The organism is Buchnera aphidicola (Pterocomma populeum) (genome assembly GCF_049314985.1).
In the GTDB taxonomy this organism is placed as follows: Bacteria; Pseudomonadota; Gammaproteobacteria; order Enterobacterales; family Enterobacteriaceae; genus Buchnera; species Buchnera aphidicola_BQ.
This window is the reverse complement of sequence record NZ_CP186013.1, coordinates 115,343-173,013: the sequence shown is the minus strand read 5'-3', so window position 1 is coordinate 173,013 and position 57,671 is coordinate 115,343. Positions and strand designations below refer to the sequence as shown.

General features: G+C 23.7%; 61 protein-coding genes, 4 tRNA genes and 2 pseudogenes (2 of these 67 running past the window's edge). 42 read left to right on the top strand and 25 right to left on the bottom strand.

The features are described from left to right. Both hemC and cyaY read right to left on the bottom strand, forming a co-directional pair. On the bottom strand, positions 1 to 141 hold the beginning of the coding sequence (gene hemC, locus ACOI1G_RS00945) for a hydroxymethylbilane synthase (protein ID WP_422667461.1). It extends 804 nt beyond the left edge of the window; only the first 141 of its 945 coding nucleotides appear in the window; it begins with the start codon at positions 139 to 141; its stop codon lies off the left edge, out of view. 71 nt (positions 142 to 212) lie between these two features. After that, positions 213 to 569, bottom strand: coding sequence for an iron donor protein CyaY (gene cyaY, locus ACOI1G_RS00940; protein WP_422667460.1), 357 nt, complete (start codon positions 567 to 569; stop codon positions 213 to 215). A 151-nt stretch (positions 570 to 720) separates the two neighbouring features. Here cyaY and dapF point away from each other — a divergent pair, with 151 nt between their 5' ends. The 3 genes from dapF to ACOI1G_RS00925 all read left to right on the top strand — a co-directional run bounded on the left by dapF (position 721) and on the right by ACOI1G_RS00925 (position 4,394). Further along, the gene (gene dapF / locus ACOI1G_RS00935; RefSeq protein WP_422667579.1) at positions 721 to 1,545 is read left to right on the top strand and encodes a diaminopimelate epimerase; all 825 of its coding nucleotides are present in this window, start codon (positions 721 to 723) and stop codon (positions 1,543 to 1,545) included. Between the two features lie 52 nt (positions 1,546 to 1,597). Next, positions 1,598 to 2,815, top strand: coding sequence for an MFS transporter (locus ACOI1G_RS00930; protein ID WP_422667577.1), 1,218 nt, complete (start codon positions 1,598 to 1,600; stop codon positions 2,813 to 2,815). Positions 2,816 to 2,921: 106 nt separating this feature from the next. Next, positions 2,922 to 4,394: an inorganic phosphate transporter gene (locus tag ACOI1G_RS00925; protein WP_422667459.1), complete on the top strand. Its 1,473-nt coding sequence runs from the start codon at positions 2,922 to 2,924 to the stop codon at positions 4,392 to 4,394. A gap of 71 nt (positions 4,395 to 4,465) precedes the next feature. On the opposite strand, the pseudogene ACOI1G_RS00920 reads toward ACOI1G_RS00925, so the two are convergent. Further along, positions 4,466 to 5,065 (bottom strand): annotated as a pseudogene (locus tag ACOI1G_RS00920) (class I SAM-dependent methyltransferase); the annotation flags it as partial. 322 nt (positions 5,066 to 5,387) lie between these two features. On the opposite strand from ACOI1G_RS00920, the gene ACOI1G_RS00915 reads away from it, so the two are divergent. Together ACOI1G_RS00915 and ACOI1G_RS00910 are read left to right on the top strand one after the other, a co-directional pair. Beyond that, positions 5,388 to 5,714 carry a hypothetical protein gene (locus ACOI1G_RS00915; RefSeq protein WP_422667458.1) on the top strand — a complete coding sequence of 109 codons (327 nt, stop codon included), beginning with the start codon at positions 5,388 to 5,390 and terminating at the stop codon, positions 5,712 to 5,714. Between the two features lie 193 nt (positions 5,715 to 5,907). After that, positions 5,908 to 6,030 (top strand): hypothetical protein, encoded by a 123-nt coding sequence (locus ACOI1G_RS00910; protein ID WP_422667457.1) that lies wholly within the window; start codon positions 5,908 to 5,910, stop codon positions 6,028 to 6,030. Between the two features lie 311 nt (positions 6,031 to 6,341). On the opposite strand, the gene ACOI1G_RS00905 is transcribed toward ACOI1G_RS00910, so the two are convergent. From ACOI1G_RS00905 to hslV, 3 genes are all read right to left on the bottom strand, one after another. Further along, entirely contained in the window at positions 6,342 to 7,091 is a 750-nt protein-coding gene (locus tag ACOI1G_RS00905; RefSeq protein ID WP_422667456.1) for an FAD-binding oxidoreductase, read from the bottom strand. A 97-nt stretch (positions 7,092 to 7,188) separates the two neighbouring features. Continuing rightward, positions 7,189 to 8,520 carry an HslU--HslV peptidase ATPase subunit gene (gene hslU / locus ACOI1G_RS00900; RefSeq protein ID WP_422667455.1) on the bottom strand — a complete coding sequence of 444 codons (1,332 nt, stop codon included), beginning with the start codon at positions 8,518 to 8,520 and terminating at the stop codon, positions 7,189 to 7,191. 11 nt (positions 8,521 to 8,531) lie between these two features. Next, positions 8,532 to 9,062 (bottom strand): ATP-dependent protease subunit HslV, encoded by a 531-nt coding sequence (gene hslV / locus ACOI1G_RS00895; RefSeq protein WP_422667454.1) that lies wholly within the window; start codon positions 9,060 to 9,062, stop codon positions 8,532 to 8,534. A 359-nt stretch (positions 9,063 to 9,421) separates the two neighbouring features. On the opposite strand from hslV, the gene rpmE reads away from it, so the two are divergent. After that, a complete protein-coding gene (gene rpmE, locus ACOI1G_RS00890; RefSeq protein ID WP_422667453.1) occupies positions 9,422 to 9,634 on the top strand; it encodes a 50S ribosomal protein L31 in 213 nt (70 codons plus the stop codon). 63 nt (positions 9,635 to 9,697) lie between these two features. Here rpmE and ACOI1G_RS00885 read toward each other — a convergent pair whose 3' ends face one another. The 3 genes from ACOI1G_RS00885 to orn form a co-directional block, all read right to left on the bottom strand. Then, positions 9,698 to 10,408, bottom strand: a complete 711-nt coding sequence (locus ACOI1G_RS00885) for an N-acetylmuramoyl-L-alanine amidase (protein ID WP_422667576.1) — start codon at positions 10,406 to 10,408, stop codon at positions 9,698 to 9,700. A gap of 303 nt (positions 10,409 to 10,711) precedes the next feature. Continuing rightward, positions 10,712 to 10,787: transfer RNA gene (locus tag ACOI1G_RS00880), tRNA-Gly, on the bottom strand. A 46-nt stretch (positions 10,788 to 10,833) separates the two neighbouring features. Further along, positions 10,834 to 11,391, bottom strand: coding sequence for an oligoribonuclease (gene orn / locus ACOI1G_RS00875; RefSeq protein ID WP_422667452.1), 558 nt, complete (start codon positions 11,389 to 11,391; stop codon positions 10,834 to 10,836). Positions 11,392 to 11,555: 164 nt separating this feature from the next. Here orn and pgi point away from each other — a divergent pair, with 164 nt between their 5' ends. From pgi to dut, 13 genes are all read left to right on the top strand, one after another. Then, positions 11,556 to 13,202: a glucose-6-phosphate isomerase gene (gene pgi / locus ACOI1G_RS00870; protein WP_422667451.1), complete on the top strand. Its 1,647-nt coding sequence runs from the start codon at positions 11,556 to 11,558 to the stop codon at positions 13,200 to 13,202. A gap of 83 nt (positions 13,203 to 13,285) precedes the next feature. Beyond that, a complete protein-coding gene (locus ACOI1G_RS00865) occupies positions 13,286 to 15,142 on the top strand; it encodes a PTS mannitol transporter subunit IICBA (RefSeq protein WP_422667450.1) in 1,857 nt (618 codons plus the stop codon). A gap of 33 nt (positions 15,143 to 15,175) precedes the next feature. Then, the gene (locus ACOI1G_RS00860) at positions 15,176 to 16,330 is read left to right on the top strand and encodes a mannitol-1-phosphate 5-dehydrogenase (protein ID WP_422667449.1); all 1,155 of its coding nucleotides are present in this window, start codon (positions 15,176 to 15,178) and stop codon (positions 16,328 to 16,330) included. Positions 16,331 to 16,565: 235 nt separating this feature from the next. Next, positions 16,566 to 17,471, top strand: coding sequence for a tRNA (adenosine(37)-N6)-dimethylallyltransferase MiaA (miaA, locus tag ACOI1G_RS00855; RefSeq protein WP_422667575.1), 906 nt, complete (start codon positions 16,566 to 16,568; stop codon positions 17,469 to 17,471). A gap of 139 nt (positions 17,472 to 17,610) precedes the next feature. Then, the gene (gene hflK / locus ACOI1G_RS00850; RefSeq protein WP_422667448.1) at positions 17,611 to 18,831 is read left to right on the top strand and encodes an FtsH protease activity modulator HflK; all 1,221 of its coding nucleotides are present in this window, start codon (positions 17,611 to 17,613) and stop codon (positions 18,829 to 18,831) included. Positions 18,832 to 18,833: 2 nt separating this feature from the next. Beyond that, positions 18,834 to 19,718 (top strand): protease modulator HflC, encoded by an 885-nt coding sequence (hflC, locus tag ACOI1G_RS00845; protein WP_422667447.1) that lies wholly within the window; start codon positions 18,834 to 18,836, stop codon positions 19,716 to 19,718. 52 nt (positions 19,719 to 19,770) lie between these two features. Then, a complete protein-coding gene (locus tag ACOI1G_RS00840) occupies positions 19,771 to 21,066 on the top strand; it encodes an adenylosuccinate synthase (RefSeq protein WP_422667446.1) in 1,296 nt (431 codons plus the stop codon). A gap of 172 nt (positions 21,067 to 21,238) precedes the next feature. Next, positions 21,239 to 23,425, top strand: coding sequence for a ribonuclease R (rnr, locus tag ACOI1G_RS00835; RefSeq protein WP_422667445.1), 2,187 nt, complete (start codon positions 21,239 to 21,241; stop codon positions 23,423 to 23,425). 174 nt (positions 23,426 to 23,599) lie between these two features. Further along, complete coding sequence (gene rpsF, locus ACOI1G_RS00830) at positions 23,600 to 23,956, top strand: 30S ribosomal protein S6 (protein ID WP_422667444.1); 357 nt, start codon at positions 23,600 to 23,602, stop codon at positions 23,954 to 23,956. Positions 23,957 to 24,005: 49 nt separating this feature from the next. Further along, positions 24,006 to 24,233, top strand: coding sequence for a 30S ribosomal protein S18 (rpsR, locus tag ACOI1G_RS00825; RefSeq protein ID WP_422667443.1), 228 nt, complete (start codon positions 24,006 to 24,008; stop codon positions 24,231 to 24,233). A 34-nt stretch (positions 24,234 to 24,267) separates the two neighbouring features. Beyond that, complete coding sequence (gene rplI, locus ACOI1G_RS00820) at positions 24,268 to 24,720, top strand: 50S ribosomal protein L9 (protein ID WP_422667442.1); 453 nt, start codon at positions 24,268 to 24,270, stop codon at positions 24,718 to 24,720. A 47-nt stretch (positions 24,721 to 24,767) separates the two neighbouring features. Further along, entirely contained in the window at positions 24,768 to 25,517 is a 750-nt protein-coding gene (gene cysQ, locus ACOI1G_RS00815) for a 3'(2'),5'-bisphosphate nucleotidase CysQ (protein WP_422667441.1), read from the top strand. A gap of 41 nt (positions 25,518 to 25,558) precedes the next feature. Next, positions 25,559 to 26,014, top strand: coding sequence for a dUTP diphosphatase (gene dut, locus ACOI1G_RS00810; protein WP_422667440.1), 456 nt, complete (start codon positions 25,559 to 25,561; stop codon positions 26,012 to 26,014). Here the strand turns inward: dut and pyrE are convergent. Together pyrE and ACOI1G_RS00800 are read right to left on the bottom strand one after the other, a co-directional pair. After that, positions 26,007 to 26,663, bottom strand: coding sequence for an orotate phosphoribosyltransferase (gene pyrE / locus ACOI1G_RS00805; protein WP_422667439.1), 657 nt, complete (start codon positions 26,661 to 26,663; stop codon positions 26,007 to 26,009). The two genes, dut and pyrE, sit on opposite strands and share 8 nt — an antisense overlap. 44 nt (positions 26,664 to 26,707) lie before the next feature. Then, a tRNA-Ile gene (locus ACOI1G_RS00800) sits at positions 26,708 to 26,780 on the bottom strand. Between the two features lie 129 nt (positions 26,781 to 26,909). Here ACOI1G_RS00800 and ACOI1G_RS00795 point away from each other — a divergent pair. Continuing rightward, positions 26,910 to 26,982: transfer RNA gene (locus ACOI1G_RS00795), tRNA-Asn, on the top strand. Between the two features lie 8 nt (positions 26,983 to 26,990). On the opposite strand, the pseudogene ACOI1G_RS00790 reads toward ACOI1G_RS00795, so the two are convergent. Beyond that, a pseudogene (locus ACOI1G_RS00790) lies at positions 26,991 to 27,294 on the bottom strand (DUF496 family protein). A 94-nt stretch (positions 27,295 to 27,388) separates the two neighbouring features. On the opposite strand from ACOI1G_RS00790, the gene sbcB reads away from it, so the two are divergent. Further along, positions 27,389 to 28,810 carry an exodeoxyribonuclease I gene (gene sbcB, locus ACOI1G_RS00785; RefSeq protein WP_422667438.1) on the top strand — a complete coding sequence of 474 codons (1,422 nt, stop codon included), beginning with the start codon at positions 27,389 to 27,391 and terminating at the stop codon, positions 28,808 to 28,810. Between the two features lie 6 nt (positions 28,811 to 28,816). Here sbcB and murI read toward each other — a convergent pair whose 3' ends face one another. From murI to mutY, 3 genes are read right to left on the bottom strand one after another with little or no spacing between them, the layout of a single operon-like run. Further along, entirely contained in the window at positions 28,817 to 29,632 is an 816-nt protein-coding gene (murI, locus tag ACOI1G_RS00780) for a glutamate racemase (RefSeq protein ID WP_422667437.1), read from the bottom strand. A gap of 21 nt (positions 29,633 to 29,653) precedes the next feature. Further along, positions 29,654 to 29,890 (bottom strand): oxidative damage protection protein, encoded by a 237-nt coding sequence (locus ACOI1G_RS00775; protein WP_422667436.1) that lies wholly within the window; start codon positions 29,888 to 29,890, stop codon positions 29,654 to 29,656. Further along, a complete protein-coding gene (gene mutY / locus ACOI1G_RS00770; RefSeq protein WP_422667435.1) occupies positions 29,887 to 30,951 on the bottom strand; it encodes an A/G-specific adenine glycosylase in 1,065 nt (354 codons plus the stop codon). Before mutY ends, ACOI1G_RS00775 begins: the two co-directional genes overlap by 4 nt. An 80-nt stretch (positions 30,952 to 31,031) precedes the next feature. Here mutY and trmB point away from each other — a divergent pair, with 80 nt between their 5' ends. Continuing rightward, complete coding sequence (trmB, locus tag ACOI1G_RS00765; RefSeq protein ID WP_422667434.1) at positions 31,032 to 31,754, top strand: tRNA (guanosine(46)-N7)-methyltransferase TrmB; 723 nt, start codon at positions 31,032 to 31,034, stop codon at positions 31,752 to 31,754. A gap of 9 nt (positions 31,755 to 31,763) precedes the next feature. Here trmB and hemW read toward each other — a convergent pair whose 3' ends face one another. From hemW to dusA, 6 genes are all read right to left on the bottom strand, one after another. Continuing rightward, positions 31,764 to 32,894, bottom strand: a complete 1,131-nt coding sequence (gene hemW, locus ACOI1G_RS00760; RefSeq protein WP_422667433.1) for a radical SAM family heme chaperone HemW — start codon at positions 32,892 to 32,894, stop codon at positions 31,764 to 31,766. 39 nt (positions 32,895 to 32,933) lie between these two features. After that, on the bottom strand, positions 32,934 to 33,533 hold the full coding sequence (locus ACOI1G_RS00755; RefSeq protein WP_422667574.1) for a YggS family pyridoxal phosphate-dependent enzyme: 600 nt from the start codon (positions 33,531 to 33,533) through the stop codon (positions 32,934 to 32,936). Positions 33,534 to 33,658: 125 nt separating this feature from the next. After that, positions 33,659 to 34,063, bottom strand: coding sequence for a Holliday junction resolvase RuvX (ruvX, locus tag ACOI1G_RS00750; protein WP_422667432.1), 405 nt, complete (start codon positions 34,061 to 34,063; stop codon positions 33,659 to 33,661). Then, a complete protein-coding gene (gene gshB, locus ACOI1G_RS00745; RefSeq protein WP_422667431.1) occupies positions 34,044 to 35,030 on the bottom strand; it encodes a glutathione synthase in 987 nt (328 codons plus the stop codon). The genes ruvX and gshB overlap by 20 nt, the downstream gene beginning before the upstream one ends. Positions 35,031 to 35,183: 153 nt before the next feature. After that, positions 35,184 to 36,563: a replicative DNA helicase gene (gene dnaB / locus ACOI1G_RS00740; RefSeq protein WP_422667430.1), complete on the bottom strand. Its 1,380-nt coding sequence runs from the start codon at positions 36,561 to 36,563 to the stop codon at positions 35,184 to 35,186. 131 nt (positions 36,564 to 36,694) lie between these two features. Then, a complete protein-coding gene (gene dusA / locus ACOI1G_RS00735) occupies positions 36,695 to 37,690 on the bottom strand; it encodes a tRNA dihydrouridine(20/20a) synthase DusA (protein ID WP_422667429.1) in 996 nt (331 codons plus the stop codon). A gap of 240 nt (positions 37,691 to 37,930) precedes the next feature. Here dusA and ssb point away from each other — a divergent pair, with 240 nt between their 5' ends. Continuing rightward, positions 37,931 to 38,443 carry a single-stranded DNA-binding protein gene (ssb, locus tag ACOI1G_RS00730; RefSeq protein WP_422667573.1) on the top strand — a complete coding sequence of 171 codons (513 nt, stop codon included), beginning with the start codon at positions 37,931 to 37,933 and terminating at the stop codon, positions 38,441 to 38,443. Between the two features lie 65 nt (positions 38,444 to 38,508). On the opposite strand, the gene ACOI1G_RS00725 is transcribed toward ssb, so the two are convergent. Further along, entirely contained in the window at positions 38,509 to 38,958 is a 450-nt protein-coding gene (locus ACOI1G_RS00725) for a hypothetical protein (RefSeq protein WP_422667428.1), read from the bottom strand. Next, complete coding sequence (locus ACOI1G_RS00720; RefSeq protein WP_422667427.1) at positions 38,889 to 39,284, bottom strand: alpha/beta fold hydrolase; 396 nt, start codon at positions 39,282 to 39,284, stop codon at positions 38,889 to 38,891. The genes ACOI1G_RS00725 and ACOI1G_RS00720 overlap by 70 nt, the downstream gene beginning before the upstream one ends. 129 nt (positions 39,285 to 39,413) lie before the next feature. Here ACOI1G_RS00720 and ACOI1G_RS00715 point away from each other — a divergent pair, with 129 nt between their 5' ends. The 4 genes from ACOI1G_RS00715 (at position 39,414) to deoD (ending at position 43,712) form a co-directional block, all read left to right on the top strand. After that, positions 39,414 to 39,989: an NfuA family Fe-S biogenesis protein gene (locus ACOI1G_RS00715; RefSeq protein WP_422667426.1), complete on the top strand. Its 576-nt coding sequence runs from the start codon at positions 39,414 to 39,416 to the stop codon at positions 39,987 to 39,989. Between the two features lie 78 nt (positions 39,990 to 40,067). Further along, positions 40,068 to 41,663 carry a peptide chain release factor 3 gene (locus ACOI1G_RS00710; RefSeq protein WP_422667425.1) on the top strand — a complete coding sequence of 532 codons (1,596 nt, stop codon included), beginning with the start codon at positions 40,068 to 40,070 and terminating at the stop codon, positions 41,661 to 41,663. Positions 41,664 to 41,719: 56 nt separating this feature from the next. Continuing rightward, complete coding sequence (locus ACOI1G_RS00705; RefSeq protein WP_422667424.1) at positions 41,720 to 42,943, top strand: phosphopentomutase; 1,224 nt, start codon at positions 41,720 to 41,722, stop codon at positions 42,941 to 42,943. A gap of 46 nt (positions 42,944 to 42,989) precedes the next feature. After that, positions 42,990 to 43,712 carry a purine-nucleoside phosphorylase gene (gene deoD / locus ACOI1G_RS00700; protein WP_422667423.1) on the top strand — a complete coding sequence of 241 codons (723 nt, stop codon included), beginning with the start codon at positions 42,990 to 42,992 and terminating at the stop codon, positions 43,710 to 43,712. Between the two features lie 5 nt (positions 43,713 to 43,717). Here the strand turns inward: deoD and ACOI1G_RS00695 are convergent. Beyond that, a tRNA-Ser gene (locus tag ACOI1G_RS00695) sits at positions 43,718 to 43,802 on the bottom strand. A 327-nt stretch (positions 43,803 to 44,129) separates the two neighbouring features. Between ACOI1G_RS00695 and aroK the strand changes: the two genes are divergently transcribed. The 4 genes from aroK (at position 44,130) to trpS (ending at position 47,824) form a co-directional block, all read left to right on the top strand. Beyond that, positions 44,130 to 44,651, top strand: a complete 522-nt coding sequence (gene aroK / locus ACOI1G_RS00690; RefSeq protein WP_422667422.1) for a shikimate kinase AroK — start codon at positions 44,130 to 44,132, stop codon at positions 44,649 to 44,651. A gap of 42 nt (positions 44,652 to 44,693) precedes the next feature. Continuing rightward, a complete protein-coding gene (gene aroB / locus ACOI1G_RS00685; RefSeq protein ID WP_422667421.1) occupies positions 44,694 to 45,776 on the top strand; it encodes a 3-dehydroquinate synthase in 1,083 nt (360 codons plus the stop codon). A 324-nt stretch (positions 45,777 to 46,100) separates the two neighbouring features. Beyond that, positions 46,101 to 46,787 carry a ribulose-phosphate 3-epimerase gene (gene rpe, locus ACOI1G_RS00680; RefSeq protein WP_422667420.1) on the top strand — a complete coding sequence of 229 codons (687 nt, stop codon included), beginning with the start codon at positions 46,101 to 46,103 and terminating at the stop codon, positions 46,785 to 46,787. A 23-nt stretch (positions 46,788 to 46,810) separates the two neighbouring features. Next, on the top strand, positions 46,811 to 47,824 hold the full coding sequence (trpS, locus tag ACOI1G_RS00675; protein WP_422667419.1) for a tryptophan--tRNA ligase: 1,014 nt from the start codon (positions 46,811 to 46,813) through the stop codon (positions 47,822 to 47,824). 70 nt (positions 47,825 to 47,894) lie between these two features. Here trpS and tsgA read toward each other — a convergent pair whose 3' ends face one another. After that, positions 47,895 to 49,070, bottom strand: a complete 1,176-nt coding sequence (gene tsgA / locus ACOI1G_RS00670) for an MFS transporter TsgA (protein WP_422667418.1) — start codon at positions 49,068 to 49,070, stop codon at positions 47,895 to 47,897. A gap of 595 nt (positions 49,071 to 49,665) precedes the next feature. On the opposite strand from tsgA, the gene fkpA reads away from it, so the two are divergent. From fkpA to rplD, 11 genes are all read left to right on the top strand, one after another. Continuing rightward, a complete protein-coding gene (gene fkpA, locus ACOI1G_RS00665) occupies positions 49,666 to 50,427 on the top strand; it encodes an FKBP-type peptidyl-prolyl cis-trans isomerase (protein ID WP_422667417.1) in 762 nt (253 codons plus the stop codon). 92 nt (positions 50,428 to 50,519) lie between these two features. Further along, positions 50,520 to 50,906 carry a sulfurtransferase complex subunit TusD gene (gene tusD / locus ACOI1G_RS00660; RefSeq protein ID WP_422667572.1) on the top strand — a complete coding sequence of 129 codons (387 nt, stop codon included), beginning with the start codon at positions 50,520 to 50,522 and terminating at the stop codon, positions 50,904 to 50,906. Between the two features lie 20 nt (positions 50,907 to 50,926). Next, positions 50,927 to 51,286: a sulfurtransferase complex subunit TusC gene (gene tusC / locus ACOI1G_RS00655; RefSeq protein ID WP_422667416.1), complete on the top strand. Its 360-nt coding sequence runs from the start codon at positions 50,927 to 50,929 to the stop codon at positions 51,284 to 51,286. 9 nt (positions 51,287 to 51,295) lie between these two features. After that, the gene (gene tusB, locus ACOI1G_RS00650; protein WP_422667415.1) at positions 51,296 to 51,583 is read left to right on the top strand and encodes a sulfurtransferase complex subunit TusB; all 288 of its coding nucleotides are present in this window, start codon (positions 51,296 to 51,298) and stop codon (positions 51,581 to 51,583) included. 120 nt (positions 51,584 to 51,703) lie between these two features. Continuing rightward, positions 51,704 to 52,078, top strand: coding sequence for a 30S ribosomal protein S12 (gene rpsL / locus ACOI1G_RS00645; protein ID WP_422667414.1), 375 nt, complete (start codon positions 51,704 to 51,706; stop codon positions 52,076 to 52,078). Positions 52,079 to 52,153: 75 nt separating this feature from the next. Next, a complete protein-coding gene (gene rpsG / locus ACOI1G_RS00640) occupies positions 52,154 to 52,624 on the top strand; it encodes a 30S ribosomal protein S7 (RefSeq protein ID WP_422667413.1) in 471 nt (156 codons plus the stop codon). A gap of 104 nt (positions 52,625 to 52,728) precedes the next feature. Then, entirely contained in the window at positions 52,729 to 54,837 is a 2,109-nt protein-coding gene (gene fusA / locus ACOI1G_RS00635) for an elongation factor G (RefSeq protein WP_422667412.1), read from the top strand. Positions 54,838 to 54,899: 62 nt separating this feature from the next. Further along, a complete protein-coding gene (gene tuf / locus ACOI1G_RS00630) occupies positions 54,900 to 56,084 on the top strand; it encodes an elongation factor Tu (RefSeq protein WP_422667411.1) in 1,185 nt (394 codons plus the stop codon). Positions 56,085 to 56,280: 196 nt separating this feature from the next. Next, positions 56,281 to 56,592 (top strand): 30S ribosomal protein S10, encoded by a 312-nt coding sequence (gene rpsJ, locus ACOI1G_RS00625; RefSeq protein ID WP_011054015.1) that lies wholly within the window; start codon positions 56,281 to 56,283, stop codon positions 56,590 to 56,592. A 33-nt stretch (positions 56,593 to 56,625) separates the two neighbouring features. Further along, positions 56,626 to 57,255: a 50S ribosomal protein L3 gene (gene rplC / locus ACOI1G_RS00620; protein ID WP_422667410.1), complete on the top strand. Its 630-nt coding sequence runs from the start codon at positions 56,626 to 56,628 to the stop codon at positions 57,253 to 57,255. 17 nt (positions 57,256 to 57,272) lie between these two features. Then, positions 57,273 to 57,671, top strand: the 5' portion of a protein-coding gene (gene rplD, locus ACOI1G_RS00615; RefSeq protein WP_422667409.1) for a 50S ribosomal protein L4. It continues 207 nt past the right edge of the window; 399 of the gene's 606 nt are visible here — the first part of the coding sequence; its start codon is at positions 57,273 to 57,275; its stop codon lies off the right edge, out of view.

Here is a 57,671-nt window from a genome sequence, read left to right as displayed (position 1 = left end):
ACTGTCTCCATGTGTAACAATTGGTACTAATTGAATATTTAAATTTGGATATAAAGATAATAATTTTTTTTGAACATATTTTGTTTGTTGTAAAGCTAATGGGCTTTTTCTAGTAGCAATTCTTAGTATTGTATTTATCATGTGATAATTTATATTAATATTAAAGTAATTTTTATTATATTCTTAATATATAAAAAATTTTTTTAATCTATTCAAGAATAATGTGAAATAAAATTTAAATTGGTATTGGATTGAATAGAACATGCATTACTAAATATTTTCCAAAAATCTTGATAACTACGAGTACAAATCCATATATTATCTTTGTGATTAAAGTGATATCCATTAATTGATGTTGCTAACCAAATTTGTTGAAAAAATTCTTGTTTATTGATAATAATAATACTTTTATTATTAAATTCTATTGTAAATACATAATTTTGTATTTCATAATCAATGTCAATTTTATTACTATATATATCTAAAGTATCTTCTATCTTTAAAAATAGATCATCTACTAATTGATAAAACTGACTATTATTGATTATATTATTATTTTGATCTTTCATTATGATACCTTAAAACAATTTTTATTTTTAATCTTATTCAATATACAATAATAATATATTTTCTAATATAAAATTGAAAATTTTTATTTTTTCAATAAAACAAACATATTTTGGTAAAAAAATGTATCTATATTCTAAACATAAAAAAAAAATAAATTTTTCTAAAATGCATGGATTAGGAAATGATTTTGTTATTATAAACTGTATTAATGAAAATATTTTTTTATCTTCGTCTGAGATTAAAAAATTATCTGATCGACACAGAGGTATTGGTTTTGATCAATTACTTTTTGTAGAAAAACCACAGAATCCTATTTTTGATTTCCATTATCGAATTTTTAATGCAAATGGAAATGAAGTAGAACAATGTGGAAATGGTGCACGATGTTTTGGATTATTTATAAAAATTAAAAAATTAACTAAAAAAAATAATATTTCTGTAAGTACTAAATTAAAACACTTAAAAATTACTTATTTTTCAAATAATTTTATTACAGTTAATATGGATGAACCAACATTTATTTTAAACAATATGCCATTATTAAAAAATATAATTATTCATAATTTTTTAATTTATTTTCTTAATGAAAATATAAAATGTAGTATAGTTTCCATGGGAAACCCACATTGTATTATTCAAGTTAATTGTATTGATAGTGCACCTGTTAAAAAAATAGGAAAAAAATTGGAAAAAAGTGCTTTTTTTCCTAAAGGAATAAATGTTGGTTTTATGCAAATTATTAATAAAATGCATATTAAATTACGAGTATATGAACGTGATGTAGGGGAAACTCAAGCTTGTGGAAGTGCTGCTTGTGCTTCTGTAGCTGCAGGAATTGCCCGTAATATATTGCATAATAAAGTTCAAGTTGATTTATTAGGCGGTAGTTTAACAATTCATTGGGCAGGTTTTGGACATCCTTTATATATGACTGGTCCTGCTGAGCATATTTATGACGGTACTATATATATATAAATATATTATTTAAAAAATAATAGCGTTTATTTTAAGAAAGAGGTTGATTTTGATATTTGTAGAAAAAAAAAGAATAGATTTGAAAAAAAAAGAATATATTCAAAAAGGCACAAAGAAATTTAATCAGGTAATTCTATCTCTTTTTTTAGGGGGTTTTTCAACATTTTCTATTTTATACTGTGTTCAGTCTATTTTACCTGTTTTTTCTAAACAATTTTTACTTACTCCTGCTGAAAGTAGTTTATCACTTTCAGCAGCGACTGCAATGATGGCCATAGGAATGTTATTTACTGGACCTTTATCGGATGTTATGGGTCGAAAATTTATCATGTCTTCTTCTCTTTTAATTTCTGCTATATTAACTATACTCTGTTCTTATATGAATAATTGGGCGGATATTGTCTTATTTAGAGCTTTAACAGGATTTTCTTTAAGTGGAGTTGTTTCAGTTGCAATGGTATATATTAGCGAAGAAATTGATCCCAGTTCTCTTTCTTTTTCGATGGGTTTGTATATTAGTGGTAATACAATTGGTGGATGTTCTGGAAGATTAATGAGTAGCATATTATCAGAATATTTTTCTTGGCATATTGCTTTAATGATTATTGGATTTTGTTCTTTTTTATCCTCTTGTTTTTTTTTATATTTATTACCTCCATCACGTAATTTTAATTCTATTTCTATAGATATACGCATATTTTTAAAAAACTTTTATTCTCATTTAATTAATCCTAAGCTATTTATTCTTTTTTTAATAGGATTTATTTTAATGGGTAGTTTTGTTACCATTTTTAATTATATTGGTTATCGTTTAATGTTAACACCTTTTTTTTTATGTCCTTCTAGTATTGGATTTTTATCAATTATTTATTTAACTGGAGTATATAGTTCTCCAAAAGCTGGTATATTAATACAAAAATATCATCGTAATCATATTCTTACTATAGCATTATTTTTAATGATTACTGGTGTAATTGTTACACAAAAAAATCATTTATTAATTATTATTTTTGGTCTAATATTATTTTCAGGCGGTTTTTTTGCCTCTCATTCTGTAGTGAGCAGTTGGATTAGTTCTTGTACACATATTGCAAAAGTACAAGCAACATCCTTATATTTATTTTTTTATTATCTAGGTTCGAGTATTTTTGGTACATTTGGTGGATTTTTTTGGTTTTTTTCTCAATGGCTTGGTATTTCTATTTTTATCATAACCATGTTAATATTCGGAATTTTTTTATCTTATCAGCTAAAAAATAACAATAAATAATAAAAATTTTGAATCTTAATGCATGATTTAGACTCGTGTTCAGAAAATTAATATTTTTCTGACAGATAATAAGCTTCATTCAATTCATTTAAATGGCTTAAATATTATGCTAGATTTATTTTTTTATTCTGATTTGAATTATAGTTTATTTGTTTTATTAACAGTATTACTGATTTTATTTTATGAAGTAATAAATGGTTTTCATGATACAGCAAATTCAGTATCAACTTTGATCTATACTCGCTCTATATCTGCTAATTTTTCTGTTTTTATATCTGGTATTTTTAATTTTTTAGGTGTTTTATTGGGAGGATTAACCGTTTCTTATGCAATTGTTCATTTATTACCTGATAATCTATTATTAATGAATAATGCATTAAATACTCTTTCTATGGTATTCTCTATATTATTATCAGCAATAATATGGAATTTATCTACTTGGTATTTTTGTTTGCCAGCATCAAGTTCTCATTCTTTAATTGGAGGAATTATTGGAGTAAGTTTGATTAATTCTTTTATTCAAGGTTCTTCTTGTATTGATGTATTTAATGCATCTAAAATGATTAGTATTTTTTTATCTCTTATTTTATCTCCTGTTATTGGGTTAGTAATTTCTGGTATTTTTATTTTTTGTTTAAGGTGTTTTTTTAGTACTAATACAAAATTTTATCGTATACATATGACACCATTAGAACGTAAAAAAATTGATGGAAAAAAAAATCCTCCATTTTTTATTCGTATTATCTTAATTCTTTCATCAATTGGTGTAAGTTACGCTCATGGAGCGAATGATGGTCAAAAAGGCATTGGGTTAATAATGCTTATATTAATTAGTGTCATGCCATCTTCTTTTTTAGTTAATTTAAATTCTAATAGTAATGATATAATATATACACGAAATGCAATAAATAATTTAGAAAAATATTATTTAAATCATATGATTGAATTTAAAAAAATAGAAGAAAAAAAAAATATTATTGAAAAATCATTTATTAATTGTCATCATAATAATATTATAAAAAATATAAAAAAAACACAACTATTACTTCACAACATATCTAATTATCATTTTTTAAATAAAGAAAAAAAAATTGCATTACGACATAATTTATTGTGTATTGCAAATACTATTAATGATATAACAAAATTATTTAATTTAAATAAAACAGATCAATCTTCTTTAAATAGTTGGAGAAAAGATATATTAATTACAATTGAATATGCACCTATTTGGGTTATATTTATTATTGCTTCATCTTTATCATTAGGTACAATGATAGGTTGGAGACGTATTGTAATAACAATAGGTGAAAAAATAGGAAAAAAAAGAATGACATATGCACAAGCCATGTCTGCTCAGATTACTACTGCTTGTTCTATTGGAATTGCTAGTTACACAGGAATTCCAGTGTCTACCACACATATTTTATCATCTTCAGTAGCGGGAACTATGTTAATTGATAGTGATGGGATTCAATTACATACAATAAGAAATATTGCTCTTGCATGGATTTTAACTTTACCAGTTTCAATTTTATTATCTGGTTTTTTATATTGGGTTATGCTTTGTTTAATATAGTAGATATAATTCTGCAAATATTTTTTATAGGAGTACGTATAATTATTATGTACTCCTATTTTTAAAAAATTTTATTTTTTTGAAGGAAGATATATATCAAATCGATGTTTCTTGCTTTTAATGATAAAATCTACTTTATCTGTAGAAATTTTTTTAGCATAGTATGGTCTTTTAACAACAATTCTTTTTTTTGCTAATTTCTTAGCAATATTAAGTAACTGATATGAATCTTTATCATTTCCTATTAATTTTTGAAAAAATTGTATTTCTTTTTTTGGTAAAGATTTTTTTTTACGAAGTGGATACATAGGATCTAAATAAATAACATCGGGTTGAGGAATGGATAATGATAACATATTCATACTATTTTCATGAATTAAATGTAATCTTTTTTTTAACCAAAATCCTATTTTTTCATCTTCATATGCTTTTTTTAAACCTTCTTGTAATAATTTTATTATCACTGGATGACGTTCTATCATAATTACATGACAACCTAAAAAAGATAATATAAAAGCATCTCTACCCAATCCTGCAGTAGTATCTAACACTAAAGGAAAATAATTTTTTTTTATTCCAACTGCTTTAGCAATAATTTCATTTTTTCTATTTGAATAAAAACATCGATAATTATTTTTTTTTGAAATAAAATTAATTTTAATCATATGTTGTAATAATATTCTAATAATTATATAATTTTAAAAAATAATTATATATTAATATGACATCAGAGTATTTTTATATTTTTCAATAAATATATTTTAATTATTCTTGTAGTGATATTTTCTTAATATTACTTTAAAATAAAATATTTTACATTTTAATTAAAAATATGATATATTTTTATTGTTTTTATATATTTTTAGTATAGAATGATAAAATTAAGTAAATTTTTAATATAATATTAAAATTAACATAAATTTTACATTTTATACTTTACTTCATATATATTATTAATAATATATATTAAAAAATTCAAGGAGATTTAAAATAATGTCAGAGATTTCTGTAGTAAGTCAAAATAGTGAAAAAAAAATTTTAAATAATCACCATATTGATAATAAAGTAAACAATAGTACAAAAAATGAATCAAAAGATATAAAAAATAAAAATGATCTTAGTTATACAGTTTCATTAAATGAAGATCATAAAAATACAAATAAAAATGATGAGACTAAAACAAAGTCACATGATGTATTAAAACCAGAAAAAAATCAAGTTGATGATAACATGAAAGATATGATTCAAAAAAAAATTGAAAAAATAGATAGTATGAAAAACGATAATATCGAAAAAATTTTTTTTTATAGAAATACCTAAAATATTTAAAGATATACTTAACTATCTAGAAAAAATAATTGATAAAACAAATTTTAAAGATACATTCACTTCTTTTATTTCTAGCATCAAAGATTCTGCATTACAAACCTTTCAAAAAATTCAAGAATTTATCTCTAATTTATCTAACAATACTACAATAAAAAATTTCTTTCATGATACTTGTGAATTTATAATGAATCTTGCAAAAAATTCTTTTGATGTTATGTCACAATATACTAAGGATTTTTTAAAAGTAATTGATAATGGTCAGGTTATTTTTAAAAATTTTATTAATCAATTTTTTAAAAAACAATAAAATGAAATTTAATAATATTTTATTTTAAATGTAATTTAAAAAGTATATTTATATATGATAAATATATAAAATGATTTATTAATATTAACTGTTCTATCTTTTTCAAAAAGATAGTGCAGTTAGTATATATAATAATATTAGAAAAATATAAATTTTTTAAAATTAATGATAAATTTTGTATTTTTATATTTTATAAAATACCCAATAGGATATATTATATATCCTATTGAAATAAATAATAAATCTTATTTAATTGTAAAAATAGAAAATTGATTTTTAATAAGATAAAATAATAATTAGTAATAATATTTTTACCAATAATTTTCTGTGGTAATATGACCAGGAATACGACGTAAATGTTTTTTCATATTTTTAGTATTTTTTAATAATGTATATGTGTCTTTAATCATATTGGGATTTCCACACAGCATTACATGTGAATCTTGATTATTTAATTTAAAACCAACACTATTTTCTAATTCTTGATTTTTTAATAAAAAAGGAATTCTTCCTTGTAAAGAATTATTATGTTTTTCTCTACTAACAATAGTTTGAATTTTTAATTTTCCATTAAATTTTTGACATAATTGTTTTATTAATGGTAAGTAATTTAATTCATTTTGATATCGTACAGCATATATTAAAATAATATATTTAAATCGATTAACATTTTTAGCTTCTTGTAATATGGAACAATAAGGACCAATTGCCGTCCCTGTTGCAAACATCCATAGTTTTTTACAATCCGGTATTTCATTTAGAGTAAAAAATCCAAATGAATTTTTTTTAATTAAAATATTATCTCCATCTTTTAAATTATACAAATAATTACTAAATTTTCCGTTTAATATACGATTGATATAAATTTCTATGTTTTTATTGCTTGGAGCATTAACATATGAATATGCTCTTTGTATTTTTTTATTATTTTTATCATATAGTGCTAATTTGTTGAATTGTCCTGCATAAAAAGGAGAAATAGATGCATGTAAAAAAAGACTAAATAAATTATTAGTCCATTTTTTATTCATTATAACATTTGCATTAATCCAAGGATTCATGATAAACATCTCTTTATACGGAAAAACAGAAAATATATGTTAATAAAATAAAATATCCATTTTAGAAAATTCTAAAATGGATAAATAAATTAATAGGTTATAAAATAAAACGACTAAGATCTTCATTTGATATTAATTGATCTAAATGTTCTGATACATAATTTGAATCAATTTTGATTGATTTTCCTATATTATTATTTGCATTAAAAGATATATCTTCCATTAATTTTTCTAATATAGTATGTAATCGACGTGCGCCAATATTTTCCATAGATTCGTTTACTTTCCACGCTGCTTCAGCAATATTACGAATTCCTTCTTTTGTAAAATTAATATCTACTTTTTCTGTAGCCATTAATGCTTTATATTGAGTAGTAATAGATGCAGTAGGTTCAGTTAAAATTCTTTCAAAATCATTAATAGTCAATGCTTGTAATTCTACTCGGATAGGTAAACGTCCTTGTAATTCAGGAATTAAATCAGATGGTGTACATGTTTGAAAAGCTCCTGATGCAATAAATAAAATATGATTTGTTTTAACCATTCCATATTTTGTAGATACAGTACATCCTTCAATTAAAGGAAGTAAATCTCTTTGTACTCCTTCTCGAGAAACATCTGGACCAGAAGCATTTTCTCTTTTACATATTTTATCAATTTCATCAATAAAAACTATACCATTTTGTTCTACTGCATGAATTGCTTCTTTTTTTATTTCTTCTTGATTTATTAATTTTGAAGCTTCTTCTTCTGTTAATAATATAATTGCATCTTTAATTTTTAAACGTCTAGTATTTTTTTTCTGATTTCCTAAATTTTGGAATAAAGATTGAAGTTGATTAGTTAATTCTTCCATTCCTGGAGGTGCCATAATTTCTACCCCCATAGAATTTGTTAAAAGGCTAATTTCTATTTCTTTTTCATCCAATACTCCTTCTCTTAATTTTTTTCGAAATATTTGAATTGTTTTAGAGAGACTTTCTTTTCTTTCATTTTCTGTCCAATTACTTTTTGGCGTTGGAATAAGAATATTTAATATTCTGTCTTCAACAATATCTGTTACTTGTAATTTATTTTTTTTTATATTTCTTATTCTTATCATTTTGATTGCAGCATCTGTTAAATCACGAATGATAGAATCAACTTCTTTTCCTACATAGCCTACTTCAGTAAATTTTGTTGCTTCAACTTTAATAAAAGGAGAGTTAGCTAATTTTGCTAAACGTCGAGCAATTTCTGTTTTTCCAACCCCAGTGGGACCAATCATCAAAATATTTTTAGGTGTAATTTCATGTCGTAATTCACTATTTAGTTGCATACGACGCCATCGGTTTCTTAATGCAATTGATACAGCTCGTTTTGCTTTATCTTGACCGATAATAAATTTATCAAGTTCTAAAACAATTTGAGGAGGAGTCATTTCAGACATAGAGATAATCCTTACTTTTCTGAAAATAATTCTTTTATAGTAAAAGTGTGATTAGTATAAATACAAATATTTGCAGCAATATTCAATGATTTTTTTACAATATTATATGCATCTAGATTAGTATTATCTAATAATGCTCGTGCAGCAGATTGAGCATAAGAACCTCCTGATCCAATAGCAATTAAATCATTTTCAGGTTGTATAACATCACCATTACCTGTAATGATTAAAGAATTATCTTTGTCAGCTACTGCTAATAAAGCTTCTAATTTTCGTAATATTTTATCAGATCTCCAATCTTTTGCTAGTTCAATAGCTGCACGTTGTAATTGACCTTGATACATTGCTAGCTTTTTTTCAAATAATTCAAATAAAGTGAAGGAATCTGCAGTACTACCAGCAAAACCAGCAATTACTTTTTCATAGTAAAGAGATCTAATTTTTTTAACATTACTTTTCATAATTGTATTACCTAATGTTGCTTGTCCATCACCTCCAATTACTACTTTATTATTTAATCTTACACTTAATATTGTTGTCACAAGAGAGCCTCTTAGAATATCTTTAATCTTATAGTTATATTTAATATTATTTTTTTATTATATAGAAAAATAATATTTTTTTGTTTTATTTATTAATGAAATATTTTTATATTATATTAATATAAAATAAAATTAGATAATAATATCTTCTATATTCATAATTATAAAATTTTTTATTTTTAATATGTTTTAAATCTTATCTTTTTTATTTTATTCTTAAAAATAAAAGTTAATTGATAAATATATCTATATTTTATACATATTATAAAATATTATTAATTTAATTAAAAAATTTAATTTATCTTACTATATTCATGATAATCTTATATAAAAAATATATCTAATATAGGATTATTATAATGAAAAAAAGTATTCATCCACATTACATAAAAATAAAAGCTACATGTTCTTGTGGAAATGTAATTGAAATTTTTTCTACCCTTAATCATAATTTAACTTTAGATATCTGTGCTAAATGTCATCCATTTTATACAGGTAAGAAAAGAATTGTTGATACTGGAGGTCGTGTTGAAAGATTTAAAAAACGCTTTAATTTTGCTAAAAATAATTAATTTTTAATGTAATAATTGTTTTAAGCATCTTTAAATTTTTTTTAGATGCTTAAAAATTTATTTTCATATATTTACTTTATATTTTAAATATGAATCATTAAAATAATTTTTTAAAGCTATAAAAATAGAATTAGCTATTTCATTTTGATATTTTTCCGTTTGTAATTTTTGTTCTTCTTCTAGATTAGTAATAAATCCTACTTCGATTAACAAAGCAGGCATATTAATAGCGCTTAATATTCCTAAACTTGAATAATAAGGATATGCTCTATGTAATTTTGTTATTTTCTTTAATTCTTTAAAAATTTTATTTGATATATTATGTTCAATTTTTTTAAAATTATTAAATTGTAAATCAAGAATAATTTTTTTTAAATAAATATTATTTTTTGTATTTTCTAAAAATTTTTTAATATTATCAGGAAAAAATAAAATATCTTTTTGATATTTTAAATAATTGTTAATTTCTCGATGTATTCGATTATTAGAAATCATCGATATTGATGCTCCTGATACAGATTTTTTTTTTGCTGAATCTATATGGATGGATATTAATAAATCTATTTCTTGATTACAAAATAACTTTTTTCTATTATTTAATGAAATAAAATAATCATTATTTCGTGTTAATAATATTTTAAAAAGATTATTTTTTTTAAATAATTTATTAATTTTTGATACGATTTTAATCGTAATTTTTTTTTCTTGTAATCCTAAAAATCCTATTGCTCCTGGATCAATTCCACCATGTCCTGCATCCAGTATGATTGTTATTTTTTTTTACATTGATATAACTATTTATTTTTTTTTCAGGGAGTTGGTTATTGATAGAAGTGTAAGATATTTTAGAAAATTTTTTATTTTTTTTATTGATGATGTATTGTGATTGGGTTATTTTAAAAAAAAATTATTTTTTTCTTGATATTTTATATTATTTTGTTTTTTATTACTATATACATACATTGAAAAAAATAAAGTAATTAATAGAATTCCTTTAAAACAATAATTAAAAATCATATTTTTTCTCAAATTTTTGTTGATATATTAAAAATTTTTTATTTTTGTATAAAAATTGGATGGAGCGGAAAACGAGATTTGAACTCGCGACCCCAACCTTGGCAAGGTTGTGCTCTACCATCTGAGCTATTTCCGCAATATTATAATAATTTTCTCGAATTTATATTTTATAGAGATAAAATTTATTTTTCAAGCTTTCTTTTAAAAAAATTTTTTTTATAAATATTTAGTTCCATTATAGAATCATATATATCTTCTAAAGCATTATGTGTATTTTTTTTATGTATTTTTTTTAAAATAGAAGGATTCCAACGATAAGCTAATTCTTTAATAGTACTTACATCTATATAGCGATAGTGAAAATATTTTTCTAAATCTGGCATGTATTTAAATAAAAATCGACGATCTTGTGCAATACTATTTCCACAAATGGGAGATGTTTGACTTGGAACCCATTTTTTTAAAAATGATATAGTTGCATATTCAGCTTTTTTTTCATTATAAAGACTTTTTTGAACCCGTGTGATTAAACCATTTTGAGTATGTGTTTTTTCATTCCATTTATTCATTAATAAAAGGTTTTTCTTTTTTTGATATATAGCGATCACTGGACCTTCTGATATAATATTTAAATTTATATCTGTAATTAATGTAGCTATTTCTAAAATATGATGAATTTTTGGATTTAGTCCAGTCATTTCTAAATCAATCCATATAAGATTATTTTTATTTTTTTTCATTTTTTTATATATTAAAGTATGATGAATATATAATTATACGATATATTTATGTAATTAATATATATATATATATATTTACTGTGAAAAATTTTTTTATCACAGTGTAATTAATAACAATTATAATTAGAACAAATATTATTTATTATAATGAGATCTGATTTTTTATGAAAAATATTAATTGTATGTTTACTAAATCTTGGAATGATTTAAAAAATCATTTTCAAGAAATCAAAAATATTCATTTAAAACATTTATTTTCGATTGATAACAATCGTTTTGAAAAATTCTCTATTAAATTTAAAGACGAAATGTTAATTGATTTTTCAAAAAACCGTATTACAGAAGAAACTATAAAAAAACTTATAAATTTAGCGAATGAAACAAAATTAAAAGATGGAATACAATCCATGTTTTCTGGCGATAAAATTAATAAGACAGAAAATCGATCTGTATTACACATAGCATTACGTAATCGTACTAATTATAAAATTATAGTTGATAATACTAATATAATGACAGAAATTAATATTGTATTAAAAAAAATGAAAGATTTTTCAAAATTAGTTATTAATGGACAGTGGAAAGGTTATAGTGGAAAAGCTATTTCTGATATTGTGAATATTGGTATTGGTGGTTCTGATTTAGGACCTTATATGGTTACAGAAGCATTACGTCCATATAAAAATCATTTGAATATGCACTATGTTTCTAATATTGATGGCACTCATCTTTCTGAAGTATTTAAAAAAGTAGATCCTGAAACAACATTATTTTTAATTGCGTCTAAAACGTTTACAACAGAAGAAACAATGACTAATGCAAATAGTGCTAAAACATGGATGTTATATTATTTTAAAAATAAAAATTTTTTAGATAAACATTTTATTGCATTATCATCAAATATAGAAAATGTTTTAAAATTTGGAATTAATATAAAAAATATTTTTCCATTTTGGGAGTGGGTTGGTGGTCGTTTTTCTTTGTGGTCTTCTGTTGGTTTGTCTATTATTTTATCAATTGGATTTCATAATTTTGAAAAATTTTTAGATGGCGCTCATGCTATGGATAATCATTTTTATGAAACAGATTTTAATAAAAATATTCCTGTATTATTAGCTTTAATTAGTATTTGGTATACTAATTTTTTTCGTTCTGAGACTGAGGCAATGCTTCCATATGATCAATATATGCATCGTCTTCCAGCTTATTTTCAACAAGCTAATATGGAATCTAATGGAAAATCTATTGATAGAAATGGAAATAAAATATTATATGATACTGGTCCTATTATTTGGGGTGAACCAGGTACTAATGGTCAGCATGCATTTTATCAATTAATACATCAAGGTACTAAATTAATTCCATGTGATTTTATTGCACCAATCATATCACATAATAAATTAGGAAAACACCATTTAAAGTTAATATCTAATTTTTTAGCACAAACTCGAGCTCTGGCATTTGGTCAAACAAGAGATGATTTAATGAAAGATTTACATTTCTTGCAAGATACAAATAAAGACATAAAAAAAATATTAAATTTTAAAATTTGCCAAGGAAATCAACCAACTAATTCTATATTAATAAGAAAAATTACACCGTATAATTTAGGATCATTAATTGCTTTATATGAACATAAAATTTTTGTTCAAGGTTATATTTTAAATCTTTTTAGTTTTGATCAATGGGGTGTAGAGATCGGAAAAAAATTAGCACAAAATATTTATTCACATTTAAATAATAATTCCAATAATGAATATTATGATGTTTCCACTCAAGGGCTTATTAAATTTTATAAATTTTTTTCATAGTATATGTTAATAACCAATGAATATTGAGTGAAATATTATTTTTTTTTTTTGATTCTGATTGTTTCAGAATCTGAGTGCTGCTTATGTTTACATTAATAAAATTGAAAATTCAAGTATTTAGTCGTTTTTTAAGTAATATGATTATGCCTAATATTAGTATATTTATTACATTAGGAATAATGACATCTTTTTTTATGCCGTTAGGATGGTTTCCTAATCAGTCATTATCACATTTAATATCTCCCATAATAAATTATCTTTTACCTTTATCAATTAGTTATACTGGAGGACGATTAATTAGTGGTGAAAGAGGAGGTTTAGCTGGTAGTATCAGTACAATAGGAGTCATTACTAGTACTACTATGCCAATGTTATTAGGCGCTATGATTGTTGGTCCATTAGCTGGTTGGAGCATAAAAATTTTTGATAAATTAATAGAAAAAAATATTAAAAGTGGTTTTGAAATGTTAGTTAATAATTTTTCTCTTGCTTTTGTCTCTATTTTTTTATCTATTTTTTCATTTTTTTTTATTGGACCTTTAGTTGAATTAATTTCTCAAAATTTAAATTATATTATTAAAATTATAATATCTTATAAATTATTGCCTTTAATTTCAATTTTTATTGAACCTGCTAAAATATTTTTTTTAAATAATGTAATTAATCATGGTATTTTATCTCCTCTAGGTATTCAAGAGATTATTAATAATAATAGTTCTATATTTTTTTTAATAGAATCGAATCCAGGACCTGGATTAGGTATATTGTTGGCTTGGTTTTTTTATGGAAAAGGAGAATTTTCTAAAACAGCAGGAGGAGCGGCGTTAATTGAATTTTTAGGTGGAGTACATGAAATTTATTTTTCTTATGTTTTAATAAAGCCAAAATTAATTATTTCTTTAATTTTAGGTGGTATGACAGGAGTATTTTTATTGGTTTTTTTACATGGTGGATTGGTATCAGTAGTATCACCTGGATCTATTTTATCAATTTTAGCTATGACTCCAAAAGGAATGTATTTTACTAATATAATATCTATCTTTTTTTCTTTTTTAATATCTTTTATTAGTTCTATAATATTATTTAAAATAGAATTAAATAATAAAAATAAAAATGTTGAACAACTACAAAAAAGTGATTATTTTCGCGGAATTTCATTTACTAATATTAAAAATATCATATTTGCTTGCGATGCTGGAATGGGTTCTAGTGCTATGGGTGCAAGTTTACTGCGTAAAAAAATAAAAAATGCGAATTTAAAATATATTTCTGTATCTAATATGCCTATTCATTTATTACCTAAACATGCAGATTTAGTAATTACACATTATCATTTAACTCATCGTGCAAAAATATATTCACCTCATGCACAACATATATCTTTAAAAACATTTTTAAATCATAGTTTATATGATAGTTTAATAAATGAATTAATAAAAAAGAAAATTATTTTTAAAAATAAACGTAATAATATAGATGAAATAAAAAATATAAAAAAATCTTTTATAATAAGTGAAAAAAATATTTTTTTAAATCAATATGCGATCAATAAAGAAGAGGCAATAAAATTAGTTGGAAAATATTTAGTTGAACAAGGTTATGTAAAATTAGATTATATTGATGCTATGTTAGAACGTGAAAAAATCTCTTCTACATGGTTAGGAGAATCTATAGCTATACCGCATGGAACTATTCAATCGAAAAATTCTATTTTAAAAACAGGTGTAATTTTTTGTCAATTTCCAAAAGGGGTACATTTTGGAGAAGATATTGATGATATTGCTTATATAGTTATTGGTATTGCAGCAAGAAATAATGAACATATTATGGTAGTAAGTAATATTACCAATGCATTAGATGATAAAGAAATTATTAAAAAATTATCTAAAACTAATAATATACAAGAAGTATTATCTTTTTTAAATGTTAATAAAGTATAATATTTTATTCATTACAAAATAATTAAGGTTTTTATGGAATCACTTCATTTCGGAGCTGGAAATATTGGTCGTGGTGTGATTGGAAAATTATTATCAGATTCTGGTTTTAATGTTATTTTTGTTGATATTAATCAATTTTTAATTGATGCAATTAATTATCATAAAAAATATAATGTAAGATTAGTTAGTGAATATCAAGATAAAATAGAATGTGTAAAAAATGTGAGTGCAATACATATAGATAATCCAAACATAATAAAAATTATTGCTAACGTAACCATAATTACAACAGCAGTCGGTTTTAATATTTTAGATAAAATTGCTATTATTATTGCAAAAGGTTTAATATATAAAATGGATACAGGATCAAATAAACCATTAAATATTATATCTTGTGAAAATAAATTTTTAGCTAGTTCATATTTAAAAAAAGTAGTTCTTTCATATTTACCAATACAATATCATGGTTATTTAAAAAAATATATTGGTTTCGTAGATTGTAGTATTGATAGTATTATACCTTCAATATATTCTAAAGAAAAAGATATGTTATTATTAATTATTGAAAATTTTCAAGAATGGATTGTTAATTCTAAACAATTTAAAGGTGATATACCTAATATTAAAGACATGAAATTAAAGAATAATATAATATCTTATATTGAAAGAAAACTTTTTACTTTAAATACAGGACATGCCATAGCTGCATATTTAGGATTAATTCAAGGATACGAAACTATTCAATCAGCAATTCAAGATCATCATATCTATAAATTAGTTAAAAATGCTATGAGAGAAAGTGGAGAAGTTTTAATTAAAAAATATAACTTTAATAAAAATGATCATTTTTCTTATATTAACCATGTTTTATCTCGTTTTAAAAATCCTTTTTTATTAGATCCTTTAAAAAGAATAGCACGTAATCCAGTACAAAAATTAGATAAAGAAGAGAGATTATTTAAACCTGCTTTAGGAGCAATAAAATATAATTTTTCTTATTCTTATTTAATTAAAGGAATTGCAGCAGCATTATATTATCGAAATGAAAATGATTTGGAATCTATTCAAATAGGAATTATGATTAAAAAATATGGTATAAAAAAATCTATTTTAACTATTTCAAGATTAGATAATTATGCTGATTTTATTTCTGATATTATTGCGGAGTATAACGTTTTGTTATCATAATTATTTTAAAATAAGAATATATATAATTTATATTCATTAATGTTTATCTTTATACTTTAATATTACTGCTAATATAAAATAATATATTTAAATTATTTTTTAAAAATATAAAAGTAATATTTAATATTGATTAATTTTTTATTAAATAAAATAAAAAAATTTAATAATAACTACAATAATATATTTAAATTATGAATACTATAAAAATGTGGAAAAAACCTATAATTTTTTTTTAATGGGACCTACAGCATGTGGAAAAAGTAAATTTGCTATTTATCTTAGATCACATTTACCTATTGAATTAATTAGTGTTGATTCAGCTTTAATCTATCGTGATATGAATATTGGTACATCAAAACCTAGTTTTTCTGATTTATCTAATCATCCTCATCATTTATTAAATATAAAAGATCCAAGTGAAAATTATTCTGTTGCAGAATTTCAAAGAGATGCTTTAAAAATAATTATAAATATTATTAAATCTGGTAAAATTCCTTGTCTTGTTGGAGGAACAATGTTTTATTATAAAGCATTATTAAATGGATTATCTATTTTACCAGAATCAAATGTTAATATTCGTAAATATATTTTGCAAGAAAACTATAACAAAAATTGTTTACATGATAAATTAAAAATCATTGATCCAATTTCTGCTATACGAATTCATCCAAATGATATACAAAGAGTATTAAGAGCATTAGAGGTTTTTTTTATTTCTGGAAAAACATTAACTGAATTAACTCAGAATAAAAGTAATGTCTTTCCATATAACGTTTTACAATTTGCAATGATGCCACCAAATAAAAAATGGTTGTATAATAAAATAAAAATTCGTCTAGATCATATGTTATCTTCTGGATTTCAAAAAGAAGTAGAAAAATTATATTATCGAGGAGATTTAAACGTGGAGTTACAATCTATTCGGTGTATAGGTTATCGTCAAATGTGGGAATATCTTGAATATAAAACTAGTTTCCAAGAAATGTTGTATAAAATTATTCATGCTACTAAAAAATTAGCAAAACATCAATTTACTTGGTTAAAAAAATGGAAAGACATTTATATATTGGATAATCAAGACTTTAATTTATCAGTTAAAATAATTTTAGATATTCTTAAGAAAATAAATTATATATTATGATAATATATAATTCATTGTTTTTAAAAGTATCTTAAAAAACTATATTTTAAGTATTTTTAATATAGAATAGATCTAATTATTATAATAATATTTTATAATTAATTAGAGTGATACAAAATAATGATATATGAGGCATTATATGGTCTGGAATACACCAAATGATAATGAGTCTGATATTGATCCTTGGGGTAAAAAGAAAAAGAATGATAAAAATTTTGAAAATCATACTGATGAAAAGAAAATAATTAAAAAAAATCATTCAACAGATATGAAAGATTTTTTATATAAAATTGGAGATACTATCACTAATAAGCATAATTCTTCAAAATTATCAAAGAATAGTATTAATCCGATTTTTATTATAATTTTTATTAGTTTTTTTATTTGGTTTTTTCATGGTTTTTATACTATTAAAGAAAATGAACGAGGTGTAATTACTACTTTTGGTAAATTTAGTAAGATAGTTACGCCAGGATTACATTGGCGGCCTGTTTTTATTAATAATATAAAAGTTGTTAATATAAATATTATGCGCGAGTTAACTACAACGGGATTAATGTTAACATCTGATGAAAATATTGTTCGTGTATCGATGAACATTCAATATAAAATTAATAATCCTGTACATTATTTATTTTCTTTATCACATCCAGATGATAGTTTACATCAATCTACAGATAGTATAGTACGTAATATCATCGGTAATATTGATATAAATCATATCTTTACTAAAGAACATAAATGGATTAGAGACGAGATTCGTAAAGGTATTGAAAATATAATTAAACCATATAATATGGGAATTAGAATATTAGATGTTAATGTTCGTATGATTTCTATTCCAGAAAAAGTTAAGTCTTCATTTAATCATGCTATTATTGCTAGTGAAAATTATAATCAACATATACGTGAAGCTCAAATATATTGTAGAAAAATGATATTTCAAACTAATGTAAAAGCAGAAAAAATTATTCAAAAAGCAAAAATATATGCATCGCGTATTATTATAGCAGCAGAAGGAGAAGTAGAACAATTTTTAACTATATTACCAGCATATAAATTATCTAAAAAAATAACTCTTCAACGTTTATATTTGGAATCTATGGAAAAAATATTAGGTAATACTAGAAAAATTTTAATTAATGGAAAAAATAATATATTTTTATCTATTAATAATTCTTTAGATAATATGCCATTAATTTTTAATCCTATTAAATATTATATTAAACCTCATAAACATAATATTAATTTAACTCAAAAAAATAAAAATAATCTTTCTTTATTTTTTCCTAATGAGATTTTCGAACAATATCATGTAAACTCTATACATAATTATATTAAAAATTCAGAGAAAAAATAAATATGAGTAAATTTTTCCTTAGTTTATTTAGTCTATTATTTTTATTTGTTTTCTCTTCTTTTTTTGTTATACAAGAAGGAGAACGTGGAATTATATTACAATTTGGCAAAGTTTTACGGAATAATACAAATAAAACTGTTGTATATACTCCAGGATTACATTTTAAATGGCCATTTTTAGATACAGTTAAAATATTAGATTCTCGTATACATACAATTAATAACGAATTAGATCATGTAGTAACAAAAGACAAAAAAGAAATTATCATTGAATCATATGTAAGATGGAAAATTAGTGATTTTAGTCGTTATTATCTTAATACCGAAGGTAAAAAGATCTGGCAAATAGAAACGTTATTAAAACATTATATCAATGATCAATTGCGTTTATATGCTAGCAATGTTGATATAAAAGATATTATTTCTCATGCAGATACAAGATTAACATGCTGTATATTAAATAATATTAATACAATATCTGTATTAGGGATTAATGTTTTAGATTTTCGTATTAAAAAAATTAATTTTTCAGAATCAATGTATCACACCATCTATAATCGTATGAATTTAGAACAAGAATTGATAGCACAAAATAAACGTTCTGAAGGATATGAAAAAGAAAAAAAATTACGTTCGTATACAGATTATAAAATATCTATTATTTTAGCAAAATCAGAAAAAAAAGCTTTAATTATTAGAAGTCAAGCAGAAGCAAAAGTGACTAAATTATTTGCAAAAAATTTTAGTAAAGAACCAGATTTTTATTTATTTATACGTAGTTTGCGTGCATATGAAAATATTTTTCAAAAAAATAATAATGTCATTATATTAAATATAGATAGTGATTTTTTTTCAGTACATACAAAAAAAAATAATATTATAAATTAATTTTTATAAAAACAATATAATGATAAGAATTAGTAAAAATAGGTATTAGAATATGAATAAAAATATTGTGATATTAGGAACACAATGGGGTGATGAAGGTAAAGGAAAGATTGTTGATGTTTTAACTAAATCTAATTCTTATGTAGTTCGATATCAAGGTGGTCATAATGCAGGTCATACATTAGTAATTAATAAAGAAAAAATCATTCTCCATTTAATTCCATCTGGATTATTACATAATAATGTTATTGGTATTATTTCTCATGGTGTAGTTGTTTCTCCAATTGCATTATTTAATGAAGTAAAAATGTTAGAAAAAAATGGTTTTTTTGTAAAAAATCGTATTTTTATTTCTAATTCTTCTCCTTTAATATTAAAATATCATATTGATATGGATATTGCTCGAGAAAAAAAATTAGGTCGTAAAGCACTAGGAACAACAGGTAGAGGAATTGGTCCTGCATATGAAGATAAAATATCTCGTCGGGCTTTACTTGTCGGTGATTTAAAAAATAGAGATAAATTATATATTAAATTAGAAGAAATAGTAGAATATTACAATCATCAATTAGTATCTTTTTATAATTTTCCCGCTATTGATTATAAAAAAATTTTTAAAAATTTGCTACCTATAATAGATTTTTTTCATGATATGATTCAGGATACTACACATATTTTACATACAATAATAAAAAATAAAAAAAATATTATTTTTGAAGGTGCGCAAGGCAGTTTTTTAGATATTGATAATGGATCATATCCATATGTTACTTCGTCTAATAGTACTATAGGTGGTGTAATAACTGGTACAGGATTAGGTCCAAAAAACTTTCATTATATATTAGGAGTTACAAAAGTATATTCTACGAGAGTTGGTTACGGACCTTTTCCAACAGAATTATTTGATCATATAGATAAACATTTTTCTAATTATGGTCAGGAATTTGGATCTACTACTGGTCGAAAAAGACGTACTGGTTGGTTAGATGCAGTATTATTAAATCGTGCAGTACATTTAAATTCTTTATCAGCATTGTGTTTGACTAAGTTAGATGTTTTAGATGGATTAAAAGAAATAAAAATTTGTATAGCATATAAAAACATACATACTTTAGAAATTATTAAATATCCTACTATGTATGATTTAGAAAATATAGAACCAATTTATGAAGTACATCCAGGATGGAATACAAATACTAAGGGTATTACTAAATTTCATTTTTTACCAAAAGAAGCTCAAAATTATATTCATAGAATAGAAGAAATAACAAAAATTCCTGTTGATATTATTTCTACAGGTCCTGATCGTTTACATACTATTTTTATGAAAAATTTTTCTATTTTTTAATTGTTAAATTTTTTTATAAATATTTTATATAATTATTTAAGGAATATAGCATTATATATTGTTAATAAAATAGTAATAATATTGTAAATTTAAAATACAATTAATAAAAATTAATTTTATTATTATATAATTTTTATATATATTATAAAATAATATAAATGGAGAAGTATATATGGTAGTAGATCCCTACCAAAAAAGAGAAGCAAAAAAATATAAAAATCCGATTCCTAGTCGTGAATATATTTCATCATGGTTAAAAAAAAATAAAGATGTTACAACTCAAAAAAATTTAGAAAAAATTTTTGATATTAAAAATAAAGAAGAAAAGAAAGCATTGCGTCGAAGATTAAGGGCAATGGAACGAGATGGCCAAATTATTTATACCCGGAATAAATGTTATATTACTCCAGAAAAATTAAAAACTATACAAGGAAAAGTGATAGGACATCGAGATGGATATGGATTTCTAAGAGCAGAAACATTAAAAGATGATTTATGGTTATCTACAGAACAAATGAAATTATGTATTCATGGTGATTTTATTTTAGCGCATGTTTTTGATAGTGATAAAAAAGGACGTAGTGCAGCAAAAGTCTTAAAAATATTAAAACCAAATAGTAATTTAATTGTAGGTCGATATTATATTAAAAATGCAAAAAATTTTGTTATTCCTGATGATACTCGCTTTAATTTTCATATTTTTATTACATCCTCTATTCAACCAAAATGTATTGCAGTAGGATCAATTGTTGTAGTTAAGTTGAAAAATTATCCTTTAAAAAGAAAAATAATAGAAGGTGTAATAGTAGAAGTTTTAGGTAAAAAGATGGCTACAAATTTGGCAATAGAAGTAGCACTTCGAACACATTCCATTCCATATTGTTGGTCTGAAGAAGTTAAAAATCAATTATTATATATTAAAAACAATATAAGTTATAGTGATAGAAAAAATCGCATAGATTTATGTCATCTTCCTTTTTTTACTATAGATGATGAAGATGCACGTGATTTTGATGATGCAATTTTTTGTAAAAAAAAAAATAATTCAGAAGAAGGGTGGGATTTATGGGTAGCTATTGCAGATGTTAGTGCGTATGTTAAACCTAATACAGCTTTAGATAAAGCAGCCTCTGAAAGAGGTACTTCTGTATATTTTCCTTCATTAGTCGTTCCTATGTTACCTGAAAAAATATCTATAGACTTATGTTCTTTAAAGCCTGATGTTGAGCGTTTATGCTTAGTTTGTCAAATGCATTTATCCATTACAGGAGAATTAATCAGTTATAAACACTATGAAGCAATAATATCTTCTAAAGGACGGTTTACATATAATGAAATATTTAAAATATGGAATGGAGATATTGATTTACGTATACAGTATAAAAAAATAATAAAATATATTGATAATTTATTTGACTTACAAAAAATATTTCATATATATAAAATAAATAAAAAAAGCATTGATTTTGAAAATATAGAACCAAAGTTTATTTTAGATAAAGAAAATAAAATTTATAAGATTTATCAAAATATTAGAAATGATGCACATAAATTTATTGAATCATGCATGATTTTAGCTAATATTGCTTCATCATTATTAGTAAAAAAATATAAATATCCTACTTTATTTAGAAATCATGATAAACCTAGTCAAAATAATGTTATCAGTTTTCGTTTATTTTTAAAAGAATTAGGTTTAACATTAGATGGAGGAGATATTCCAGATGCAGTAGACTATTCTCATTTATTAAAAAAAATTTCTTTTCGTTCTGATTATGAAATGATTCAAATTATGTTATTACGATCTATGAAACAAGCAGTTTATTCTCCAAAAAATTGTGGTCATTTTGGATTATCTTTACCAAGTTATCTTCATTTTACTTCACCGATAAGACGTTATCCTGATCTTTTAGTTCATAGAATTATTAAGTTTTTAATTTTAAAAGAAAACAAAATATTGATTAATAAAAATAATATGTATAATACGCATTTAATAAGTTTAAAAGATGCAGAACAATTAGGAATTCATTGTTCTATGACTGAAAGACGTGCTGATAATGCTGTTCGTGATGTAGTTGACTGGTTAAAATGTGATTTTATGCAAAAAAAAATTGGTCATATATTAACTGGTGTTATTTCAAACGTTACATCATTTGGTTTTTTTGTTCGTTTAAATCAGTTATTTATTGATGGATTAGTACATATTACATCATTACATGATGATTATTATTATTTTGATTCTATTAGATTAAGATTAATAGGTAAATCTCATAAAAAAATTTATCGTCTTGGTGATAAATTAAAAGTAAAAGTTATTGCTATACATTTACATGAGCGTAAAATAGAATTATCTTTATAGAGATCTTATGATAGTTTTATTTAAACCTATGAAATTATATTGATTTTTTATGAAAATTAAAATACCATATATAACACTTTATCTATAATTTTAAAAAATATTTTCTCTCTTCCTTTAAAATAGATACATATAATACTTGTAAGGAAGCTAAAATTTTTTATAAGGATCATTGTTATGCGACATTATGAAATAATTTTTATGATTCATCCTGATCAAAGTGAAAAAGTTCCCGCTATAATTGATAATTATAAAAAAATTATTCATGACAATTCTGGAATTATACATCGGATTGAAGATTGGGGAAGACGTCAATTATCTTATTCTATCAAGAAATTACATAAAGCACACTATGTATTAATGAATATTGAAGTATTACCTAGTATTATACATCAGCTTGAAAAAGATTTTCGTTTTAATAATGCTATAATTCGAAACCTGATTATGTATATGAAAAAAGCAATAGTAGAATCATCACCAATGATTAAAAATAAAGATGAAAAGAAAGAAAAAAATAGAATAAATTCTGAATAATTTTGAAAATAATTGTATTTTTATTATAATAATATTGGGGAGAATATTAATGGCACGTTATTTTCGTCGTCGTAAATTTTGTCGATTTACTGCAGAAGGGATACAAGAAATAGACTATAAAGATATTTCAATATTAAAAAATTATATTACAGAAAGTGGAAAAATTGTACCTAGTCGAATTACTGGAACAAGAGCTAAATATCAAAGACAATTAGCTAAAGCTATTAAAAGAGCTCGTTATCTTTCTCTAATTCCATATACTGATCAGCATCATTAAAAATAAATTAATTTAATATTAAAAGAGTATATTTATGGATGTCATTTTACTATCTAACATTAATAAATTAGGTAATTCTGGAACTCGTATTCGGGTAAAATCTGGATATGCAAGAAATTTTTTAATTCCAAAAGGAAAAGCTATTTTAGCTAATAAAAAAAATGTTGAATCATTTGAAGCTCAGCGTATTGCATTAGAACAAGAAAAGACTAGTAAATTAATTATTGCACAAGAAAGAGCTGAAAAAATTAAAAATATACAATCTATTAAAATTTTTTCTAAATCTGGCAGCGAAGGAAAAATTTTTGGGTCAGTAGGAATTCGAAGTATTATTAAAGAATTAACATTATTAGGTTTTAAAGTACATAAAAAAGAGATTAAGTTACCAAATGGTTCTTTGCGTAAAATTGGCTTGCATGAAATTATTTTTCAACCACATTATGAAATATCTCAAAAGTTTATAGTTGATGTAATATCAAAAAATTAATTATAAATTATATAATTATTCACATAAATTGATAGATAATATGAAAAATGATAAAAATATTAAAAAAAGTTTGTAATTTAGCTAAAGATTCTGGTCATTTTATTATGGATTTTTATTTACATAAAGAACGAATAAAGGTATATTACAAACCAGATAATACTCCAGTAACTAATGTTGATTATAAAGTTAATAATATAATTAAAAATTCTCTTTTTTCTATTAATCCTCATATTCCTATAATATCTGAAGAAGAATCATATAATACTAAATTACATTATAAATGTTCAAGATATTGGTTAGTTGATCCACTAGATGGAACAAAAGAATTTTTAAATAATAATGGTGATTTTACAGTAAATATTAGTTTAATTGAAAATGGTATTCCAATATTAGGAGTAATATATGCTCCTTTTTTTAAAGTTTTATATTATTCACTGTATAATACAGCTTGGAAAGAAGAAGATAATATTAATAGAGAAATACAAGTGTCTAATTCTATCATTCCATTAGTTGTTGTTAGTCGATCTCATTTTGATGAAAAAATAAATAGTTTTTTAAAAAATTTAAAAGATTATACTATAAATAAAATGGGTTCTTCATTAAAATTTTGCTATATAGCAGAAGGAAAAGCACAAATTTATCCTCGTTTTGGAAATACAAATACTTGGGATACTGCTGCAGGTGAAGCTATTCTTATTGCCGCTGGTGGAATTGTTAAAACATGGAAGGGAGATAATTTAAATTATCAACTTTCTTCTTCATTTTTAAATTCAGGGTTTTGTGCTTCTGTATTATAAAATTTTAATTTTATCTTGATAAATGGAAAACAAAAATTTTTATGAATACAATTAAAATTAAAATTATTGATGTACGTATAAAAGAATTATTTTCTTTACCAACATATGCAACTTTAGGTTCATCTGGATTAGATCTTAGAGCATGTATTCAAAAAAAAATTATACTAAAATCAAAACAAACAATTTTAATTCCTACAGGAATAGCAATATATATATCTAATCCAAATATTACAGCATTAATTTTACCACGTTCTGGTTTAGGCCATAAAAAAGGTATTATTTTAGGAAATTCAGTAGGTTTAATAGATTCTGATTATCAAGGTGAATTAATGATTTCTTTATGGAATAGAAGCTTAAAAGATTTTTATGTTATTCCAGGAGATAGAATTGCACAAATTGTATTTGTTCCCATTATACGTCCTACTTTTCGTGTAGTAGAAAATTTTGATAAAAGTATACGTTATAATCAAGGATTTGGTCATTCTGGTATTATATAAGGATATTTTTATTTTCAAAAATGCTATATTTTTGAAGATATTTAATTAAATCCGGGATATTTTTTTTTAATTCTTTTCTCTCGATAAGGTATAAAATAATATCTTTCATTGTAATGATGGAATTAATATTGTATTTTTTATTATATGTATTTATATATAAATTTTTATTTATTTTTTCTTTTCTATCTAATAATACAAATATAGAGGAAATATATCCTCCTTGTTTTTCTATTATTTCGCAAGCATGATTAATAGATATTCCAGATGTAATAACATCATCTAAAATAATTACTTTTTTATTTTTTACGTTTTTTCCGATAAAAAGTCCTTTTTCTCCATGTGTTTTTTTTTCTTTTCTATTAAAAGAATATGGAATATTGATATTATAGTAGTGACTCAATGCAATAGATGTTGCTATTACTATAGGAATTCCTTTATATGCCGCTCCAAATAAAAGATCAAAATTAATTTTTGAATTTACAATAAGATGAGCATAAAATAAACCAACTTTTAAAATATCTTTTCCAGTAGATAATAAACCAGAATTAAAAAAATATGGACTAATTCTTCCTGATTTCAATTTAAATTTTCCAAACATTAATGCTTTTTTTCTTAAAGATAATGTAATAAATTTTTTTTTATAGTCCATTTTAAATCCATAAAATATTTCTTCGATAAAACTTTATATTTTTTTGGCCCCTGCTGGATTTGAACCAGCGACCAAGCGATTATGAGTCGCTTGCTCTTACCACTGAGCTAAGGGGCCAATATTTTTTTTCTATCTTTACTATAAATCAATTTTTTATAATAATCTAGAATTTTTTTATTTTTTATTATAAAATAATATTTATATATAATTGACATATATAAAATTTTTTGTTATACCTATATATATTCCTCTGTAGTTCAGTTGGTAGAACGGCGGACTGTTAATCCGTATGTCACTGGTTCGAATCCAGTCGGAGGAGAAAATTTTTTAATTTATAATTATTTTTAAATCTTTAGATAATATTTTCTTTTCTCTTGATAATTCTGCAATATTTATAATATAATTGTCAATTCTATCTTCATAATCACTTTTCATAGTAAAAATTATTTTTTTAATTTCTTCATAATTCATTTCTGATGTAATATATTAATTTAAATTACATAATAATAAAATTCTTTTTTGATTATCTCGAATTTTTTTTAATATCATAAATTTTTTTAATTTTATTGTTTCTTCTAAATTTATGAACAAATTCTAATACATTTTGAAATGATTTTTTTAGGTCAGTCATATTTTTTATAACCTTTTGAAAAAATTATTTTTTTGAATACTAAATTATTAATTGATATTTTATATTTAATCTTATTTAACAATAGAAACTACAAATGAAATTAAATAATTTTCCTACTTTTTTGTTTTATGATTATGAAACTTTTGGAATTAATCCATGTTTAGATAAACCGGCTCAATTTGCATGTATTAGAACAGATATAAATTTAAATATTATTGATGTTCCACAATCTTTTTATTGTTATCCATCAGACGATTATCTACCAGATCCTAATTCTATTTTAATTACTCATATTACTCCACAATATACTAAGAAACATGGTTTAAATGAATGCAATTTTTCTAAAAAAATATATGATATTGTAATGCAATCTAATACATGTATGTTAGGTTATAATAACATACATTTTGATGATGAAATTACTCGAAATATATTTTATCGAAATTTTTTTGATCCTTATCAATGGAGTTGGAAGAATAATAATACTCGATGGGATATATTAAAACTATTACGAGCATGTTATGCTTTAAGACCTAATGGTATTAAATGGCCTAAAAATAAATTAGGATTAATTAGTTTTAAATTATCAGAATTAACTAGAGAAAATAATATTATTCATTTAAATGCTCATGATGCCATATCAGATGTATATGCTACTATTGCAATGGCACAATTAGTTAAAAAAAATCAACCAAAATTATTTAATTTTTTTTTAAGACATCGTACTAAAAAAAAATTATATGAATTAATTAATATTAAAGAACTAATACCTGTAGTTTATATTTCTTCTTGTTTTGGAGCAATTCGTAAAAATATTAGTTGTATTATGCCTATTGCATGGCATACCAATAATATAAATATATTAATTGCTATTGATTTATTTTCAGATATAAAAGAGTTAATTCATCTTGTTACTATAACAACGTGTATATCGCAAAATATTATTAGTAATCTATTTAAATTTGGTGTAAAATTATTATATTTTAATCGTTGTCCAATGTTGGCACCTATTCAAACATTACGTCAAGAAGATTTTGACCGATTACAATTAAATTATGATGATTATAAAAAAAATATTTATTTATTAAAAAAAAATTATTATATTTTTAAAAAAATTCAATTTTTTTTATCTAAAAAAAATATTTTTCAATTATCTTCAAATGTTGATACTCAATTATATGATGCTTTTTTTGATGTTTATGATCAAAATTTAATTAAAAAAATAAGAAATACTAATATGATTGATTTAAATAGTATTTCTTTTCATTTTCATGATTCTCGTTTAAAAGAAATTTTTTTTCGATATCGTGCACGTAATTTTTTTGAATTATTGACTCAGAAAGAGAAAATAATGTGGTTAGAACATTGTCGTCGATTATTTAGCAATGATTATATTGATCAATATAAAAATAAAATAGATTTTTTATATAAAAAGTACTCTAGTAATAATAAGATAATATTTTTATTAAATAAAATATTAAATTATTTTTTATCTATTATTAAAAAATATTCTTAATATATTTTAAAATGATATTTTTTTTATCATATTAAAATTATATTTTTTTAAATAGAAAAATAATTTTTTTAATTTTTCATTTTTTTTAGAATATAAAAATATATTATTTTTTATTATATTATTATAATTTTTTAATTTAAAAATATGATTAATTTGATGTATAAAACAGTTATTTGAATCAATAAAAATAGTATTTTTATTAAAAATTATTTTTATTTCTTTTTTTAAAAAAGAAAAATGAGTGCATCCTAATACTATTGTATCAGGTTTTACTGGTAATATCATCCATGGTTGAAATATTTTTTTAATTTGTGTTATTGAAATATATTCTCCTCTTATTTTTTGTTCAGATATATTTGCTAATTTATTAGTAGATATTATGTGAATATTGCAAATTTGAGAATATTTTGAAATTATTTTTTTAGTATTTATATTATTAATTGTAGCACTTGTTGCTATTAATCCAATAATATAATTATTTGTTATTGTAGCTGCTAGAGGTATATTGGGAAATATACCTATTATAGGAATATTGATCGTTTTTTTTAAAGTAGATAATGCTACTGTACTTAATGTATTACACGCGATTAAGATCAAATGAATTGTATATTTTTGATTTATTTTTTTAACTATTTTTATACTTCTTTGAATAAGAAATAATTCTGTTTTATTTCCATAAGGAAATGCTTGATTGTCTAACATATAGATATATCTTATTTTTGGTAAATATTTTTTAATATTATCTAATATAGAAAACCCACCAATACCAGAATCTAATAATAATATTGTATAAAATTTATTATTTAATTGATTAATTAACATAATTATAAATTTTTAAAATATTTATTGTTGTTTAAATAAAAATAATTTCATTTCTTCTTCTATTTTTTTTCGATCTTTAAAATTAAACATATTAAGTTTATTTTCATTAATAAACATAGTTTGATAAGAAATCCATTTTTTCCATGCATCTTTAGAAATATTTTTATAAATTTTTTCTCCTAATTTACCTGGATAAGATTGAAAATCTTGTCCTTCAGATTTTTTTTGCAAAAATTGACAAAAAATAATACGATTCATAATGATTTATCCTCTATTTTATAATTTAATTTTTTAATAATTTTTTGAACTGGTGTAGGTAAACCGATTTTTTGAGGTTTATTTAAATTATACCAAATTCCTGTATTTTTATAAAAAATATTTTTATTATTTTTTAGAATAATTATAATAGAATGAATATGAAGCTGAAAATGAGTAAATAAATGAAAAAATGGTTTTATTTGTTTATATTTTTCTGTTTTTATAATATTATTTTTTTTTAACCATTCTAAAGCCATAATTTTTGTATCAAAATTTGGAAAACAAAATAAATTTTTCCAAATATTTTTTTGTGTATTAATTTCTAACCATAATTTATGATTATATTTTATAATAATAAACCAAGATTTTTTTATTTTATTAATTATATGATTTTTTTTATAAATATATTTTTTCCAATTTTTTTCTTTAAATGCAATACAAGAAATATTCAATGGACAAATATTACATTGTGGTAATACAGATTTACATATTAAAGCACCAATATCCATCATTCCTTGATTGAATTTATTAGTATTGTATAAAGGAGTAATTAATTCTATAATTTTCCATAGTTTTTTTTCTGATATCATATTAATTGTTATATTTTTGATACCATAGTATCGTATTATGATTCTTTTAACATTTCCATCTAAAATAGGAAAAAAATAATTTAATGTTAATGATAAAATAGCACCTGCAGTAGTTCTACCTATTCCTGGTAGTTTAATAATTTGTGAAAATTGTTCAGGAAACTTTGTTTCATATTGATTTTTAATAATTTGCGCTGATTTATATATATTATTTGCTCTAGAATAATATCCTAATCCACTCCATAAGAATAATATTTCATTTAATGAACCAGTACTTAAAATTTTTATATTGGGAAATTTTTTTATAAATTTATTAAAATATGGAATTACTGTTTTAACCGATGTTTGTTGTAGCATAATTTCTGATATCCATACTTTATATAATGTTTTCTTTTTTTGCCATGGAAGATTTTTTCTACCATGGTAATGATACCAATTTAAAATTAATTGTGAAAAAGAATATATTGTCATTATAATAGAGACTCTTTTATTTTTTAAATAAAAACGTTAATATAGATATATTTTACTTTATCATTGATATGTTATTAAATATGAAAAATAATATTTTAACACCGCAATATAATGAAAATGGTAATTTTTTACGTCAAATTCGTAGCTTTGTTTGTCGTAAAGGTCGTATTACTATTTCTCAATCTAGATCAATTAAAAATTATTGGCATTTATTTGGTATTGATTTTCATCCGATATTTTTAAATTTTAATTCTATATTTAATAATAATTTTCCAATTATATTAGAAATAGGATTTGGTACAGGAAAATCTTTAGTAGATACAGCTATTAATTATCCTAAAAAAAATTTTTTAGGTATTGAAGTATATAAATCAGGTATAGGTTCTTGTTTAAGTTATGCTTTTTTTAAAAAAGTTACTAATTTAAAAATTATTTATTATGATGCTATTGAAGTTTTAAATAAGATGATCATGAATAATACACTTCATATGATTCAAATATTTTTTCCTGATCCTTGGCATAAAAAACGTCATCATAAACGAAGAATTATACAAGATATTTTTTTAAAAATAGTATTAAAAAAAATAAAAGTAGGAGGTTTTTTACATATTTCGACTGATTCAGAATCATATGCTTATATGATATTAGATATTATACGGAAAATCCCAAGTTATAGAAATTTATCAGAAGAAAATAATTTTATTGTACGTCCTGATTCTCGTCCTATTACTAAATTTGAAAAAAAAGCACATTTTTTGGGTAATCAAATATTTGATTTAATGTTTATAACTACAAATGAATAAAAAATTACTTTAATGTAAAAAAATTTCAAGAAGTGAATTAAGAAACATTTTTCCTTTTTGTGTTGTTTTCCAATACTTAGGATTATTAATTAAATATCCGTTTTGTATTGCTATGTCAATATATTTTTCTATATTTTCTGATTTTATAAAGGTTTTTTCTTGAAAATGTTTTTTAAATATTGGATTATATAATCTAAAAGTATTCATAAAATATTCAAGTACAATATCTTTATCATTTATTTTCTTAATAGAGTTAAGATAATTTCCACTTAAAAAATCATATGGATTTTTATTTTTGACTATTCTGATAATTTTTCCGTTTTTTTGTGTTATTTTTCCATGCGCTCCACAACCGATTCCTATATAATCTCCAAAATTCCAATAGTTTAAATTATGTTTACATAAAAAATTAGATTGAGAATAAGACGATATTTCATATTTTTTATAACCTGATTGTATCAGTAATTTTTCGCCTTTTTTAAGTATTGTAAGGATAATATTTTCGTCAGGAGTATTAATTTTTTTTGCATAAAATACTGTATTTGGTTCAATCATAAGTTGATACCAAGATATATGTGATGGTTGATAATTAATAATATTTTGTAAATCTAATAATGCTTCTTTTACAGATTGTTTTGGTAAACCATACATGATATCTATATTAGTATTTTTAAATATTTTTTTAGCTATTGTAATAGTATTTATTGCTTCTTTATTAGTATATGTTCGACCTATGTTTATCAGATGTTTAGAATTTAAACTTTGTATACCTAAAGATATTCGATTAATTCCAGAATGTTTATAATATATAAAATCTTTTAATTCCACTGTATTAGGATTAACTTCTATACTAATTTCTAAAGGATAAGAAATATTTATTCTTTTTTTTATACCTTTAATAAGTTTATGTATAGATTCATTTTTAAATAAACTTGGTGTTCCTCCTCCTATAAAAATTGTATTTATTTTTCTATCATGAATAAATTTAATATCATTTTCTAAATCTTGCAATAAATGTTTAATATACATTTCTTCTGGAATATTATTTTTTTGAATATAAGTATTAAAATCGCAATATTCACATTTTTTTAAACACCAGGGTATGTGTACATATATACTCATAGGATTGAATTTATACATAATATTTTACCTGTATAAGAAAAATATTGTATTTATTATTTAATTTTTAAAAATGGCATATCCAATTCTGATCATATTGCTATGAGCAATTAATGATTCTTCTATATCTAAGCTTGTACCTAATGATAAAGTATCAACAGAATGATATTTTTTTTTGAGTTTATAAAAAATATTATTTATTTCTTGGTAATCTATATTTTTTTCTATGATGTTTTTTGTTATTGAAGGAAGAGCCATAATACCTCGAAAACAAAGATTAGGCATAGATATAATACAATCAGCAAGTTCATAACACTCTTCTTCTGAATAAATACCATTTTTATGATTTTCTTTAGAAATATTTATTTGTATTAGTACATTCATGGGTGGTAAATGAATAGGTCGATATTGATTTAACAAAATAGCTATTTTTTTTCGATCAATTGATTGACACCAGGAAAAATTTTTTGCAACTAATTTAACTTTATTAGATTGCAATTTTCCAATAAAATGCCAAATAATTTTTTTATATTTTTTTAATTTTGTAATTTTATCTATACTTTCTTGAATATAATTTTCTCCGAATTCATATTGACCTGATTTAATGGCATTTTCAATATTTTGAATTTTTTGATTTTTACTAACAGCTATAATTTTAATTTTTTTAGATAAAATTTTATTTTTTATAATAATATTTTTAATTTTTTTTTTATATAATTTATGTTTTGATTTATTTTATTCATATTTTTAAATGAAAATATTTTAGGTAAGTAATTTTTTTAAATTTATTGATTTAACCAACTTTCTAATATAATAACAGCAGCAAAAGAATCAATATTCTTTTTTTGTAGAGCTCTAAATCCGCCATTGTAAAAAATGATAGATTTAGCTTCTACCGTAGTTAAACGTTCATCATGTAATTCTACACTGATGTTAAATTTTTGTTTTAATTTATTGGCAAATATTTCTGTTTTTTGTGTTATTGGTTGTTTTGTTCCATCAATATTTAAAGGAAGTCCTACAATGAGTATTTTGGGTTGCCAATATTGTATTAAATTTTTTATAATTATCCAATTAGGAGATCCATTTTTCGCATGTAATTTATCTAAAGCCCTAGCTTTTTTAATTATTTTTTCTCCTACAGAAACTCCAATTTTTTTAATTCCAAAATCAAATCCTAATGCTATCATAGTATTTTTTTCTTAAATTTTTTTCTATGTAATCTATTAACATACCAGTAATGGAAATATTTTGTTCTGATTCAATTTCACAAATACCTGTTGGACTGGTAATATTTATTTCTGTGAGTTTACTTCCTATAATATCTAATCCAACAAAAATTAATCCATTTTTTTTTAAAATAGGAGATAAAAAATTTGCTATTTTAAAATCTGTTTCATTTAATTTTTGTATTTTTGGAATACCGCCAACTGCTAAATTTGCTCTTGTTTCACCACTTTTAGGAATTCTATTAAGACACCAAGGAATTGGATTTCCATTTACAATTAAAATTCTTTTATCACCATATTTTATATCTTTTAAATATTTTTGCACCATACAAAATTTTTTTTCACAATGGGTCATATTTTCTGCAATGACTGAAAAGTTGGTATCATTTTCTGTAATTCTAAAAATATTATTTCCTCCCATAGAATGTAATGGTTTTAAAATAATATCTCGGTGTTTTTTCCAAAAATTTTTTATTTTTATAATATTTCTAGTTACTAAAGTATCAGGTGTAAATCTAGGAAAATCCGATATAAATATTTTTTCATTATAATTACGTAAACTTTGTGGTTTATTTAATACTAATACACCATTTTTTTCTGCATTTTCTAAAATGTAAGTGGAATAGATAAATTCAGTGTTGAATGGAGGATCTTTTCGCATAAGAATAGCGTCAAGAGTGTTTAATGGTATATCTTGTTCATTAATAAATTCAAACCATTTGTTTTTATTTTTTTTTATTTTAATTAATCGCATGATGGCATAAGATTTGCCATTGTTTAAATAAAGATCATTTAATTCCATATAATAAATGATATGACCTCTGTTTTGTGCTTCTAATAATATTGCAAAGCTTGAGTCTTTTTTAATATTAATGGATAAAATAGGATCCATTACTATTCCAATTTTTAAACTTATTTTTTTATGCATATTGTAAATACAAATATTCAATTATATTATGATTAATATTTATTTATTATTCAAAAATAATTCTCTTTAGTCAACTAAAATAATATCTATACTAAATAGATTTACTAATATTTAAATACATATTATTAATTATTCATAATATTACATTATGTTTCAATCATATTGAGAACCAGAATAATTATCAAATCTAGACCAATGTCCATTAAAAGTTAAACGCACAGTTCCAATAGGACCATTTCTTTGTTTACCAATAATAATTTCTGCAATTCCTTTAAAATCGCTATTTTCATGATAAATTTCATCGCGGTATATAAACATTATTAAATCAGCATCTTGTTCTAATGATCCTGATTCTCTTAAATCTGAATTAACTGGTCTTTTATCTGATCTTTGTTCTAAAGATCTATTGAGTTGTGATAGTGCGATAACAGGTACTTGTAGTTCTTTTGCAAGTGATTTTAAAGTTCTAGAAATTTCTGCAATTTCTAGTGTTCTATTATCTGCTAGAGATGGTACTCTCATTAATTGTAAATAATCAACCATAATTAAAGTTAATCCATTATTTTCTCGATAAATACGCCGCGCTCTAGAACGTACTTCACTTGGAGTAAGAGCTGAGGAATCATCAATATAAATATTTTTCTTTTTCAATAATATATTAATCGTACCAGACATACGAGACCAGTCTTCATCATTAAGCTTTCCAGTTCTTATACATGATTGATTCACTCGAGATAAAGAAGCAAGCATACGCATCATAATTTGTTCTCCAGGCATTTCTAAGCTAAATATTAAAACAGGTTTATCATAAATCAGTGCAGCATTTTCACATAAATTCATAGCAAAAGTTGTTTTACCCATAGATGGTCTAGCAGCAATAATGATTAGTTCAGATGGTTGTAATCCTGATGTTTTTTTATTTAAATCTTGATATCCTGTATTAATACCTGTTACTCCATCATGTGGAGATAAGAATAGTTTTTCGATGCTAGCTACAGTTTGATCAAGTATTTGTTCTATATTTTTTGGACCTGAATCTTTTTTAAATCTTTTTTCTGCAATTTTAAATACACTAGATTCTGCATAATCAAGTAATTCTTCACTTTTTCGACCTTTGGTATTATATCCAGCATTAGCTATTTTATTTGCAACTAATATCATTTCTCTAACTATTGCGCGTTCTCTTACTATATCGGCATATGCGATAATATTAGCTGTACTAGGAATATTTTTTGATAATTCTGCTAAATAGGCAAATCTTCCTACACTATCTAATTGTCCTTTTTGTTCTAAAGATTCGGATAATGTAATTAAATCAATAGGATATCCGAGATCTAATAATTTTTTCATCTCTTGAAATATTAAACGATGAGGCTTACTAAAAAAATCATCAGCTACAACATGTTCTGAAACTATATCCCATTGTTCATTATCTAACATAAGTCCACCTAGAACAGATTGTTCAGCTTCTAAAGAATGAGGTGGAATTTTTAATTTATTAATTTGATGTAAATATAATTTATTTTTAGCCATATTTATTGCATATACCAGTATTGATAACATGATTTTAAAATCATATTGTAATATTTTAATAGTATATTATGTACAAAATATGTATTTAATATATATATATTAAAACAATTTTATTAATATTAATGAAAATATTATTTTAAATAATATAAAATAGATATTAATTTTAATGTTTGATTAATTTCTTTTGTAATATTATCTTTTTTTGTTAATTCATGTAGTTTTTTTTTCCATATTGAAGATCCAGGCAGTTGATAAAAAGCTCCTGATAAATGTCTAAAAATTTTTTTATTAAATTTTTTATTTAATATTTTTTCTTCAATATACGGAAGCATATTTTTAATAGATTGAATAATATTACAATTATTATCTTGACAACTAAATATATCTTTATCAACTTGACTTAAAAGATTAGGATTTTTATAAATTGCACGTCCAAGCATTACTCCATCAACATAAGATAAATGTTTTTTTGCTTCTTTGATTGATTTAATTCCTCCATTAATAATAATTTTTAAATGTGGAAAATCATTTTTAATTTGATAAATAAAATTATATTTTAATTTTGGTAAATTTCGATTTTGTTCTGGATTTATTCCTAATAGCCATGCTGTACGGGCGTGAATAATAAAAATTTTACAATCAGTATTTTGGGATATTTCTTTTACAAAATTGCTTAAAAAAAAATAATTATGATTATCAATTCCAATTCTTGTTTTGATGCTAACAGGTAATAAAACATATTTGCTTATTTCATTGATACATTTTATTACAACTGATATTTTATTCATTAAACAGATACCATAACCTGCATTTTGCATATTTATAGAAGGGCATCCAATATTTAAATTAATTTCATTATACCCCATAGTTTCTGCAATTTGAGCACATTTTGCTAAATCTATTGGAATATTTCCTGCTAATTGTATTGCAATAGGATTTTCAATTGGAGAGTTATATATTAATTTTTCAGATTTATTATTAATAATAGAACTTGCACAAATCATTTCAGTATATAAAAGAGCTTTTTTTGTCATTTGACGATAAAAAAAACGACAGTCTTTATCTGTATAATTTAGCATGGGTGCAATGGAAAAACGGTAGTTTGGTATATTTTTCAGTGTATTCATATATTAAAATATTTCTCTTAGAAATTTATAGAATATAAATATAAAATATTTTCTATAAAATATGTTAAAAAATATGAAATTATAATATTATAAGAATAATAATAAATATGTTTAAAATACGATTGTTAAAATATTTTATTATTTATTAAATATAAATATTTTTGTATCTGAATATATTTATTTAAAAAATAAATTTTAGATCTAAACATATTAAAGTTTGTAAAAATGGAGTTTGTAATTATGGCAAGTCGAGGAGTTAACAAAGTTATTTTAATTGGGCATTTAGGTCAAGATCCTGAAGTTCGTTATATGCCTAATGGTAATGCTGTAGTAAATATGACTTTAGCAACATCAGATAATTGGAAAGATAAAAATACTGGAGAAAATAAAGAAAAAACAGAATGGCATCGAATTGTTTTATTTGGAAAATTAGCGGAAATTGCTGGTGAATATTTAAAAAAAGGATCTCAAGTATATATTGAAGGTTCTTTACAAACTAGAAAATGGCAAGATCAAAATGGTTTAGAAAGATATACTACTGAAATTATCGTTAATATTGGTGGTACTATGCAAATGCTTGGCAATCGAAATACTAATTCCTCTTCTACATCCATGAATGATAATTATATTAAAAAATTAAAATCTAAACAATTAGCAAAAAATAATATATCAAAAAATATAGAAAAAAATCATGATGAAAAAGTTTCTTTAAATTCTTCTGAAATTGATTTTGATGATGAAATTCCATTTTAAAATTATGTGTTTATATTTAAAATTTTTAGCCCCAATAATTTTGGGGCTATTATGAAAAAATAATATTATGTAGTCACTTTTTTAATAAAATTAAATATTGTGGAAATAAATTGTTTTTTATGTGAAAGAAATGGTATATGAACTGCATTTTTTATTATTACAGAATAACTATTAGGTAAGTTGTGATTTAGTATTGTAGTTATTTTTTTAGGAACTAAAGTGTCAAGAGAACCATATATACGAAGAGATGGAGTTTTTAAAAATATCATTTCTTCGCGTAAATCTGTTGTACATAATATATCTAATCCATTTTTTAATGCATGTGATTTAGGGTTCGGTGCGGATAATAATATATTTTTTAATTTATGTAATTCATTAACATTATAAGATAAATTAATATTTTGAAAAGATAAAAAATTAATAATAGTATTATGATAATTTATAATTAAATTATTATAAAAATTTTGTAGTATTTCTTTTTTAATTCCAGGCCAATTTTTTTTTTTAAAAAACAAGGAGAAGAAGAAATTGTAATAATTGCTAAAATATAGTTTGGATATTTTAAAGCTAATTGATTAACAATTAATCCACCAATTGACCATCCTAACCAAATAGCATTTTTAGGAAGATAAAAATGTAATAAGTATATTATTTCATTTAGTGACATAGATTTTAAATGTAAATTTTTTCCAAATCCTGGTAAATCAATTATATATAATTTAAAATGTATATCTAATTCTTTAATAATACAATTCCATATTCTAGAATCTATTCCCCATCCATGTAAAAATACTAAGTTAATTTTTCCATTTCCTATAATATTCCAATGAAATATTTTCATATTTTTTATTTTTGTAATAATAAAATTTTATTTAATGATTTTATAAAGTATTATCTTATACTTGTATTTGTTCTTATATATCAGTAAAATTATTTATTCATTTTATTGATATTATATAAATAAATTATTATGATTACTATTTCTCCTAGTGCACAAAATTATTTTGTATCTCTTCTTTTAAAAGAACCAAAAGGTACACAAATACGTGTATTTATTTTAAATCCGGGAACGCCTTATGCAGAATGCGGTGTTGCATATTGTTTAGAAAATGAAATTGAAAAATCAGATGTTAAATTTAAATATGATAACTTTTATATTTATGTAAACAAATTAATTGTACCATATTTAAAAAATGCTGAAATTGATCTTATTATTGATAAATTAGGTTCTCAATTAACTTTAAAAGCTCCTTATTCTAAAACGAACTTTTTTAAAAAACAATCATCATTGGAATCAGATATTGAAGAGTTTTTAAATACAGACATTAATCCTCATTTATTATCTCATAAAGGCCGTGTTCATTTATTAAAGATTGTTAAAGAAAAAATTGCTATTATAAAATTTAGTGGTGGTTGTAATGGTTGTTCTATGATTGCAGTAACTTTAAAGAATACAATTGAAAAAAAATTATTGTCTCGTTTTCCTCAATTAAAAGAAATTCGTGATGAAACAGATCATTTACACGGTGTGCATTCATTTTATTAATTTTTCTATATTTAATAATTTTTTACAATATGCTCTTTTAGGTTATTAACAACAAAAATATAATTTTAATGAGTATATATGTTTAATTTAAACCATGAAACAGAATTAAATAAAAGACGTACATTTGCAATTATTTCTCATCCTGATGCTGGTAAAACTACGATCACCGAAAAAATGTTATTATTAGGAAAAATTATTCGAACTGCTGGTACTATTAAAGGGCGTGGAAATGGAAAATTTGCAAAATCAGATTGGATGAAAATTGAGAAAGAACGAGGAATTTCTGTAACTACTTCTGTTGTTCAATTTACATATAAAAATATTTTAATAAATTTATTAGATACACCAGGTCATGAAGATTTTTCAGAAGATACATATCGTATTCTTACAGCTGTAGATTGTTGTATTGTAATTATTGATGCTGCAAAAGGAATAGAAGAACGAACACAAAAATTAATTAATGTTACTCGTATTAATAAAACTCCTATTATTACTTTTATTAATAAATTAGATCGTGATAGTCGAGAACCTATTGAGTTAATTGATGCAATTGAAAAAGAATTTGAATTATCTTGTATTCCTATTACATGGCCTATTAGTTGTGGAAAAAATTTTAAAGGTGTATATCATATTTATGATAAAATATTAAACTCATATGATAATATGATAGAACAAAAAAATTTTTATTTTCCAATTAAAGATTTTTCTCATTTATTTACCATGTTATTAAAAAAAAATATTGATTCAAATTTATCATTAAAAATATGTGAAGAATTAGAATTAATTAATCATATATATCCTATATTTGATAAAAACAACTTTTTAAAAGGTGATATAACACCTATTTTTTTTGGTAGTGCATTAAAAAATTTTGGTATTAACCATTTGTTAATGAGTTTAATCAATTGGGCGCCTTCTCCTCTTTCTCGTCAAAGCAATAAACGAATAGTTTGTCCAAAAGAAAAAAACTTTACTGGTTTTATATTTAAAATTCAAGCTAATATGGATTTAAAACATCGTGATCGTATAGCATTTATGAGAATTGTTTCTGGTCAATATCAAAAGGGAATAAAATTGAGGCATGTAAGAATAAAAAAGGATATAATTATTTCTGATGCACTTTCTTTTGTTGCAGGTGATAGATTTTTAATTGATCACGCTTATCCTGGTGATGTAATTGGTTTACATAATCATGGAACTATTAAAATTGGCGATACTTTTACACAAGGAGAAGAAATTAAATTTATTGGTATACCTAGTTTTGCTCCTGAAATATTTCGTTCAATTATTTTAAAAAATCCTCTTCAAAAAAAACAGTTAAAAAAAAGTTTAGTACAATTATCAGAAGAAGGAGCTGTACAAGTATTTTATCCTATTGTAAATAATTATATAATTTTAGGAGCAATAGGTACTTTACAATTTGATGTAGTTATTCATCGATTAAAAGTTGAATATAAAATAGATGCAATATATAAAAAAGTTAATATTGTTTTGGCTCGTTGGATTTCATCTGATAGTCCTGATAGTATAAATTTGTTTATCAAAAAAAATAGTTCTTGTATAGCATTAGATAATATTAATCATTTAATATATCTTGCGCCAAATATTATAAATTTAAATATGGTAATGTCTCGATATCCAGATATTATATTTAATCAAATTAAAGAGCATTAATATTTTATATAAAAATATTAATTATATTTATTTTATATCATTATATGAGATAAGAAATGAAACGAGTTTTTTTAATGATTTTAGATTCTTTTGGGATAGGTTCTAGTCATGATGCGGATAAATTTAATGATGTTGGGTCTAATACATTTGGCCATATAGCAGAGGCATGTTTTTTAGGAAAGGCAAACGTTGAACGGAGAGGAAATTTATATATTCCTAATTTAATGAAATTAGGTATAGCAAATGCTTTTAAAGAATCTACTGGTCAATTTCCATTAGGCTTAAATAAAACTACAAATATAATTGCTAGTTATGGATATGCAAGTGAAATTTCTTCTGGAAAAGATACTACTTCAGGTCATTGGGAAATTGCAGGAGTTCCAGTATTAGATAATTGGTTCTATTTTAAACAAAAAAATAATAGTTTTCCTGTAAAAATATTAAAAGCAATTTTAAAAGAATCAAATTTGTCAGGTTTTCTTGGAAACTGTCATGCATCTGGTACTGATATTTTATTAAATTTAGGTGAAGAACATATAAAAACAGGAAATCCTATTTTTTATACTTCATCCGATTCTGTTTTTCAAGTAGCTTGTCATGAAGTTTATTTTGGATTATCTAAACTTTATAAATTATGTGAAAATATTAGAATTATTTTAGATAAAAATCATTATAATATTGCAAGAGTTATCGCTAGACCTTTTATTGGTGATACGGCATTAAAATTTCAACGCACAGGTAATAGACGTGATTTATCTTTAAAACCTTTTCAAAAAACTGTAATGGAAAAATTAATTGAAGAAAAAAATGGTAAAGTTATTGCTGTTGGTAAAGTATCTGATATTTATGCAGGAGTTGGGATTAGTAAATCAGTTAAAGCAGTTGGTTTAAATGAATTATGTAATAAGACTATTGAAGAAATAAAATCATCAAGTAATAATACACTGGTTTTTACTAATTTTGTAGATTTTGATTCATCTTGGGGTCATCGGCGTGATGTTTCAGGATATGCTAAGGGGCTTGAATTTTTTGATTCTAGATTATTAGAGATTATTAATTTAGTTAAAAAAGAAGATTTATTAATTATAACTGCAGATCATGGTTGTGATCCTACTTGGATAGGTACAGATCATACTAGAGAAAATATTCCTATACTAATTTATTCTCCAAGTATAAATAGTCATTGTTTAGGTCATCGTACAACTTTTTCTGACATAGGTCAAACAATTGCAAAGCATTTTTGTTTATCGAGTATGCAATATGGAATAAATATGGTTTAAAGTTTTTAAATAGTAATAATAGTTGTATAAAAAAGGAAAACAATTAGTGTCTACTCCTCATATTAATAGTAAAAAAAATGATTTTTCAAAAATAGTTTTAATGTGTGGTGATCCTATACGGGCGAAGTATATAGCTGAAAATTATTTAAAAGATTATCACCAAATCAACAATACTCGTTTAATGCTTGCTTATACTGGATATTTTAAAAATAAAAAAATTTCTATTATGAGCCATGGTATTGGTATACCATCTGCTATTCTTTATGTAAAAGAATTAATTTTAGAATATAAGGTAAAAAAAATTATTCGGGTTGGAACCTGCGGTACTATTAATCATAATATTGCATTACGTGATATTATTATAAGTATGGGTGCTTGTACTGATTCAAAAGTAAACAGAATAAATTTTAATAATCATGATTTTTCTGCAATTGCAGACTTTCATATGTTATACAATGCAGTAAAAATTGCGAAAAAAATAAATATTAAAGTTCATGTTGGTAATTTTTTTACAACAGATTCTTTTTATAATGATGATAAAAAGATGTTAAATATTTTGAATAAATATAATATTCTAGGAATAGACATGGAGACTTCAGGAATTTATGCAGTAGCTTCTGAATTAAATGCAAAAGCATTGTCAATATGTACTGTTTCTGATCATATAATTAAGAAAGAAAAAGTTTCTTCTAAAGATAGAGAATCAGGCTTTAATGATATGATTAAAATTGCTTTAGAATCTACTTTATTAGATGATGAAATAATATAATTTTTTGGTGAGAAAGGGATTCGAACCCTTGATACGTTTCCATATACACGCTTTCCAGGCGTGCTCCTTAAGCCTCTCGGACACCTCACCATAAATATATAAATATAGTAATATAATAATCTAAAAGAATAAAATACGTCAAGTCATTTTATAAAAATAACTTTTTTATAAAGAAAGAATATAATAATTTAATTTTATAATGTATATTATACATTCTAATAATTTCTTCTTTGATACAAATTTCAATATATACTTTTATAATGTTTTTATTTATGATAATTAATAATTTTTAATGAATTATATTAATATATAATATTTTAAATAATTTATTTTTAATATGCGTTTACGTCCTGCCAGCAAATTATTGCTGAGCATTGGTGTTATTCACGAGTTATTTTAGCAATTAGTAATAAAAAAATGGCAGAAAAGCGAAATATTTTTCTTATTGGACCTATGGGTGCTGGAAAAAGCACTATTGGTCGTGAGTTATCTAAACAATTAAATATGGATTTTTATGATTCAGATCATGAGATTGAAAAACGTACTGGTGCTGATATAAATTGGGTGTTTGATGTAGAAGGTGAGAGTGGTTTTCGTGAACGAGAACGTAAGATTATTAATGAATTGACAAATAAATATGGTATTGTTCTTGCAACAGGGGGAGGTTCAATTAAATTTAAAGAAAATCGTAATATTTTATCATCTCGTGGAATAGTTATATACTTAGAAACAACGATTGACAAACAATTATTAAGAACAAAAAGAGATAAAAAAAGACCGTTGTTACAAGTAAATACTGCAAGTCGTATTATATTAGAAAAATTAGCTTATGAACGTAATTGTTTATATGAAGAAATTGCAGATATTGTAGTTCAAACAGATGATCAAAGTGCTAAATCTGTAGCTTATTATATTATAAATTTATTAGAGAAGATGTAAATAATATACTTAGAATAAAATCATAAATGGAGTATAAAAACTTTGGAAAAGATTAATGTTATTCTAGGAAAGCGAAGTTATCCTATTAGTATAGGATCCGGTATTCTTCAAGAAGATAATATTTTTTGGCCTTTAGAACCTGGCAATCAAGCTATGTTGGTAACGAATAAGACGCTAGCTAATCTTTTGAAAGATACAGTTTTTTATCATTTAAGAAAATCAGGTATAAGAGTAGATCAAGTGATTCTATCTGATGGTGAGCAGTATAAAACATTAAATGAAATGGAATTAATTATTTCATCATTATTAGAAAAAAAACATGCTCGTGATACTACTTTAATTGCTTTGGGTGGGGGAGTTATAGGTGATTTAACTGGTTTTGCAGCATCTGTTTATCAACGCGGTGTGCGTTTTATTCAAATTCCTACTACTCTTTTATCACAAGTAGATGCTTCAGTAGGTGGAAAAACAGCTGTTAATCATTTACTTGGTAAAAATATGATTGGATCTTTTTGGCAGCCATCGTCTGTAATTATTGATATTGATTGTTTAAGTACGTTACCATTTAATGAGTTAATTTCAGGGATCGCGGAAGTAATAAAATATGCTATTCTTTTTGATGCTTGTTTTTTTGAATGGATTGAAAAAAATATTGATCAATTATTAACACTAAATCATAAAGCCATATCATATTGTATTAAAAAATGTTGCGAGTTAAAAGCTAATTTAATTTCTTCTGATGAAAGGGAAAATAATTTAAGAGCATTATTAAATTTTGGACATACATATGGTCATGCTATTGAAGTTCATACTGGTTATGGTAGCTGGTTACATGGTGAAGCGGTATCAGTTGGTATGATTATGGCTGCACGAACTTCAGAATTATTAGGTTATTTAGATAAAAATGATTTTAAACGAATATTATTTTTACTAAAAAAAACTGGTTTACCTGTTAAAGGACCAAAAAATATGTCTGCTGCTTCTTATCTTCCTTATATGATAAGAGATAAAAAAGTTATTTCAGGGGAAATTAGATTAGTTTTACCATTATCTATTGGAAAAGCCAAAATTATATCCGGTATTGATAAAAATATTATTTTAACTTCTATTAAATATTCTCAATAAATTTTATTTTACATTATGTATTAAATATATAATATGAAAAATACAATAAGTTTAAATAAATATATATTGAAATATAAAAATTATAGTATTTTTTGTTTTAATATTTATATTTATCAAGTATAATTTTATCATAAATAATATTTTATATTATTTTAAAAAATATTCTATTTTAGAATATAGTTTTCATTTTTTATAGAATTTTAGATTATAAAAATTTTTTAATTTTTTTATTATATCGAAAATTTTTTATTTATAGTACAATCTTAATATTTTATTGGTTGTACTATTAATGCTTTTAAAATAATATAAAAATAGGAAAATATAGTGAAAAAATTTTTTTTAGCTCCATCAATTTTATCTGCTAATTTTGCACGTTTAGGAGAAGATATACAAGATGTTATCAATGCTGGTGCAGATTTAATACATTTTGATGTTATGGATAATCATTATGTACCTAATTTAAGTATAGGTCCAATGGTTTTAGAATCATTACGTAATTATAATATTAACATCCCTATTGATGTACATTTAATGGTAAAACCAGTAGATAATTTAATTCCTCAATTTGCTAAAGCTGGAGCGACTTTTATTACATTTCATCCAGAATCAACTTATGATATCGAACGCACTATTAATTTAATTAGAGATCATGGATGTAAAGTAGGGCTAGCGTTTAATCCTTCTACACCGCTTTCTTTTCTTGATTATACTATGAAAAAGCTAGATTTAATTTTATTAATGTCAGTGAGTCCAGGATTTAGTAATCAATCATTTATACTATCTACTATTAATAAATTACGTGAAGTACGAAAACGTATTGATTCTTATGCATCTAATATTCTTTTACAAGTAGATGGAGGGGTAAAATTAGATAATATTTCTGAAATATCATTTGCTGGTGCAAATGTTTTTGTTATGGGTTCAGGTATATTTCAATATCCAGATTACAAAATAATCATTGATAAAATTCGTCAAGAATTAAAAAATTCTTATTTTAGAGCTATTCATTAATTTATAGATTGATTAGGGTTAATATGATTGATTCTAAACCAATATTATTTAGTGCAGTACAACCTTCTGGTCAATTAACTCTTGGTAATTATATTGGCACTATACGCCATTGGTCTAAAATGCAAGATGATTATGAGTGTTTATATTGTATTGCCGATTTACATGCATTAACCACATTAAATAATCAAACATTTTTAAATGAATCTATATTAGATACTATCGCTTTATATTTAGCATGTGGAATAGATCCAAATAAAAGTATTATTTTTATACAATCTCATGTTGTTCAGCACTGTCAATTAAATTGGATCTTAAATTGTTTTAGTAATTTTAGTGAGTTATTTAGAATGACACAATTTAAATCAAAAAAAAATAATAATACTATAAATCAAACAAATCTAGGTATATTTACTTATCCTATATTAATGGCAGCAGATATTTTATTGTATCAAACTAATTTTGTTCCAGTTGGCAAGGATCAAAAGCAGCATTTAGAATTAGTACGTGATATAGCAAATCGTTTTAATTTTATATACAATGGTATTTTTACTGTTCCAGTTCCTTTAATTCATAAATATGGTTCTAAAATTATGTCTTTATTAGAACCAAAAAAAAAGATGTCTAAATCAGATAAAAATCAAAATAATACAATATTTTTACTTGATACAGAAGAGTCTATTTTATTAAAAATTAAAAATGCTATAACTGATTCAGAAAAACCTGCTAAAATATATTATGATATCGAAAAAAAATCTGGTATTTCTAATTTATTAGATATTTTATCTGCTATTACTAATAAAAAAATTTCTTGTTTAGAAAAAGAGCTAGAAGGAATGAGGTATTCTGAATTTAAAAATATTCTTGCAATTACATTATGTAATTTTTTATCTAAAATAAAAGATTCTTATTTATACTATAGGAATAATACAGTGTACTTAAAAGAAGTTGCATATAATGGATCCATACAAGCTCGTTTAAAAGCTGATTTAACTTTAAATAAAATATATTCAAAATTAAAATTTCTTACTATTTCTTAAATAAACCAGAATTATTTATTTTTTCTAGTTTATTTAGTAGATATTTTTAAAAAAAATATATTTTTTATATTTATAACAATATTTTTTTGACAAAAAATATATTATTTAAATAAATTAATATAGATATTAAAAAAACTATTGCATAAAATATATTGGTACTTATTAAAGTTGTATATAAACCATATTTTTGTACAATAGGACTCGTAACAATAAATGTCAATAATGTACCAATAGTACCAAATAATAAAATAATATTTATTATTTTAGGAGAGGGTTTTTGAGTTTCTAAAGAAGCTAAGGTAATAATTATAGTATAAATTGCGCTAGAAAAAAAACCTAAACTAATTATAATATACTTTAATATTAAATAATTAGTATTATGAATAAAATAATACATTAGTATTGTCGATAGACCTGTAAGTACAATAAAAACATGATTTAGATTAAAAAATTTAATAACAATACTAAAAAACCACATTCCAATCATATATGACATCCAAAAATGACTGACTAGAGTCGCAGTATTTTGAATATTTATATTTATTATTTTAGTAGTATATTGTGGAATCCAAGAAATAAATCCTAATTGTCCTAAAATATATAATAATGCTGATATTGATAATAGGAATATATTTAATCCCCATTTTTCTATATTTTCTTGATTTTCTTTATTTTTTTTTATTAATTTTGGAAATTTTAAATTTAATGAAAAAATCATAATTAATGCATAAATACTACCTATAACAATATAAATCCAGTACCATAATATTTTTTTTTCTAATAAATATACAGTAATCATTGGAAATATCATACCAGACATACTAAAAAAAGAATCGGTAATTAATAATTTAGAACCTCTTTCTGTACCTGAATACAAGTAAGTAATAATAAATGTACCAATAGACATTGTAATACCACTAACTAATCCTAGTATAAATAGATTAATAGAAAAAAATAGTATGTTATGAGTATATAACATTCCTATAGTGGCTATCATGGTAAGTATAAAACCAAACATAATTTGTATTTTTAGTGATATTATTTCCATTAGCCATGCATTCATTAGAATAGCAATTAATATACCAGCGTTTAAAAAGGTAAATGTATTACTCATTTTTGATATAGAAAGATGAAAATAATTTGCAATATTACCCATAATCATGCCAGTAACTACAATTAATGCTCCAGTGAAAGCATATGAAAAAAAACTAATCCATGTAAGTCCTATTTGATTAATGTTTTTCATGATTTTATCACCTACTTTTAAAAATATTTAAAAAACATGAAGATTATTCTCAAATTATTAAGATATTTTCATGAAAATAAATAATTCTTTTATATTACATTAAAAAAATTAGTTTAAATGTATTTAGATATAATGTATATTTTATTTTTTATATAAATTAATATATATAAAATATAAATAATATTTTTATAAAATACTTTAAAATAATTATATATTATATCTTTTATAAAATATTTATTTTTTATTAGTACAATTAGAATTTTCCATAAAAATATTTTTATTTTTTATTTTATTTTTTGATCAAAAATTTTTATATATTCTAAATAATAGTATTGAAAAATTTGATGTTGATTAAATATCATTCATGGCAAGAGTATATAGTGTTATTATATTTTTTTCAGTACAATATGTATTAAAATTAATTATAATCAATAAAATAGATAAATAAATTATCATGCAAGATTTATATTATAATAATTTTTATTTCTTATACATTAATTTATAATTTATATATTTATTATTATTTAAAAATAAATATAATAAGAATAATATTTTAATATAATTATAAAATACTTCATGTATTTTCGGAGTTATCATGATACTTCTATTATTAAAAAGAATAATATTATTTTTCATAATATTATATATTCCACAATCACTTTCTGAATTTTCTTCACTTACGACACCTTTAGAACCTGTTTCTCAAAAACAATCATTTTTTGATAATCATGATGAAAAATTAAGCTATTCATTAGGTGTTTCTCTGGGTGATTATATAAATCAATCTTTTGAAAAACAAAAAAAAATAGGTATTCCATTAAATAAATCTCAATTATTACTAGGAGTGCAAGATGCTATTTTAAATAAATTAAAATTATCTAATGATGAAATTGTTTCAAATCTTAAAGAACTGGAAGTAAAACTTAAGTATTTTGCAAAAATTGAATTAGAAAAAGATGCTCAGAAAAATCTGAGAGAAGGTGAATTATATATGAATAAATTTTCTCATATGAAAGGTGTTCAAAAAACATCTACTGGTCTTTTATATTTTATTAAAGAAAAAGGTGAAGGTATAAAAATAACAAACAATACTAAAATTACTGTTCATTATAAAGGGACGTTAGTCAATGGTACAGAATTTGATAATTCATATATAAGAAAAAAACCTGTATCATTTTTTTTAAAAGATGTAATATTAGGATGGCAAGAAGGTTTAAAATATATTATGAAAGGCGGTAAAATTAAATTAGTTATACCACCACATTTAGCATATGGTGAAAAAGGAATAAATTTAATTCCAGGAAATTCCACTATTATTTTTGATATTGAATTATTAGATGTTATTGAAGAGGTATAAGTATAAATACAAATTGACTATCTCTTGTTATATTATGATAAATTAATCTATTTTAAATAAATTTATATATATTCAGGTATCATATGCTGAAAATTAGTTATACAATCTTAGTTACTGGTTCTGCTTATGGTACGCAGAATGCAAGTAGTGCTTTTTTATTTTGTAAATCTATTATTAAACTCAATCATATTTTATATAGTATTTTTTTTTACTGCGACGGTGTATATAATTCAAATAGAATGATTCAACCAGCTGTAGATGAGTTTAATTTAATGCAAGCATGGAAAATGTTAAATAAAAAATACAATATAAAATTATATGTTTGTATTAGTTCAGCTTTAAGACGAGGGATTATTGAAGATAAAAAAAATTCTGGACTAGATATAGAAAAAGGTAATATTGATACTAGTTTTCAAGTGAGTGGATTAATAGAATTAGCTGATTCTATACAAAAATCTGATCGTACAATTCAATTTTAATCTAAAATATAAATTATAAAATGAAGTTAATTTCTTTTGTATTTTCTTATGTTCCACATGGTACTAGTTTTGGTCGCGAAGGATTAGATGCTATTTTAGGTACTTCTTTAATAATGACTAAAATTAATGTTTTTTTCATTGGAGATGGAGTTTTTCAGTTAATCAAAAATCATAAAACAAAAAATATTTTAGCACGTAATTATGTATCTTCTTTTCCTATTTTATCTTTATATAATATTACAAATTTTTATTGTTGTAAAAAATCATTACAAGAAAGAGGTTTAAAGTATCATATTGACTTTATATTGAAAATAAAAATTTTAGAATTAGATATATTGCGTGTTAAATTAGAAAATTGTGATTGTATTATAAACTTTTAAGGTATCAAGATGTTACATACTTTAATGCAATCTCCTTTTAAAGCAAATATTTCATTAATGATTAATATGCTTAAAAAATCTGATGATTTTTTAGCATTACAAGATGGAGTATTAATTTCGTTAAATAGTAATATTTTTTTAAAAAGTATAATATTTTCTAATGCTGGTTTATATGTATTAAAAGAAGATGTCTATGCTCGTGGATTAGATAAAAATATTTCTAGTAAATTTCAATTGATAGATTATATACATTTTGTTTCATTAACAATAAAAAATAAAAAACAGATGAACTGGTAATAAAATTTTTTATTTATTTTCATTATTGTAAGTCCAATCTTAAAACTCAATTTAATAACTTATTATCTTCACTATATTAATATTTATTCAAAAAAAATTAATGATAAAATAGGAGTTTTTATGGCCACAGTCAATCAATTGGTCCGTAATCCTCGTTCACATAAAGTAACGAAAAGTAATGTTCCAGCTTTATCTAGTAGTCCTCAAAAACGTGGTGTTTGTATTAGAGTATATACAACTACACCGAAAAAACCTAATTCTGCATTACGTAAAGTATGTCGTGTAAGATTAACAAATGGTTTTGAGGTAACTGCTTATATCGGTGGAGAAGGGCATAATTTACAAGAACATTCTGTTATTTTAATCAGAGGTGGAAGAGTAAAAGATTTACCCGGAGTACGTTATCATATTGTTAGAGGAGCGCTAGATTGTGCAGGAGTAAAAGAGCGAAAAAAAGGTCGTTCTAAATATGGAGTAAAAAAACCTAAAAAATAAAGATATAATATTTAAAATTTTTAAATAAAAAATAATTTAAAATAAATATCATTATCTCAGCATATTGGAGTTTTTATGCCACGTCGTCGAATTATAGGTTCTCGTAAAATATTACCAGATCCGAAATTTTCTTCAGAATTATTAGCAAAATTTATTAATATTTTAATGATAGATGGTAAAAAATCTATTGCAGAACATATTGTATATGCTGCACTTAAAAATCTTTCAAAACGTATAGATAAAAAAGAATTAGAAGCTTTTGAAATAGCTTTAGAACATGTTCGACCAACAGTAGAAGTAAAATCTCGTCGCGTTGGTGGTTCTACTTATCAAGTACCAGTAGAAGTTCGACCAGTGAGAAGAAATGCACTAGCCATGCGCTGGATTGTAGAATCTGCACGTAAAAGAGGAGATAAATCAATGTCTCTTCGTTTATCTAATGAGTTACATGATGCAGTCGATAACAAAGGAGCGGCAGTAAAAAAAAGAGAAGAAGTACATCGGATGGCAGAAGCCAATAAAGCGTTTGCACATTATAGATGGTAATTTTAGGACTATTAAGTATTAAGAGATTTTATATTTTTAGTTTTTTAATTTAATATGATTTATAAAGTACTAAATTATAAAAAATTTAACATAAGAGAAAGATAATGGCTCGTATAACACCTATTTCTCGGTATCGTAACATTGGTATTAGTGCCCATATTGATGCAGGTAAGACAACTACAACAGAAAGAATTTTATTTTATACTGGGATTAACCATAAAATTGGTGAAGTACATGATGGTGCTGCTACCATGGATTGGATGGAGCAAGAACAAGAAAGAGGTATTACTATTACATCAGCAGCTACTACTGCATTTTGGAGTGGTATGGCTAAGCAATTTAAGTCTCATAGAATTAATATTATTGATACGCCAGGGCATGTAGATTTTACTGTAGAAGTAGAACGTTCAATGCGTATTTTAGACGGTGCGGTAATGGTATATTGTGCTGTTGGTGGTGTACAACCTCAATCAGAAACAGTTTGGCGACAGGCAAATAAATATAATGTACCTCGTATTGCTTTTATTAATAAAATGGATCGTATGGGTGCAAATTTTTTAGAAGTTGTTAAACAGATAAAAAAAAAATTAGGAGCAAATCCTGTTCCTTTACAATTAGCGATTGGTTCAGAAGAAAATTTTACAGGTATTATAGATCTTATTAAGATGAAATCTATTTATTGGAAGGAATCAGATCAGGGTGTGACTTTTACATATGATAAAATTCCTGAAGAAATGCAATTTTTAGCAGATAAATGGCATAAAAATTTAATAGAATCTGCAGTAGAATCTAATGAAGATTTAATGGAAAAATATTTAAATGGTACTATAATTTCTGAAGACGAAATTAAATCTGAATTAAGAAAGCGTTCTTTAAACAATGAAATAACGTTAGTGACATGTGGTTCAGCTTTTAAGAATAAAGGAGTTCAAGCATTATTAGATGCGATCATTGAATATTTACCTGCACCTAATGATGTTCAAGATATTAAAGGAATATTAAGTGATGAAAATAGTACTTTTTCGATTAGATCTTCTAATGATCAAGAGCCATTTTCAGCTTTAGCATTTAAAATTTCTACAGATCCTTTTGTTGGTAATTTAACTTTTTTCAGGGTATATTCTGGAGTGGTTAAATCAGGTGATACTGTTTTTAATTCTGTCAAATCTCAACGGGAGAGATTTGGTAGGATTGTTCAAATGCATGCAAATAAAAGAGAAGAAATTAAAGAAGTATACTCAGGTGATATAGCAGCTGCAATTGGTTTAAAAAATGTTACTACAGGTGATACTTTATGTGATCTTAATCAACCAATTATTCTTGAAAAAATGGATTTTCCAGAACCTGTTATATCTATTGCAGTTGAACCTAAAACTAAAATAGATCAAGAAAAAATGAGTTTAGCATTGGGTCGATTGGCTAAAGAAGATCCTTCTTTTAAAGTTAGAACTGATCAGGAATCTAATCAAACAATTATTTCTGGTATGGGTGAATTACATTTAGAAATTATTATTGATCGTATGAAACGAGAGTTTAGTGTTGAGGCTAACATTGGTCAACCTCAAGTTGCATATCGTGAGACAATTCTGAACAAAGTATCTGATATTGAAGGTAAACATATTAAACAATCTGGTGGAAGAGGTCAGTATGGTCATGTTGTAATTGAAATTTTTCCATTAGAACCGGGTGGTACTGGATATTTATTTATTAATGATATTAAAGGTGGTGTGATACCTGGTGAATATATTTCTGCAATTGATAAAGGTATCCAAGAACAATTAAAATATGGTCCATTAGCTGGATATCCTGTAGTAGATATTGGTGTTCGTTTATATTTTGGTTCTTATCATGATGTAGATTCTTCTGAATTAGCATTTAAATTAGCAGCTTCGATTGCTTTTAAAAAGGGGTTTAAAAAAGCAAAACCAATATTATTAGAGCCTATTATGAAAGTAGAAGTAGATACACCAGATGATTATATGGGTGATGTAATAGGTGATTTAAATCGTCGTAGAGGTGTGATTGAAGGAATGGAAAATCTTTCAATAGGAAAAATTATTAATGCACGAGTTCCTCTATCTGAAATGTTTGGTTATGCTACTGATCTTCGTTCGCAAACTCAAGGACGAGCTTCTTATTCTATGGAATTTTTAAAATATGTAGAAGCACCATTTCATATTGCAAATAATATTATTGAAAAACGAGATAAATAAAAATATTTTATTATATATAATATGCAATATTTCCTTAATAATATATTCTAGAGATTAAAAAGATGTCTAAAGAAAAATTTCAACGATTAAAACCACATATAAATGTTGGTACTATTGGTCATGTTGACCATGGAAAAACTACATTAACAGCTGCTATTACTACTGTTTTAGCAAAAAAATATGGAGGTTCAGCACGTGCTTTTGATCAAATAGATAATGCTCCAGAAGAAAAGGCAAGAGGGATAACTATTAATACTTCTCATGTAGAGTATGATACTTCATTAAGACATTATGCTCATGTTGATTGTCCAGGACATGCTGATTATATTAAGAATATGATTACAGGTGCTGCTCAAATGGATGGTGCTATTTTAGTTGTTGCTGCAACTGATGGTCCAATGCCTCAGACAAGAGAGCATATTTTACTTGGCAGACAAGTGGGTGTACCATATATTGTTGTTTTTTTAAATAAGTGCGATATGGTAGATGATGAAGAATTATTGGAATTAGTAGAAATGGAAGTTAGAGATTTATTAACACAATATGATTTTCCAGGTGATGATACACCAATTATTCGGGGATCAGCATTAAAAGCATTAGAAGGTGATGCACATTGGGAAGAAAAAATTGTTGATTTAGCAAAATTTTTAGATACTTATATACCAGAGCCTAAACGTGCAATTGATCAGCCTTTTTTATTACCTATAGAAGATGTTTTTTCTATTTCGGGAAGAGGTACTGTAGTTACTGGAAGAGTAGAAAAAGGTGTCATTAAGGTTGGTGAAGAAGTTGAAATTGTAGGGATTAAAAAAACATCTAAAACTACATGTACTGGTGTAGAAATGTTTAGAAAATTATTAGATGAAGGTCGTGCAGGAGAGAATGTCGGAGTCTTATTAAGAGGTACAAAGCGTGATGAAATTGAACGTGGGCAAGTATTAGCAAAGCCGGGTAGTATTCATCCTCATACAACATTTGAATCTGAAGTTTATGTTTTATCTAAAGAAGAAGGTGGTCGTCATACGCCTTTTTTTAAAGGATATCGTCCACAATTTTATTTTAGAACGACTGATGTAACAGGTTCCATTGAATTACCAGAAGGTGTAGAAATGGTGATGCCAGGAGATAATATAAAAATGGTTATTACTTTAATTAATCCAATTGCAATGGCAGAAGGATTACGATTTGCTATACGAGAAGGTGGTCGTACTGTGGGAGCTGGAGTAGTGTCTAAAGTTTTAAGTTGATTTTTATTATATTTTTTTTTATACTAAATTGAATTTATTAAGAAAAGAGTATATATGCTCTTTTCTTGAATGATAATTTCGCAGTCTATTAAAATACTCCTAATAAAGGAGTTATAATAACTAATTACATCTATTTTCTATATTAAAAGAAAATGGGGTCATATTTTAGTGTGTATATAATTGGAGTTCTGGTCTAATGCAGAACCAAAGAATTCGTATTCGTTTAAAAGCTTTTGATCATAGATTAATTGATCAATCCACTGCAGAAATTGTAGAAACAGCAAAAAGAACAGGTGCTCAAGTGCGTGGACCTATTCCTCTTCCGACTCGTAAAGAGCGGTTTACTATTTTAATTTCTCCTCATGTTAATAAAGATGCGCGTGATCAATATGAAATTCGTACCCATAAGCGCTTGATTGATATTGTAGAACCTACTGAAAAAACTGTTGATGCACTGATGCGTTTAGATCTTGCTGCTGGTGTAGATGTGCAAATCAGCCTAGGTTAATCAAAATGGATACATGATTAAGGGGTTGAAAATATGATTGGTTTAATTGGAAAAAAGATTGGAATGACTCGTATTTTTACTGAAGAAGGAATTTCTATTCCGGTAACAGTAATTGAAATTAAAGAAAATCGTATTACACAAATTAAAAATATGAATACTGATCGATATTGTGCTATTCAAGTGACTACTGGTATAAAAAAAACAAATAGATTAAAAAAACCAATTTCAGGACATTTTTTAAAATCGGGAGTATTACCTGGTCGTGGTTTATGGGAATTTAGGATTAACGATAATCAAAAATTTACAGTAGGTCAAAAAATTAATATTAATCTTTTTTTAGATGTTAAAAAAGTAGATATAACGGGTATTTCTAAAGGTAAAGGTTTTTGTGGAACAGTAAAGCGTTGGAATTTTCATACGCAGGATGCAACACATGGAAATTCTTTATCACATAGAGTGCCAGGTTCAATTGGTCAAAACCAAACGCCAGGTAGGGTATTTAAAGGAAAAAAAATGGCAGGGCATTTAGGTAATACTCGTGTAACCATACAAAGCTTAAAGATCGTACGAATTGATCAAAATCGCAATTTACTTTTAGTAAAAGGTGCTGTTCCTGGTGCTACTGGTAGTAATCTTATTGTTAAAAAAGCTATTAAGATTTAAGGATTGAGGAATAAAGTATGGAATTAGTAGTTAAAGACGTACAGAGTGTTCTTAATGTTTCTGAAACTATTTTTAATCGTGATTTTAATGAACCTTTAATTCACCAAGTTGTTATTGCTTATTCAGCATCGAATCGTCAAGGTACTCGATCTCAAAAAACTCGTGGTGAAGTTTCTGGTTCAGGTAAAAAACCATGGCGTCAAAAAGGTACTGGTCGTGCACGAGCAGGATCATTAAGAAGTCCTATTTGGCGATCAGGGGGTGTAACATTTGCCTCTAAACCTCAAGAACACAGTCAAAAAGTTAATAAAAAAATGTATCGAGGTGCATTAAAAAGTATTTTTTCTGAGTTAATTAGGCAAAAAAGATTAATAGTATTTGAAACTTTTTCATTACATGAGCCTAAAACTAAACTG

Coding starts and splice junctions, on each gene's coding strand:
- cyaY (WP_422667460.1), bottom strand. CDS start 569: ATGAAAGATCAAAATAATAATATAATCAATAATAGTCAGTTTTATCAA.
- ACOI1G_RS00925 (WP_422667459.1), top strand. CDS start 2,922: ATGCTAGATTTATTTTTTTATTCTGATTTGAATTATAGTTTATTTGTT.
- ACOI1G_RS00915 (WP_422667458.1), top strand. CDS start 5,388: ATGTCAGAGATTTCTGTAGTAAGTCAAAATAGTGAAAAAAAAATTTTA.
- ACOI1G_RS00910 (WP_422667457.1), top strand. CDS start 5,908: ATGAATCTTGCAAAAAATTCTTTTGATGTTATGTCACAATATACTAAG.
- ACOI1G_RS00905 (WP_422667456.1), bottom strand. CDS start 7,091: ATGAATCCTTGGATTAATGCAAATGTTATAATGAATAAAAAATGGACT.
- hslU (WP_422667455.1), bottom strand. CDS start 8,520: ATGTCTGAAATGACTCCTCCTCAAATTGTTTTAGAACTTGATAAATTT.
- rpmE (WP_422667453.1), top strand. CDS start 9,422: ATGAAAAAAAGTATTCATCCACATTACATAAAAATAAAAGCTACATGT.
- orn (WP_422667452.1), bottom strand. CDS start 11,391: ATGAAAAAAAATAAAAATAATCTTATATGGATTGATTTAGAAATGACT.
- pgi (WP_422667451.1), top strand. CDS start 11,556: ATGAAAAATATTAATTGTATGTTTACTAAATCTTGGAATGATTTAAAA.
- ACOI1G_RS00865 (WP_422667450.1), top strand. CDS start 13,286: ATGTTTACATTAATAAAATTGAAAATTCAAGTATTTAGTCGTTTTTTA.
- ACOI1G_RS00860 (WP_422667449.1), top strand. CDS start 15,176: ATGGAATCACTTCATTTCGGAGCTGGAAATATTGGTCGTGGTGTGATT.
- miaA (WP_422667575.1), top strand. CDS start 16,566: ATGGGACCTACAGCATGTGGAAAAAGTAAATTTGCTATTTATCTTAGA.
- hflK (WP_422667448.1), top strand. CDS start 17,611: ATGGTCTGGAATACACCAAATGATAATGAGTCTGATATTGATCCTTGG.
- hflC (WP_422667447.1), top strand. CDS start 18,834: ATGAGTAAATTTTTCCTTAGTTTATTTAGTCTATTATTTTTATTTGTT.
- ACOI1G_RS00840 (WP_422667446.1), top strand. CDS start 19,771: ATGAATAAAAATATTGTGATATTAGGAACACAATGGGGTGATGAAGGT.
- rnr (WP_422667445.1), top strand. CDS start 21,239: ATGGTAGTAGATCCCTACCAAAAAAGAGAAGCAAAAAAATATAAAAAT.
- rpsF (WP_422667444.1), top strand. CDS start 23,600: ATGCGACATTATGAAATAATTTTTATGATTCATCCTGATCAAAGTGAA.
- rpsR (WP_422667443.1), top strand. CDS start 24,006: ATGGCACGTTATTTTCGTCGTCGTAAATTTTGTCGATTTACTGCAGAA.
- rplI (WP_422667442.1), top strand. CDS start 24,268: ATGGATGTCATTTTACTATCTAACATTAATAAATTAGGTAATTCTGGA.
- cysQ (WP_422667441.1), top strand. CDS start 24,768: ATGATAAAAATATTAAAAAAAGTTTGTAATTTAGCTAAAGATTCTGGT.
- dut (WP_422667440.1), top strand. CDS start 25,559: ATGAATACAATTAAAATTAAAATTATTGATGTACGTATAAAAGAATTA.
- pyrE (WP_422667439.1), bottom strand. CDS start 26,663: ATGGACTATAAAAAAAAATTTATTACATTATCTTTAAGAAAAAAAGCA.
- sbcB (WP_422667438.1), top strand. CDS start 27,389: ATGAAATTAAATAATTTTCCTACTTTTTTGTTTTATGATTATGAAACT.
- murI (WP_422667437.1), bottom strand. CDS start 29,632: ATGTTAATTAATCAATTAAATAATAAATTTTATACAATATTATTATTA.
- ACOI1G_RS00775 (WP_422667436.1), bottom strand. CDS start 29,890: ATGAATCGTATTATTTTTTGTCAATTTTTGCAAAAAAAATCTGAAGGA.
- mutY (WP_422667435.1), bottom strand. CDS start 30,951: ATGACAATATATTCTTTTTCACAATTAATTTTAAATTGGTATCATTAC.
- trmB (WP_422667434.1), top strand. CDS start 31,032: ATGAAAAATAATATTTTAACACCGCAATATAATGAAAATGGTAATTTT.
- hemW (WP_422667433.1), bottom strand. CDS start 32,894: ATGTATAAATTCAATCCTATGAGTATATATGTACACATACCCTGGTGT.
- ruvX (WP_422667432.1), bottom strand. CDS start 34,063: ATGATAGCATTAGGATTTGATTTTGGAATTAAAAAAATTGGAGTTTCT.
- gshB (WP_422667431.1), bottom strand. CDS start 35,030: ATGCATAAAAAAATAAGTTTAAAAATTGGAATAGTAATGGATCCTATT.
- dnaB (WP_422667430.1), bottom strand. CDS start 36,563: ATGGCTAAAAATAAATTATATTTACATCAAATTAATAAATTAAAAATT.
- dusA (WP_422667429.1), bottom strand. CDS start 37,690: ATGAATACACTGAAAAATATACCAAACTACCGTTTTTCCATTGCACCC.
- ssb (WP_422667573.1), top strand. CDS start 37,931: ATGGCAAGTCGAGGAGTTAACAAAGTTATTTTAATTGGGCATTTAGGT.
- ACOI1G_RS00720 (WP_422667427.1), bottom strand. CDS start 39,284: ATGAAAATATTTCATTGGAATATTATAGGAAATGGAAAAATTAACTTA.
- ACOI1G_RS00715 (WP_422667426.1), top strand. CDS start 39,414: ATGATTACTATTTCTCCTAGTGCACAAAATTATTTTGTATCTCTTCTT.
- ACOI1G_RS00710 (WP_422667425.1), top strand. CDS start 40,068: ATGTTTAATTTAAACCATGAAACAGAATTAAATAAAAGACGTACATTT.
- ACOI1G_RS00705 (WP_422667424.1), top strand. CDS start 41,720: ATGAAACGAGTTTTTTTAATGATTTTAGATTCTTTTGGGATAGGTTCT.
- aroK (WP_422667422.1), top strand. CDS start 44,130: ATGGCAGAAAAGCGAAATATTTTTCTTATTGGACCTATGGGTGCTGGA.
- trpS (WP_422667419.1), top strand. CDS start 46,811: ATGATTGATTCTAAACCAATATTATTTAGTGCAGTACAACCTTCTGGT.
- tsgA (WP_422667418.1), bottom strand. CDS start 49,070: ATGAAAAACATTAATCAAATAGGACTTACATGGATTAGTTTTTTTTCA.
- fkpA (WP_422667417.1), top strand. CDS start 49,666: ATGATACTTCTATTATTAAAAAGAATAATATTATTTTTCATAATATTA.
- tusC (WP_422667416.1), top strand. CDS start 50,927: ATGAAGTTAATTTCTTTTGTATTTTCTTATGTTCCACATGGTACTAGT.
- tusB (WP_422667415.1), top strand. CDS start 51,296: ATGTTACATACTTTAATGCAATCTCCTTTTAAAGCAAATATTTCATTA.
- rpsL (WP_422667414.1), top strand. CDS start 51,704: ATGGCCACAGTCAATCAATTGGTCCGTAATCCTCGTTCACATAAAGTA.
- rpsG (WP_422667413.1), top strand. CDS start 52,154: ATGCCACGTCGTCGAATTATAGGTTCTCGTAAAATATTACCAGATCCG.
- fusA (WP_422667412.1), top strand. CDS start 52,729: ATGGCTCGTATAACACCTATTTCTCGGTATCGTAACATTGGTATTAGT.
- tuf (WP_422667411.1), top strand. CDS start 54,900: ATGTCTAAAGAAAAATTTCAACGATTAAAACCACATATAAATGTTGGT.
- rpsJ (WP_011054015.1), top strand. CDS start 56,281: ATGCAGAACCAAAGAATTCGTATTCGTTTAAAAGCTTTTGATCATAGA.
- rplC (WP_422667410.1), top strand. CDS start 56,626: ATGATTGGTTTAATTGGAAAAAAGATTGGAATGACTCGTATTTTTACT.